Consider the following 46,819-nt stretch of genomic DNA (forward strand, 5'->3'; position numbering starts at 1 on the left):
CTGGTCGAGCTCACAGGCCGATGCATCCGAGCTGACAAACGAGGTCACATCAGCGAAGTCCAGCCTATCCTCGCCAGATTGCAAATTGAGCCCGAAAACTGGCTAAAACTCACCACGCAATTTACCAGAGTTTTCCATGGTGCAGTCGGCAGGCGTCATGCTATGAATGAATACTGTGCACATCTGCAGAAAAGGCGACGTCCTAATCTATCTAATTGTGAACAATTATTGGGTTAGACTTACCATTATCCTAACTTCAAGTGATGACTGTCGCACACAGGCAGCACTTGGCCGTGCCTAAAGGTTGAACTAACTTATTTTTTAGCAAAAACTCCCCATCCATGAAGGCGCCTCTCGGGTTTCGCACCTTTTTATTCGACATAGTTCTCGCCCCATCAATACAGAACCGCTGCTACTAGCTGCTGCTATGTTCTTTGTCCTGGTAATGCTGGGTGTCTATGTTCTCTCCTGTCTGTGATCCCTCGCAAGTTGAACCTGCCCCGGTGTCTGTGATCCCCGTAACGCAGGGTGTCTGTGATCCCCGTAACGCTGGGTGTCTGTGATCCCCCTCTGTTCCCAGTACTCCCTTCATTTTCGCATTTCGCTCTTTCTTTTCTTTAACACACCCAACACCGTTGCCTGGGGAGCCCCAAGATATTCAAAATCAATGTGATGGACACGAACGGCATTATTTGATCTAATTTATTTCGCCAAAAGCTAACTAAATAACAACACCATCGTGGACGATATGATCAGAAAAAACTGCCCTCAATTACATACCAGATGGGAGAAATCAAAATAAATTCATCAGATACGGAAAATTCATCAGACATCCATACCAGGCAGTTTGTATTTATAATTGTGTAAATAATTCCAATGAGTTATTTATCAGCTGCGTAGTTTTTTGTATTGGCCTATCAAGATAATCCCGGCCCAAACCAGAGAAGCTAACGATAAGGCGTACAGAAAACTAAAAAAGCCAAAGAAACCGCCGACAATTAAAGCGGCTAGGCCAACAAAAAACGACACGAGTGTCACTTTCGTGACATTCGGAAATTTCACAATGGATACAGCACCACACACGAGAGTGACCAATCCAGTTAAAGCCAGAGCACTCATCACCAGGGCTGTGAAACTTTCCAGAGCTGAATGACCAAATACCATAAGCCCTAAGAGGCACAAAAACCCCCAACCAATAGTCGATGGAACAATTAAAGCACTGAGAAGTAACTTTGGAGCTACATTCGCCACACAGTTTATAATAAGCAAACCAGCCTACAACTATCAGAGTTAAAATAACGAGCAACCAAGCTACAGCTAATGCTTCTATTTGAAACTGAAAAGGTGAAGCAAAGCCATTGAATTCTTTTTGTGCAAATGAGCAAGAGCCCGACCCGAGTCGATTCTGAGTGAATGTCCCTCCGCACAAGTTCACGGTTAATGAGCTTACAACAGTTAAGATGAATATTGTTAAGGTACACATAATGGCTTTTGCTGTGTTTTCAGCATCACCCCTACATAATACAAATTTCACTTATGCTCTATCACTTGTGGCTACCATTATGAATTCTCTCCGATGCTTTATCAGAAATTTCACTCCATGTGTCGTTAAGGAGCAAGGTGAGCACCTTCAGTGTCGCTTTTTTATGTCGCGCGATAGACATGCGGACAGCCTCGTCTGAATCGACTGCTAGCTTGAGCATAAGCGACTCTTTGAGTTTATTTTTTCTCGCAACCATGATGCGTACCCGATTTTCAGGATGATCGGCAAGCATTTCAAGTATCTCGCAGGGTACTGTTTTATTTTGTGCCACCCAAACGGTCATATCAGGATAGTTTTCAATAACTTTAATCCACACTTCGAGCGAGGCCTCGTCATGTGCCGCACGAGTATATTCTTCTTGTTTCTCACTCATTCTAAGCCTGACAAACTCCTTCGCACTTTCAATCATGATTGCCCTCTAAACCCAAGTTCTAACTAATTCCTAAGTATATATTTAGCATCAAAATGACGGATACATGAGATTCCAACTTGGAAGCGCACCAACTTTTAGGTGACTGCCGATTTACCTTCGTTATTAACCTGGCCGAATTTAGCCCCCGTTAAGCTGTACGTGTAAATTCTACTCAAGAACTGTTGCAGTTTATCAGAGAGGTACAAAACCAATGAATGTCACCCAGACTTCTTCTCCCATTTCCAAAAATCGCAATTTCAAATCCACAAATTGCTACGCCTCCCCTACACTCAAAAAACACACAAAACCATAAAATACAATAAGTTAAAAATTGGCATATGACTTGTAATGCCTATCCCCAAATGCCCACAGAGGAAATGGTATGGACATACAGGTCGAACAGAAAAATAACATAAAAGTCAACTGGTTGTGGCTGGGTGGCATCGCTTTGGTCATCATTGTGACTGGCTGGATGGTTGCTCAGCCAGCTGCGCAGGCGTCTTTGCCCGCAGAGAATGCCTGGATTGGTACAGTCACGCAAGGCGATTTGACTATTTCAGTGGCGGGGTTTGGTCAACTTAAGTCGCGCACGCCGCGTCTGGTCAGTGCGGCCAGTGAGGCCACGGTTGAGGAGATTTTGCTGCGTCCGGGTACTGAGGTCACGCCCAGCAGCGTGATTATGAAGCTAAAGGATGCCAGCCTTTCCCAGTCGCTTAAAGATGCAAAACGAGCACTTCAACAGGCCAAAGATCAGTATTTACAATCCGATATTAATCAACAGCGGGAAATGCTGTCGCATCAAGCCAGCCTGGAGATCTTAAAGTCTGAACTGGAAAGTGCTGAACTCGAGGTCTCTGCGCAGGCTGGGCTGGTTGAAGATGGTGCCGTGTCTAAGCTGGATTATCAGCGCACCGTACTGGAGCACCGCCAACTTAAGCGGCGCATTGATATCGAACAGCGCCGTATCGCTCAGCTTAAAACCTTACATCAAGCCAATTTACAACTGGCCAACTCCGATATAGAAGCCGCCGAAGAGGCATATCAGTTAATTCAGCACCGGGTAGACCAACTGACTGTGCGTGCGGGAATCACTGGCGTTGTGCAACAACTCCATGTGGAACTGGGGCAAAGTGTGCCGCTGGGCGCGCAACTTGTGCTGGTTGGCAGCACCAAAGATTTATATGCTCAGCTGCAAATCCCGCAGGCCTATGCTGAACAAATTAAACTTGAGCAGTCGGTACAAGTGAATACCCGTGCCGACTTTATTGCTGGCACTGTCTCGCGGATCAACCCTATGGTGCAAAACGGCAATATTGAAGTCGAAGTGGCCCTGCCTGCCGAGCTGCCCGACAGCGCCCGGCCCGAGCTAAACATTGAAGGAACTATACATATCAGCACCCTTAAGGATGCGCTGTATATCGACAAACCCGTTGGTGCCAAGGCTTTCAGCACTGCCACTTTGTATCGTATCGAACCCAATACCCAACAAGCACACGCCATTGAGGTACACTATGGCGCCCAGACCGCACAGTATATTCAGTTGCTATCCGGCGCACAGCCAGAGCAGCGCTTTATTCTGTCGGATATGGCATCCTATCGGGACGAGCCGGTCGTGTACCTGAGTAAATAAGGAAACAACAATGAACAACCAATGCGTTATTGAACTCACAGATATCACCAAACACTTCCTGCTCAGTGGCTTAGAAACACAAGCCTTACGGGGCGTAAACCTGCGTATTAACGAAGGTGAGTATGTCTCTATCTCAGGCCCATCTGGATGTGGTAAGTCGACACTGCTCAATATTTTGGGTCTGCTGGACACGCCGACTGGCGGTCGCTATCAGATTGCCGGTAATGATGTCAGCCAGCTCAGTGTCAACCAGCGTGCTACTTTAAGAAACAAGCACATTGGCTTTGTCTTTCAGTCATTTAACCTGATTGATGAGCTGAATGTGTTCGACAATCTGGCACTGCCTGTTAAGTACAGTGAACAGCCTTTAAGCGGCTCACAACTTAAAGAACGCGTTATGCAGTGCCTGGAACTGGTGCAAATGACCCACAGGGTAGATCATCAACCCAATCAACTCTCCGGTGGTCAGCAGCAGCGCATTGCCATTGCCCGAGCACTGGTTAACAAGCCTGATATTCTGCTCATTGATGAGCCCACCGGAAACCTGGACTCAAAAAATGGCGATGCCGTTATGCAGATGCTGCACGACTTAAATGCACAAGGCACCACCATGTGTATGGTAACGCACGACCCCAGATATGCTGATATGGCTGGTCGTAAGCTGTTTTTGCTTGACGGGGTGATGGTCGACGAGGTCAATCTGGAGATGGTGGGATGATCAAAGAAGAACTTAAACTGGCCGCCTCCAACCTGAAAAAGTTGCCCGGCTTTAGTCTTACAGTGATCCTCACACTTGCGCTCACGCTTGCTGCGCTGTGTGTGGTGATCAATATCAATCACAGGTTACTAACCAAACCCCTGCCCTACCCTAACGCCGACACCTTATGGGTCACCGACCAAAGTGAAACCATTAATGGCGAAACCCAGTATGGCTTTCAGATGTTACCCACTCAGTTTCTGATCCATCAGGATCAGCAGTTTATTGATGAAATGGCGATGCTACATCTGACATCACCGCGTCTGATGGATGTGGACCAACGCCCCACGGTTGATATTCTCCGTGTCTCTCCGGAGTTCTTCTCTTTGCTGGGCGTCCCTATGCATCTGGGTCGCGCGCTGAACAGCAATGAAAGCGTAAGCGATGAACAAAAGGTACTCGTGCTGAGCTATCAGGCCTGGCAGGACAAGTTTAACGCCGATCCTGAGGTTATCGGGTCCTTCACCCAGCTCAACCGGGTTGCCTACGAAATCGTCGGGGTGACTGCCGCTGACTTTGAAGTGCCTGAAATTTTCAGAAGCTTTGCCATCAGCGGATTTAGCAGTTTTCCTGAGGCGCTTAGCACCACTAGTCACTGGAACAGTATCAGCAGTCAGTTTAATGGGATTGCTCGTTTTAAGCCGGGCGTAAACCCTGAACAGGCGAACCATTCGCTTGGCGAACAAATCGATGCCTTATATCAGTCTCGTGACAATGTGGCACCCGACACTGCCATTGGTGCCCGCTTTACACCGCTACGCAGCAGGATCATCGCAGAGAGCGACACTCTGGCTCTAAGCTTGTTATTTTCAGCCGCGGTGCTGGTGTTGATCGCCCTGACCAATGTAACTAACCTGTTTTTGTCTCGTGGTGCCCAGAAACAAAGAACGATGGCCATTCAGGCAGCGCTGGGTGCCAAACCACAACATATTTTTATCAGTATGTTTTGTGAAAGTATCTTGTTGATTGGCGCAGCAACGGTTTTAGGATTGCTGGCCGCGGAGTGGCTCAACGTGCTACTGGCCGACGACCTGAGTTACCTGTTTACTCGCATGCAATCCTTATCGCTTGATGCGCCAACCGTGATTGTTGCAGTCTTGCTGGCACTGATCATAGCCTTGGTAATAGCGGCCATCACCAGTAGCCAGGTCAACTACCAGGCCCTGACCAACGCCCTGCATGCCAGCGGTAAAGGCACCGGTGCACAGATCTCAGCCCGCACTCGCCATATTCTGGTTGCACTACAGGTGATGTTCGCCAGTCTGTTGTTATTTTTGGCTGCCAATAAACTAGTGCCTGCTTATCAGGAAATGACACACCCAACCGGGTTTAACACCGAGCACCTTTATTACGCCCGCGTCGATGGCAGCGCTACCGAAATTGATCCGTTTGAGTTGTCCAGACAGGTTAAAAACACCCTGGGCACACAGGCCAATATTGAAACGGTTGCGGCCAGCGCCACCTCACCACTGGCCATGGGCTGGAAAAACTATCTATACGACGAAAAGGTTGAGCTGATCGGGATCATGAGCCTGGCATTTTTTGATCAGGATGCCTTCACCGCCCTGTCATTGCCAATCATGCAAGGCCGCAGCTTCACGCCTATCGCAACATCCGGTGAAGACAATAATGAGATTGTGCTCTCCGACTCTCTGGCCAGGCGCCTGTATGGCGAAACCAGCCCACTGGGTCAGACGCTGTATATCGATCAGGAAACGCCCAGACAGGTGGTTGGCATTGTTGGTGACGTGTATGTGCCTACAGGCCCTTTAGGGTACGAGCTGGAACGCTATTATGTGCCTCTTACCGAAGGCAGCAATGCGTTTATTATTAAAGCCAGTGGACCGCTGTCGCACTCGCAACTGGGCAACGTCTTAAAGGACATCCATCCGACCTTAAACTTCTCGGATTTCAGGAAAGTGGATGATATGCTCAGTCAGCGACTCAGACAAACCTGGCTGCAGGCCATGCTGACAGTAGCACTGCTTGTACTGACACTTAGCCTGGCTGGCGCAGGCATTTACGGTGTACTCACATACAGTGTCCAGATGCGCCGCTACGAACTGGGCATTCACCTGTCTTTGGGTGCGCATACACATAAGCTGATTGCTATGATTGTAAAACAGAGTTTTGTGCCCATATTCACCGGCCTGGCTATGAGCCTGTTGTTTGCCAGTCTTGGATACCTGCTGTGGTCGCGTATTGGCAATGGACCTGTCGATGTAAACTGGCTGGCTGTTGTTAGCAGCATTCCGGTTATGCTACTGGTTGCGCTAATTGCAAGCTACCTGCCGGTGCAAAAAGTGATCCGCCAGGACCCTATCCGGGCACTGAGAAATGAATAACCATTCTAATAAAAAGTAAATGAGGAAATGCAGGCGTCGAAAGGCGTCTGCCAGTTTAACCATGCAAGGCACCGTACTTATCGTTGATGACAAGGCTGATATTCGCCTGAGTCTTCATATACTGCTGAAAAATAGCGGCTTTACCACCATTCAATGTGACACCCTGAGTGCTGCGGCACAGGCTCTGGCACAGCACTCAATCGATCTGGTGCTGCTCGATATGAATTATGAGCTGGATACTACCTCAGGTCAGGAAGGGCTTAACTTCCTCTCAGAGCATGCGGCGCAGACGCCATCCAGCCCAGCATTTATTGCCATGACAGCCTGGTCCAGTGTTAATCTGGCCGTCGAAGCCATGCAACGTGGTGCAGTGGATTTTTTTGCCAAGCCGTGGGACAACCACGCTGTGCTGATGATAATCAAAAAGCATCTGGGGCTGCGACATATGGCCCATGCCAGACAGGCCGTCGTTCCGGTCTTGCAAAAGGCGCCCGCCGAAAGACCCCTGCTGTGGATCAGCCCGCAAATGCAGGCACTTAAAAAGCAGCTGGACCGGGTCGCCCCGACCAGCGCCAATATCCTGTTGCGAGGCGAAAACGGCACAGGAAAATCCCAGGTTGCACAGTACCTCCACCAGCAAAGCCTGCGAACAGGTAAGCTCGTCAGCGTTAACATGGCGGCAATCCCGGATACCTTGTTTGAAAGCGAGCTGTTTGGTCATGTCAAAGGCGCATTCACCGATGCCAGGCAGGACCGCGAAGGCCGCTTCAGTCAGGCAAGCAGCGGCACTTTATTTTTAGATGAAATCGCGACGCTAAACGAATCTCAGCAGGCTAAGTTGTTACGGGTGCTGGAAAATGGTGAATACGAACCAGTCGGCTCCGACACAACCTGTCACGCAGATTGCCGACTTATTAGCGCTACGAATGCAGATCTCGATACTCTGCAAATGCAAGGAGCATTTCGTCAGGATCTGTATTTCAGGCTCAATACCATCGAGCTGACACTACCACCTCTGAGACAACGCAGTGACGAAGTTATTCCGCTCGCCGAGCACTTTATATCGATTCACGCACAGCGCTATGAACTGCCCGAAGCGCCCTTATCAGAGTGTGCCCGTAAAGTACTGCATGCCTATCACTGGCCGGGCAATGTGCGAGAATTAAGCCACATTATGGAGCGGGCGGTACTGATGTGTGACGAGGCCGAGATCACTGCCAGTCAGCTGAACATCAAACCAGCCAGCAGCGAGCTGAACAGCCCGGTAAACGAATTGGTCACGCTGGAGCAAGCCGAGCAGAAACTAATCAAAATGGCACTCACTCAGTGTCAGGACAACGTCGAGGAGGCGTCAGCATTGCTGGGGATCAGCAAAAGTGCGCTGTACCGCCGCATGGACAAATTTAGCATCAAAACCCGGCAGTCTTAACCGTGATTAAATTAAATTACGAACACTTTGTTTCTGGATTTTTCCTGATAGTCTGGTTGCTGTTTGCCTTGCTCAGCACCGCACTGCTGCTCAGCCTTGGTAGTGGCTGGCTGGGCGTGCTTACCAACTGTGTTGTGGTACTTTGCCCCGCTGCGCTACTGCTACACAGCATTAAAACCCGCGTTGTTCAGCCCTTTTATCATCTGACTAACACAGTCGAGGCCATGCGCTTAGAGGATTATGGGCAACGGTTTTATACGCGCGATCAAAGCGGCATTCTGGCTCAGCTACAAACAGAAACCAGTCAACTGTGTGAGCATTTGCAGGCATATAAATCGGCGCGGGATCATCAGGCCATCTTGCTGTTTCGGCTGATTGAACAACTGCCTAGTCCCATTGTCGTGTTTGATGAAAGTAATGCTCTGGTTCATGCCAACGAGGCCTTCTCAAACTGGACTGGCAAACCCTGGCAAACGCAACGACTAACCAGGGCACACCAGTTTAGCTTGGTACAGTCTAATGATCAGTGGCAATTCAGTCATCCATCACTGGCTCAGCAATGGCAGATCCGTCAAAGCCAGATCCCTATTAATGACAGTCATGCCCACTTATTAATCCTCACCGATGTACAGTCGGTGGTGAGTCAGGCGCAGCGTGACGCCTGGCAAAAGATGATCCGTATTCTGAGCCATGAGATCCACAACTCACTCTCCCCCATCAAGTCATTGGCACAGACATTACAAACCCTGGAGCCAGGTAAAGGCACTCAGGCTGATTTCGAGCAGGCCTTGATGGTGATTGTACAGCGCAGCGATGGGCTGATGTCGTTCGTTAATCGCTATGCCAGTGTTGCAAGACAGCACCAGCTAGACCCCAAAGTGATCACCATAAGCGCCCTGCTGACTCCAATGCAGGCTTTATATGAGCCGCGGGTTTGCTGTACAGTTGAACAAGAATTCACACTACCAGTAGATGTCAGCCTGATGGAGCAAGTGCTGATTAATTTGATTACCAATGCGCTTGAGGCCGGTGTACAGACGGCTGCTGTCACCATTACTGCCAGTAAAACAGCACAATACGCCTTTATTGATATTCTGGATGAGGGTCAGGGCATTAGTAATCCCGATAACCTGTTTGTGCCTTTTTATACCACCAAAGCAAATGGCAAAGGCATTGGGCTGGTACTGTGTAAAAACATTATTGAGCAGCACAACGGTCGCCTGACACTGGTTAATCGCACTGACAGTTCCGGTGCCAGAGCCCGTATTCAGCTGCCATTGGCTCAGAGTTGAGAAAGATATTACTGCTCAACAAAAATCAGTGACTTGGTATCAAAGCCACGTTCTGAGGCCATACTGACAAACTTGTCGATAATGGCCTGATCTACTTCCGGAGTTCTTGAGAGCAGCCACAGAAAGTCGGTATCGGGGCCAGATACAAATGCATACTGGTAATTTTGATGGTCCAGCTCAAACACCACATAGGCACCGTAAAACGGACCAAAAAACGAGACCTTCAGATAGGCTTCATCGTCCTGGTTGACAAAAAACGCTTTGCCCTCGGCTTCGCGCCACTGATTTTCTTCGGCGTTAAAGCCACGATTAATGACCTTTACGCCGCCATCTTCACGCATACTGTATTGCGCCGTTACACGAGAAAGTCCGCGTTCGAAGGAATGATCCAGTCTGGCAATTTCATACCACTTACCAAGGTAACGGTTCAGCTCAAAATTATTAACGGGCTGCACGCCCTGTGGCATACCCAGACAACTGCTGAGAATAAACGCCATCATGATAATTAGCAGTGTTTTCAATGTGTGTTCCTTGTATAACCTAATGCAGGTAGTACGATCAGGAAATAGCGCAGGTTCACTGCTTTGTGCGCTTTTTTCGACGTTCCGCAATCCAGTAATACACATTGTAGCTGGCACCGGCAATGCAAATCAGAGCGATCAGTAAAGCCGGCACAAATATCAGCAACATATTGGCTTTAAACCCGGCAATTGCTATAACGCAACAAATTGCACCTATGATAAGTTCAATGGCAACCGTTTCCCAGTCCAATCGTATTTGAGCGGCTGACTGTTTTCGCTGCGTAGTGATTTACTTTGAATCCCATAACCGTCCTCCTTACTAACTGGTAACCACTATAACATAACTAACAGTCAGGAAAGTCCAGGGGGCTGGGATCCGTCAATCCCGTGTCGTTGCACGGGATCACAGAGGGAATGTCGAAATGACCGAGGGGATGTTGAGATCCGTCAATCCCTGCCCCCGAGCAGGGAAAGAACAATCAGGCTTTTTTAACGAACTTAGCAGTCACCATCATTTCGCCTACGCCGTCGACCTTACAATCCAGTTCGTGGTCTTTTTTGTCCAGTACACGGCGGACCAACGCTTTAGTACCAATTTTAATGACCTGAGAACTCCCTTTGATTTTCAGATCTTTAATTACGGTCACTTTATCGCCGTCGGCCAGCAAAGCACCGTTCGCATCTTTCACTTTTACCACGTCGTCGTCATTGACTTCGTTAGGATTCCACTCATAGGCGCATTCTGGGCACACCAGGTTGCTTTGATCCTGATAAACGTATTCAGAATTACATTTTGGGCAAGGAGGTAAAGACATGCTTACTTACTACTTTTTGATTCATTTGGCTGCATAGTAATGGCTCAGTCCCAGATGTGCCAGTACTAAGCCAATATTTATTGATTTAGTGCAGCCATAAATAATATAACTGGCCTTACAGAGTGGTTTTAGCATGCTCAATCACTGTGTCGACTCTGGCAGGCAAGATGCCACGTTTGGTCGTACACAAATATATAGTTTCACTCACCGGATGAGCGAGCGTATGCACCTTTATCTGCTCATGCCTGGCAAATGCCTCAACTGCGTAGGCAGGCAAAACAGTAAACCCCAAACCCCGGCTCACAGGCTCCAAAATCAGGCTTATCTGGTTAGAAAACCCTTTGCGCTCAAATTCACTACAGTGCCGGAACTGCATGTAATTAGCGCTGAGCAATAGCTCGGCATGATGTGCACCATCGGGGTGATCAATAAAGCCCAACGATAACAACATTTCCCAGTCTGGCTGATTTACCTCAGCGGGTGTCACCAATAATAAAGGTTCTGTGGCGATCACCTCGCTGATGATATCGGCCGATTTTGCCTGCACTGTTGTGAAACCTATATCTGCATCGCCACCAGCCACGGCTTTTTCAATGGCCTGATTAGGTGCAAACCTGTGGTCGATTATAAGTTTAGGGTGACACGCCTGTAGTGCCAACAAATGTGGATACAACCGAAGCCCCACACTGCCCGGTGACATCACTTTGACTTCCCCCTCAAAAGCCGGATCTTCTCCTATACCAACCTCAAGATCCGATAAGCTTTGCAGTATGTGTTGTGCCTGTATACGCAGTCGTTTGCCAGCTTCTGTCAGCACCACTTGTTTGCTGTCACGCAGCAGCAAAGGAACACCCAAATGCGCTTCGAGCTTCTGCACATGCTGGCTCACACCCGATTGCGTCATATGCAGCTGCTCAGCCGTTCTCGTGAAGTGTTCGACTTCGGCAAGGGTACAAAATGTTCGTAGCCAGCTGTTATTTATCATTACAAAATATGTTTATCGAGATAATTTTTAATAATTTTACTTGATGATTGAGTGTTTGTAACCTGTTCATCATTCAAACAGAGGAGAGTATTCTATGAGCCAGGTTTACCCACGTAATTTTTCGCATATCGGCATTTCGGTCCCCGACCTGGAGAAAGCCGTTGAGTTTTATACTCAGGTAATGGGCTGGTATGTCATTATGGCACCGACTGAAATTATTGAAGATGACAGCGCCATAGGTGAAATGTGCACCGACGTATTTGGTCCGGGCTGGAAACGCTTTCGCATAGCGCACCTGTCTACCGGCGATCGCATTGGCGTCGAATTATTTCAGTTCGACAATCAAACCAACCCCGACAACAATTTCGAATACTGGAAAACCGGCGTTTTTCATTTCTGTGTGCAAGACCCCGATGTAGAAGGGCTGGCGGATAAAATAGTGGCCGCAGGTGGTAAAAGGCGTATGGAAAAACCCCGCTATTACTACCCGGGCGAAAAACCTTATCGCATGATTTATATGGAAGACCCGTTTGGTAACATAGTCGAGATATACAGCCACAGCTATGAGTTGATTTACAGCGCAGGCGCCTATCAGGAATAACAATTTGCAGGGCTGAACCTGCCGGCCCTGCTTACTTACCGGCTTGCTTGTTGGCGCCCCAAAGCGCAACGCTCAGCGCCATGCCAGCTCCAGCGCACGGAGCAATGGTAAAAGCCAGAATGTCAAATGCGACCCCAAAAGTCACCCCCATTGCCGTACCGACCCCTGCACCAACCGCAATGTACAGGCCCGGGTGAGGTCCTGATTCGACTTGCTTGTCTGCCATATTTATTTCCTTATTCTACGTCTGAGTTGGTTTAATTTTATACACACACGCAGGCACAGTACAATACAAAATTGTATGCCAACCCAAGGCAAAAATGCGATATGCTTTAACTGAGTGACGACAACCTCAGGTTTGTATGCATATTTTATTAGTTGAAGACGACCCGGATACCGCCGATTTTATCTGTGCAGGACTGACACAGCACAATGCCCGTGTACAGCATTGCGACAACGCAGAACAAGCCATGTTGAGCGCGTCTGCTACTTCTTTTGATGTCATCATTTTCGACCGCCTGTTACCTAATATGGATGGTCTGGACGCGGTCAGGGTTTTACGCGCCAGCAAAGTTACAACCCCCATTATTATGCTCACAGCACTGAGCGATACAGCCGATCGGGTCGCCGGGCTCGAAGCCGGAGCCGATGATTATCTGGTTAAACCCTTTGCATTTGCTGAACTGTATGCTCGTTTAAAAGCCCTGGCCAGACGCCAGCCCTTACGCGCTGATACGCAAGAGTTATTTTTGGGCGAGCTCACGCTCAACCGCACTTCCCGTCAGGTGATAAGAGCAGGGCAAGAAATAGAACTGATGCCCAAAGAGTACCAGATACTTGAATATATGATGCAAAACCCGGAACAGCTGATCACCAAAACTATGCTGCTGGAACAAGTCTGGGGGTTTAGCTTCGACCCCAAAACCAGCTTAGTGCAAACCCATGTCAGCCGGCTGCGCAACAAACTGGATAAACCTTTTGCCTTTGACATGATCAAAACCATTCGCGGCAGCGGATACCTGCTGACAGGCCAGTCTGATGATTAACCGTTATCACCTGACACAAACGACCCTGGTGGGTGGCACACTTTGGGCAGGCATGCTGTTGCTGCTATGGATCATCAGTCAGTTACTTGTTTGGCAGGACAAACAGGAGCAGCAGAGCGAATTTAGCGAGTTTCTGGCTGAAGTTAAGATAATGCTCGATGAGCACGGCCTTGAGCACGTGTTGCAAGAGTTCGAACTGGATGAGGACGTGATCTGGTCCGACACCGAGGCACGGGCACATCTGCTTGATGACGGCTGGCTGGTTGCCATATATGAGCAGGACAAGCTACTTTTTGGCGCCAGCACAGAGCTAAGCGTTGCAACCTCTGCACAATGGCAAAATGTTTCTTTTGATGAAGAAGGCGACATAGAACTGCTGTCTGCCAGGCTCGATTTACCCGATGGCTTACATATTGATTACTGGCAAAAACGCGACGACATGCATGCTCAAAAAGCCGAGTTTTATGAGCAGCTCTTAGGGTGGTTTGCTCTGTTGAGCCTGCCGTTCACTTTGGCTGTGATTGTATGGCTGCAGCTCAAACGAACCCGCCCGCTAGAGGATTTATCGGCTCAGTTGGCAAAAGTGGCACACTCACCCGATTCAAAACGCACTGAAGTCTCTACCTCTCACCCCGATATTTTGGCGCTCAGCCTTGCTATTAACCAGATGTTGGACGAAATAACCCGCCTGCACGGCAATATGAAAACCATGTCAGTGGGCATTGCTCACGACCTGAAAACCCCTTTATCGCGAATTTCCAACCGTCTGCAAAGCATGTATCAGGAACTCGACGACACGGCTGCACTGCAAGGCCATATTGATAAAGCAAGCAGTGAGCTGGCTCAGGTCATCAATACATTTAACAATCTGGTGCGACTCAATGCCATTGAGTCGGGCAAACATATACAGGGCTTTAAAACGTTTGATTTGTCGGCATTACTCGATGAACTGGCACAAAGCTACCTGCCCGTCTTTGAAGACAGTGGCCGCCGTTTTGATGTATCCATTGTGCCATTAGTACACTGCCATGGCGACAAAGACCTGTTGGGCCAACTGATCTGTAATTTGTTGGAAAACGCGCTGGAGCATAGTCATGAACAGTCGCATGTCTGGCTGAGGCTACAAAGTCATACCGACAGCGCCCTGCTACAAATTGGTGACGATGGCCCCGGGATCCCGCAAGGCGACCAGCACAAAGTCTTTGATAAGTTCTATCGTGCTGATATCAGCCGTGCCCGCCCTGGTAACGGCCTTGGGCTAAGCATAGTGCAGGCCATTTGCGACGTACATAAAGCACAGCTTTGCCTGCTTGAACAACAGCCCGGTGCCGTATTTAATATTGAGATCCCCACACGCTCTGCACGGAGTGATTAGTTATAGCTGATGTAAGTCACTTATTTACCGCCAAAGCACACTTCGCTATTTGGTCACCCCCGCCCCCGAGCCACCAAGCGTAGCGAAAGAGCCAAATTGAACTGAGGCGTTGCCAGTAGCATACAATTTTGTAAAAAAGCCGTATGGCAACTGTATGACCGTTTTGGTGCGTTTCGCTCTAGACTTAATCTATTCCTAAGTAAGAGAGTGAAATCATGTTTAGATTAACCCCGCTTAACATACTGCTGCTCAGCCTGTGTATGAGCCTGACCGGGTGTGGTGGCAGTGACGACAGCCAGAACACCTCCAATAACCCCGCCCCTTCCTCACCGGACTCAGGTAATTCAAACAATGGTGGTACGGATAACGATGATAAAAACAACAACGATGGCAGCATCGGCGACACACCGGACGACGATACCCCATTGGCAGACCAAACCTTTGCAACGCCCATCAGTACATCCAGATTTTTACAGCAGGCCACTTTTGGCACTCGACCAGAAGACCTGGCGTCGCTCACAGGCAAAAGTGCATCAGACTGGTTCACAGCACAGCTTAAGTTACCACCCAGCCAGATCATGCCCGTTGTGTCCGAGTTTACTCCGCCGCCTACCGCTGAAGATGATTTTAACGCTCTGTATATCGAGTCGACCAGTGTGGCTTTCTGGCGCAATGCCATCGCCGGCGAAGATCAGTTGCGTCAGAGAATGGCATTTGCCCTGTCGGAAATACTGGTAGTATCGAATGCTGGCGGCGAAGAGCTCACGGATATTCCCGAAGCGGTTGCCTCATATCAGGATATTCTGATCCAACATGCCTTTGGCAACTATCGGGAACTACTGGAAGCCGTAACCTATTCTCCTGCCATGGGGTTTTACCTGACCTACATGGGTAATCTCAAAGGAGATGAAGTCACAGGCCGGATGCCAGATGAAAACTATGCCCGGGAGCTACTGCAATTGTTTACCGTTGGCATTGTTGCATTGAATCAAGATGGTACGCCCCAACAAGATCAGAGCGGCGCCATCAAAGAACTCTACACCAACCAGGACATCACCGGGCTGGCTCGGGTCTTTACCGGCTTAGACATGGACTACGAGACATCGGAAGAAACTGAGGTAAATGAGTTTGCCCTGCCAATGACCGTGTACCCACAAAACCACAGCGAAAAAAGCAAACGCTTTTTAGGCACCACCATTGCAGCGGGCACCGGGCCTAAAGCCTCTGTAACCCAGGCGCTGGACCATATTTTTGCCCACCCGAATGTCCCCCCATTTGTCTCTAAACAGCTCATCCAGAGACTGGTCATGTCAAACCCTTCACCTGACTATGTCGCCCGTGTTGCCAGCGCCTTTAGCAGTGGTCACGCCACTTTGCCCGATGGTACACGGGTCGGTGATGGCCGTCGTGGCGATTTAACGGCAACACTGGCAGCCATCTTGTTCGATTCAGAGGCCAGAGTAGATGCCAGTGATCGTGGCGGTAAAATCCGCGAGCCTATTTTGCGCTTTACTCAATGGGCACGGGCTTTTGCAGTAAAAAACATCACCCCCGAATATCAGGAAATGCTCTGGGATACCCGAGATGCCGACATGCTGGGCCAGCACCCCTACCGCTCACCCAGTGTTTTTAACTTCTTCCGCCCGGGCTATACCGCGCCTGGCAGCGTGAGTGCGTCAAATGGCATGGTGGCTCCTGAGTTACAAATCACCAATGCCAGCACCATCACTGGCTATGCAAACTTTATGACTTACTACATCACCGGCCTGCAGCAGGAAGTAGATGTGGAAGATCTACAAGCCGTTTACGACGAAGAAAATATTCCGCTGAATGCTGAAAACGCCGTGGAAAGCTTTCTGGCAAGCTATGACGCAGAACAGGCGCTGGCGGGCGACTCAGATGCCTTAGTCAACCGCCTGGATCTATTGCTGTGTGCCGGGCAACTCAGTGCCACCAGCAAACAGCAGATTAAGCAGATATTGCAAACAGTGGCCCAAAACGACGAAGCAGAGCCCCTGAGACTCGTACACCTCGCCATTTTACTGGTGATGACTTCACCCGATTATTTAGTCCAAAAATAGGAGCACAGCTATGAACAGACGAGACTTTATCAAACTCAGCGGTGCCTCTTTAATGGCGTCATCGATGTTTCAGTTAGGCCAGGCACTGGCGAATAGCCCTGCTCAGAATAGTGATTATAAAGCACTGGTCTGCGTATTTTTGTACGGTGGTATGGACAATCACGACACCATTATTCCCTTTGATGAATCAAGCTATACGCAGTGGGCTACTCATCGTCAAAGCCTGCTGGGTAAGTATACAACGCCACGCACTTTGGCTAATTTGTTGCCTATTGCCACACCCGGGCGTTTTGGCTCGCGCCGCTTTGCCCTGCCTGCGGAATTAGCTGGGCTGGCCAATTTATATCAGCAAAATAAGCTGGCTGTCATTGGCAATGTGGGGCCCTTACTCAGCCCCGTCACGGCATCTATGATGGCTCAAGACACCGCAAGACTGCCGCCACGGCTGTTTTCGCATAACGACCAGCAATCTACCTGGATGTCTGGCGCTGCAGAAGGCGCGCAATTTGGTTGGGGTGGCTTAATGAATGATGCACTCATGGCTCAGGGTCTGACCAGCAATACCCCGTTTAATGCCATTACCACGGCAGATGGCGCATTATGGCTGACCGGAAAACAAACGGCACCATACCATGTCAGTGACGGCCAGGCAGCCACCATAGAAGCCCTGGAAGAGTTTGACAACCACCCTGATCTGGTTGCTCATTTCAGTAATCAGCCTCAGAATGCACAAAACTTTCTGCAGCAAGACGTCACTAATGCCATTAACAATGCCTATCAGGCAAACAGTCAGTTTAATGCTGCACAGGCCAATACCACAGTGACACTTCCCGACTTTCCGACTACGTCGCTGGGCAGACAATTGCAAACAGTCAGTAAAAGCATCGCCGCCCGCCAGCAACTTGGGGCATCAAGACAGGTTTATGTCGTAGCTATGGGCGGATTTGACACTCACTCAGGGCAAGCGCAAAACCTGCCCAAATTGCACAGCGCCCTGGATGGCGCTTTGGTGGCATTCAATACTGCAATGGAAAGCCTCAATCTGAGTGAGCAGGTCACTGTGTTCACGGCCTCTGACTTTGGTCGCACACTGGCCATCAATGGAGACGGCACCGATCACGGCTGGGCGGGCCACCACTTTGTCATGGGCGGAGCTGTCAACGGTGGGACAATTTATGGTGATATTCCACAAGCAACACTCAATCATGAGCTGGACGCAGGGGGTGGCCGCCTGATCCCAACTACGTCTGTCGATCAATATGCCGCCAGCCTCGGGCAGTGGATGGGTTTGGATACCAGTACACTGAACACCATGTTCCCTAACCTAAATAACTTCAGTGGCCCACTTTCTTTGTTTAAATGACATCAAGACTAAACGATCCTTGTCTATAGTTCGTACCAGAGTATGCCTGAGTTAACACTCAGGCAGTCTGTCTTTTGTCTTACATGGCAACAGAATATGAACTTGGATAAGGATACACTATGTTAAAACACGCGCTTTGTATTTGTACCTTGCTTGCAGCTTCAGTTCAGCTCCAGGCGCAAGCAGATGAACGGGGAGCCTTAAGAGCCCAAATGGAGCCTAAAGGGTTCTTGTACGGCATTGGGCTGGGTGTCAGTGAGGAAATCTACCAGGGCTACGACAGGCGGGTGATCCCATTACCCATCCTCGGCTATCGGGGTGATAAACTGTCCATACTCGGCCCCTTCATCAGTTATGAAATTCTGGAAATAAATGACATCGAGCTTGTGTTACAGGCCTCGCCTCGCTTTCAGGGGTACGATGAGTCCGACAGCGATGTTTTTAAGGGTATGGCAGAACGCGACTTTTCCATGGATGGGGGCGTGGGCATAAAATACGAGCGTGAAAACTGGAAATTCGGCATTTCTGCCGTTCACGATGTACTGGATAAGTCCGATGGCTACGAGGTCTCGACTAGCCTTGCCAAGGTCTACAAGTCAGGGCCATTTTTCTATGAACCTAGCCTGAGCGTCAGTTACCTGGATAGTCACCACGTTGATTATTACTACGGCGTGCGACTGTCCGAAGCCACCAGCGCCCGACCTCAATATGTAGGCGACAATGCCACGAATGTGGCGCTGGGCTTTTCTATCTCAACACCTATTTTCTTTGGCGGATTTACCCAGCTGGCGTTTGATTACACTTGGTTTGACGACAGCATCACCGACAGCCCTTTGGTCGACAGCGACGCCAGCTTTGCAGCGCGCTTGCTGTTCAGTAAGTTCTTTTAAACACAAAAAAGCCGCAGCTCAGACTCAAAGCTGCGGCCTTTATTATAAATCAAGTGGGTCGGATCAGATGCTCGCAGGCATGCCCATACAGCTTGCGTAGTAGGTCGTTGTTGCAGGCCAGTCAGAGAATACGCCCATTACGCCCACGTCTTTAGCCAGTACGTCGAGTAGCTTAAAGGTATCGCCGTCATTGTTGATCATGCTTTCACCACGGTGTGCACCGTTGACACTTTGGTAGTACCAACCGCCGCCGGTGGCAAGGTGACCGGAACGCTCCAGCGTCCAGGTAATGATCCCAAGCCCAGCTTCACGAGCAGCCTTTGCATAGGCAGAAGGCACCATCTCACCATTTTCTTCGGTAACCAGCACCCACATAGGAGGTGCGATGATCTTCACGCCATCAGCCGCCAGTTCAGCCATGGTTGGAACAAGCAGCTCAGGGTTATTAACCAGCTGCTGTGGTGTGACTCCCTGCTCATTGGCTGCGGTTTGTGCGTCATAACGGTCATCCAGGTACACTGCTTGTGCCCCAAACTCAGGGTTTTGCGCAATCCAGTAATTAATGTCATCACGATTAAATGACTGTGCCCAGACATGCTTAGGCTCAACACCCGCGGCCTTATATTCGTCGATCATCTTCTGTGCGTAGTCCTGCTGAGAAAAGCCATCAAAAGGCATGGTCACTGATGGTGACTTAAGTTCAGGTGTCATTTTTACACCCAACTCTTTGAATAAGGCAATACTTTCAGCATGGGTCATAAGTGTACCGCGGCTAGAATACAGGTCCGTGCGCCACTTTGACGTGCCATCCATGTATTCAGCAACGGTGGTCCCATTTGGGTTAGACGCGTCCATTTTACCTTCTAACGTCTTAAACTCCGCCAGGGTAATGTCACTCGTACAGCACTTAGCCTTTGCCACAACTCCATTTTCAGGATCAGCAGGCTCAAACGGCGTAGAGCAATTCTGCGCTAAGTCAGTTTCCAGAATATTCGTGGTGGTATGCAAGTCGCACTGAGAGTGACGACATACCAACTCTTTGTCTTTGGTAAAGGTAACGTCACACTCAAGAATACCTGCGCCCATTTTAGCCGCCGCAAGGTAAGACTCTTTAGTGTGCTCAGGGAATTGCATTGGTGCACCGCGGTGACCAATAGAAAAGTCAGTTTTATAGAATGGACCGTTCGAGCATTGCGCCAGTTTGTCTTTTAACTCGCCTTCATCCATGTCCTGGATCAGAAAGTTCGGACGTGTGCCAACCTGCATATTATTAGCACCACCAGCTGGCACTTCAACCACAACCGGTACTTCAATTGTTTTGATTTCAGTGACCGTGTCGGTCACTACCACTGTTTTTTCGACTTCTACCACCTGAGTTTTTGTGTCTGTGGTAACAACGGCTTTTTCTACCTCAACCACTTCGGTTTTGTCGTCATCACAGCCAGCCAAAACCAAAGCCGCGATCACAGCAGAGAGTGAAGTTATTTTTTTCATTGTTATTCCTAAGTTTACGTCAAAAGAAAGCGTTATTATTCTTAAGGGAGATAACAATAGAGGTGCTCTATTACCGAAGTAGGAACACTCAATGACTATTTTGTGACTGAGCGCTACTGATACTGAGCCGCCGTAATAAACTCGCCAAAGGCTTCGCACCAGACAATCACAGTATTGTAATCCGCCGGGTTGATTTGCTTAGGTACATCGACCACAAAGTTACTAAACGTTTTGATATCACCGACTTCAACCATGCTAGTTTTGAGGCGATTAAAGTCAGCTTCAGTTTCCACAAACTGAGGAGACAGGTATAAACGATAATCCGGACCAGGGGCTAGCTCGCCAAGCAGAGTAATGTGATCTTTGCTGATAGAAACCATTCCTTCGCCCCAATGCAGGGCATCGCTGTCTTGCAACGACTTTCGAAACTGTGCTGAATAATCAGCCCCAAGGGATGCAGCGGTGACCGCCCCCTCATTCGGCGCAGGAGGCGCGGTTAAAATGGGCAACATATAAATACCAGCTGCGAAGCCAGCAAATCCAACGAACGCATGTGTAATCATAAGAACGAGTGCACGTAATGTCATTATTTCTTTCCTTACTGTTGATGACACTTAGTGTAGTACAACTCAACGCTCTCTCAGATACTTCTCGACAAGAACTTTCGTTAAAACGCATAACCCACTTTTAATGAAAGCGTTGTCCCACATTCGTATTTCTTCTCCTGAGAACAAAGTGTTCTCCGTGCGCTGTTAGTGACCCGCTGCGAAGACAAAAGGTGTGTCGCTGCGACCTGACATCACGCCTGATAATACGCCAGAAAGAAGGCCACTGTATCCTCTGTTAATTCCTCAATTTGCGCATTCGTTAATGCCGGCTGCTGGTGTAAGATCTGTGGCCAGAATGCTTGCCCTTTCAGCAGGCTGATCAACTGAGCATGTGCTTTATGCGGTTCAACCTGACGCAATCGACCTGCCGAAACGGCCTGCTTTATCCAGCGGATTAACGCGGTTTCCTGCTCGAAAAACTCGCTCATTTCAGTGGTAAATATCTCAGGATTAAACAGACAATACCCAATCGCTACCCGGATCAGCTCCTGCAAATTTTGGTTACTCAGAAAGTCCAGCTCATTTTTTAATAAGGCGGCTAGCTGCACATCCAACTCGGTGTCTGGCTGATACTCAAGCTCACAGGTGAGGATATTCTGACGCCAAATTTCTTTGATGATATGGGTAACTAACTGCTCTTTGCTCTCAAAATGATTGTAAACGGTGCGCTTCGAAACCTGAGCTGTCTGTGCAATCTTGTCCATGCTGGTGTCGCTGACACCATATTGCTGAAACGCGCTCAGAGCACCATCTATAATGGCCTGACGCTTGAGCATACTGCGGGTAACTTTAACGGTCATGGTATTGAGTGAATTTTTTATGGCTTATACTGAGGGTATTTTTACACTAACTAGTTTACTTTTCAATTTATCTTGTTGTCCTGTAAACGTCGCATCCTTGCTTCAGCTACCAACGGACTCAGTCAGATTGAACAACCCGATATTGGTTCAACAAAGCTTCCACAATTTGCGTGTATTGATATCGCTCGGCAAGATCCAACGGCGTATCATTTTCATAAGTTTTGAGCTGTAACTGTGCGCCACCTTTTATGAACTCAACGGCCGCCTCACTGTGCCCATGCCAGATTGCATCGTGTAACGGCGTATAACCATTGTTTGGTCCCTGTGTATTTAGAACCAAGGGTGCACGTCTGTCCCCAACTAGCAGCCTGACTATGTCCGCATGCCCCATATACCCAGCCTTATGCATGGCGATTGCGTTCATAGGGTAACCCGGAATTGTCTGATCGGCATTGTGTGCCAGTAGCAGCTTTACCAAACGGGTATACCCTTCTCTTGCTGCAACCAACAATGGCGTATGCCAGTCATTGCGGTTTGAATAGACAGGCCGGCGCTGGTTAACGTCCTGACCATCAGCAATTAAAGCTGCAACCTGATCCACTTTCTGCGCTTCACTGACTATGTCACTTTCAATCACATTAAGGATTTTCTGACTGTCCAGCATAGCCTGTTGCTGAGCACGCTTATGGGCAAACAGCACTCTCAATTTATCGTAACGGCGCGCTTCACTGGGTGTAATTTGCTTGTCCCAACCTCCGATTAGTTGCTCAGCTTTAGCACCTGAAGGCGTTTTCAGTTCGATATTCAGTTCAGGATGTTTGAATAGCTCAATGATGTTTTCTGGCTTTGAATACCAGGTCGCAATCATTAATGCCGTAAAGCCAGAACGTGGTGCCTGTAAATTGATAAACGCCCCCTCCTTGATCAGCAACGCCAGTATCTGAGTGTGGTCAGTCTGCGCAGCAATATGCAATGGACTGTTCCCCATCCTGGTGTCAAGTTGGTTAACATCAGCACCGGCATTAAGCAAACGCTCTACCAACGCAAGATCACCACTGATCACAGCCTGGTGTAGGCGGGGAAGCTCAGATTTTGGGGTGGCATGCACAAACGCTGAAGTAAGCATTAATGCAATTGTGGACCATAAGAATATTTTCATAACTTGGAACCTGCTCATTTCGCCTACTCGTCTGTGTGTCCAGCCTCAACAACCTGGTAATCCTCGATGAGGATTGTGGTACCAACCAGGCTGAGCTGCCAGACTTCATTCACCAAGAGGTTAACAGACCGACCACCCAGCGACGAGTCGCTAAAAGTGTCAGCTATCAGACGCACTCGTAATTCAACCAAATACTGACCCGCATACTTCATATTGACCTTGATTTGCTCAATCTGATGCTGACAGCCTGGTCTAAAGGTGCGCCTGGCTGTTGCATACCAATCCCTGAACCCTTCATGCCCCTGATATTGCTCACCCATCATATTCATCGCTACGTCATCGGATAAATACTGAGTAAACTCAACATCCTCTGCAGGTAACACATCAAAGCGGGAGAACCAGTGCCGGGCGAATTGTTCAATTTGCGCAACCGGGTCGCACAATACAGTATCAATGCGGTCACACAAACGAGACGCATGTACTTTCGCTTTGCTCTGCACCTCCGACAGTTCATTATAAACTCCGGGTATATACACCATGCCATGGGTATAAACAGGCTCAATGAATTGCATGCCAGTTAAATACACCGTTTGCTGTAAAGGCCGGATCATTTGTCCTATTTCAAAGTGATTGTAGCCAAGCGGATCATAAGACGATTCGGGTCCGCCGACGGTGAACGACAAAATACACGCCTTGCCTTTGAGTTTGTCACCACTGGCACCATACGCAAAGTTATAGCTTAAAACGTCATCAAGCCACTTTTTGAGCAGTGCCGGCACTGAATACCAGTAAAATGGAAATTGCAGTACGATGACATCTGCCGATAGCAAAGCATTTTGCTCGGCATTTATATCAATTTTAAAGTCCGGATAGAGCTCATCCAAACGACGAATATCTACTTCTGATACGGTCTGGGCGATCTCATTTAGGATCACGCGATTGGTGTTAGAAGCTGCCAAATTTGGGTGTCCGGAAATAACAACCACTTTGCTCATAGTTACCCTCTTCACAGTATAAAACGGAAAAATGCCTTGAGACACGCTTTGTTTTTTGTCAGGTGTGCAGTATATTTCGAAAAATTGATAAAAATTAGATGCCCATTCGCTAATTAATTGATAGCCTAAAACTAACAATCATTCTCTGAATAGCATGGTATGAATGGCGCTTCTTTTAACCAATTGATCATGTTTCACACTATTGTGCTGGAAGGCAGTATTACTAAGGCTGCAAAGAAGCTTGAATTGGCAGCCCCCTCAGTCAGTAACGCGCTAAAGTCGTTGGAAGTGCAGCTTGGGTTGCCTCTGTTTACCAGAACAACACGTCGTATTGAGTTAACCGAAGCTGGGCGACTGCTATTCAATCGCACCTATAACTCAGTCAATGAGCTCAGCTATGCGCTAGAAGAAGTACGCGATCAAAGCCAGATCCCATCAGGTAAGGTCAGACTGACGACTCCCAGGTTTGTTTATCAGTATTTGCTTAAGCCGATATATGCGCAGTTCTGCAAGCAATACCCAGAGATTAACCTGGAAATTTCGGTGTCAGATGCAGCAATAGATATTCTCAAAGAAGGGTTTGATTTGGGGATCCGATTTGGTGATCGAGTCGAAGAAGGCATGGTCGCCCGTCCCTTAACGCCCTCGATGAAAGAGGCGTTGTTTGCCTCACACAGCTATATTGAGCAGTTCGGATTACCCTTGATGCCTGACGCGCTAAAAAATCATAAGATGATCCATTACCGATTTATTGCCTCCAATCAGATAGCCCCCCTGTATCTTGACCGAGATGGGGAAAGGTTTAGTGTTGATGTACCTGGTGTACTGACGGTCAATGACACAGATCTGATGCTGGATGCCGCACATAAAGGCATCGGCATAGGGCGTATTGTAGAACCTATGGTCACCAAACAGTTTGCTGACGGTACCCTGATCCCAATATTATCCGACTACTGGTGCCCCTACTCGCCACTCTATGTATATTTTCACCGCAACAGTCAAAAAGCCAAGCGCGTGCGGGTGCTGATCGACTTTTTATTGGCCCACTGTGGAAGAACGACATGTTCGGAAACCCAGTAACAGAACGTCTGATTTTTTGATGAATTTAACGCAAATATTCTAACTTGTATCATCAAACAGCAATAATCTTGATACACTATAACACTATTGCAATTTTATGAATTTAAAAGCACGATGATCCCTTCAGCTCACACCCCGATTATGGCACTTTGTGCACTGTTATTTGCCACACCCGCTCTGTCTCATTCTCATCAGGGTCATGCAACGCCGAATCAAGCACTGCGTATCGCCACCTGGAATATTGAGCACTTATCGGCATCTGATGAAACCGGATGCAAACCAAGAAAGACTGCCGAAATCGCCGATTTAAAACAGTACGCACATGCCTTAAACGCAGATGTGATTGCGCTACAGGAAGTAGCCTCTGCGGCAGCCGTCAGTCAGGTGTTTTCGGATAAGCACTGGCATATCGTCATGTCGGACAGGGCCGACAGTAAAACCTATACTTGTCGAAAAAGTGGTAACGACTCAACGCAACAAAAAGTGGCCTTCGTGGTGAAAAAGTCCCTGACCATTGATAAAGTCGTCCAGCATAGTACTTTCTCAACTATTAAACCGGGCCTCAGAAATGGCCTTGAGATCCAGCTTAATTATCAGGGAGAAGCACTTCACCTATTGAACGTGCACCTGAAAAGTGGTTGCTTTGTAGATGACTACAAGCGCTCTGACAAAGAAGCTTGTAAGATACTTTCGCAGCAGGCGCCCATTTTAGATAACTGGGTCGAGAAAAAAGCCAAAGCGCAAGCCAACTTCATCGTGCTGGGTGACTTTAACCACAGACTGACTGCGCCTTACAACCGTTTGAGCAGAGATCTGTATTACCCTCAGGGTGCCGCAAATGCCCACCCGAATAATATGGATAAAGCCCCGGTGTTCAACGCAAATCAAATGCTAACCGGTTGCCACCCCTACTACCCGGCACCGATTGATCATATTCTTGTCGCTAAGTCCATGAAAGAGGATTATCAGACAGGGAGTGCTCAGTTCCACTACTTTGCTGACATGACCCCAGACAATATGCTTGCAGATCACTGTGCATTAAGTATCGACCTGAAGTAACACCGCTCGGTCACAGGGCCTGACTTATCAGGCCCTGCATATCTTATCAGCCTGTGGCTACCCTTGGCTGCATACTGCGTGAATGTATGGCCCCATACAACAACCACGCTCCAACCAAAAAGTTTGCCAATGCCAGTGCCCAGACAATACCCTGAAAGCCGTTGAGCTGAGCGCCAATAAACGCCCCCGGCAGCGATAACACAAACAAGCGCACCAGCGTGACATTCAGCGCTAACCCGCTGCGACCTATGGCATTACAGCAACTCACATACAGCATCACACCTGCCAGTGCCGCATAAGATATCGGCAGAATACACATCGCCAGCTCAATTGATTGGCTAACAAAAGACTGTTTACAGAAGCCAACCCCCAGCATATCGGCCCCCCAGAATAAGGCAATTGCTATGGCGCCCTGCCAGAGAATACAAACGGCCAGCGCCTGTTTTATTCCTCTGCGCACCCGCAATGATTTGTTCGCCGCCCAGTTTTGGCCGACGAAGATAGGCAATGAAGTAGTCAGCACCATAGGCAGCAGCAGCGCAAGCGGCTCTATGCGCATCACCACGCCAAAGGCTGCAACGGCGTCACTGCCCTGAGAAGCCACGATCATCATTAATAACGACTGGGCCAGCGGAGTGAGTAGTTGCATAGCGACAACCGGCACAAACAGCCGGAACAAACGACGAAACGCCTGGCGACTTTGCTGTGACAACAGATGAACTTTCAGTGCTATATTTTCTTTAACACGCAACAAGTAAAGAGCGTACAAACTTGCACTCATTGCCGCTACAAAATGGGCAACCCCAAGACGCTCCAGCCCACTTAAGGGTAAAGCTGATTGCGCCCAGGGCGTATATAGTGCAGCGCTCATCACTATCTGTAACCCGGCAAATAACACCAATAACTGCGCGGCGCCACGCATATTACCAAAGGCTCGAAGTACCCCAAATACAACCATTACGATGAAGAAAAACACTACCGCGCCAAGACGATACTGCATATAGCGCTCAAGTGCAGGCCAGACTTGTTCCCGTGCGGTAAATTCTAAAAACCCCAGCATCGTCAACAGCGGCTGTAAACCCAGCCAGATGACAGCCGCAAGCGTGGCGCCGACCAGTACCGTAAAAATCAGGCTCACGGCAGCCAGCTGCTCCACTTCTCTAGCCTGTGTCAGCCGGGTGGCCACCACAATGCCAAGACCAATGGCAAATGCAAACAAGGTCGCCTGGATAGGTAAGGTAAAACTCATTGCCGTCAGTTCATCCACCCCCAGACGCGAAGCAAAATAGAGTTCTATCAGGTCGGCGCTGAATAAGGCCAGAATCGCCCACAGCATAGGTAAGGTCAGCTGCTTTAATACCGCGCTGGTGGAGCCGGTTAAGATCCAGCGCTTACGCACAGCCCGTTTTCTTTGCTTATCACACACCTGGAGCGGCTCGCCCAGGCTCAATGCCGGTGAATTGTCTGATCCCATAATGTAGTAACTTGCTCCCTGAATAACGAGTGTCTTGGGTGTACAAGCCGCGCAAAAACCAGCAATAAGCGGCTACCTGTAAACCAGACCCGAATTTGGGGCAAGAGTTCACAAAAAGTGGCAAGGAATTCGATTAATCACCTGTAAAGTGAGTTAAACGTTCAGCCTTCATCGAGCAGAGACAGCCATAGTCGCACTATGCTGTGCAAAAGCGCTGTTACGAATAAGTCTGGCAAGCGGTTTTTCAAAGCAAATAAATGAGAGGTAAGCACACGCGACACTCAAAATTAAAGACAGTACAAGCTTAATTTCTACAGCCAGTTCAAAACGGTTTACTTGCATGATCACTGGCATATGTAACAAGTACAGGGAATAAGAGATTTTGCCAAAGAAGTCCCCAACCTTGTTGGTAAGCAGGATATTGTTGTCGGGTACCAGAAAAACCACACAGAAAAACACACAGCTCATGACCAACAGTACCTCATAACTGAGCCACATGCGGTTTTTGGCGTCCGAAGTAATGGGCGATAACTCTGGGTACATCAGGGGAATTAGACACAATACAAACACAAACCGATGTTTCTTCAGATACGCAGGAATAGTCAGGGTTTTGTAATGTAATCCGAATACCACGCCAATAAAGAAATAAGGCAAACTGCGCAGCACGGTGAACTGATTATATGGCACACCGTAAATGTCGCCATAGATACGAGGAAAGTTTGTAAAAAATAACAGTAACAGGCATCCGACAATCAGCAGGTAAATATAACCAGGCCGGTTCGCAGCGAGCGCCCACAGCAGCACAAACACAAAATAAAACTGAACTTCGGGTGGAATAGACCAGAGCACGCTGTCGCCGTAAAGGAATAAAAGATGCCCCAGCAAAGCCTGATGATCGGGAATATGATAGAGCAGATCGCTGCCAACCTTTGTCAGCGCAAACGACGCCAAGACCACCAGCGCATAAAGCGGCACAACACGGGCAAAGCGCGCAACCAGGTAGCGCTTTACACTGTTTGTACCAAAGTCCTTAGCCAGATAAAGGTAAGACATTAAAAAGCCACTCAGCAGGAAAAACAGCATCACTCCATATGCACCTGCCCCGCCTCCCAGCGCGCCGTCCAGCCAATGTGTGATATCACTGAAGTGGGTTACAAAAACGATTAATGCTGCCATCCCTCTCAGGGAATTGAGCTTTCTGATCTCCATGATGAGGTCCTGTTATTATTGTTATTGTCCTTAGGGGGCACTTCATGCCCAACTGACGCATTGTATTGGATCTACAGGATTAAACAACTCAGACGCTTTATACACAAAAACGCATCAGTCTGTTGCAAAATCTGGCCAGGCATTTTTATCAGTATCAAAGTGGCACAGCGAAGTTTGCTTCAGGCTCCTGGCATAGCTCACTTTTCATTCTCCCCTGGCTCACGCTGAACCCGAAAAAATCACAAATAAGGTACAAACGCAAAGAAAAATAAAGACAAATTAGTATAAAAGAACTAGAATAGGCGAATTTTTGACAAGGGCAGCTGCGTTTAAGCATAGCCGCAGGCCTAACTCGTGGAGAACTTAATGAAGAAAAAGCTGTTCGCAGGCGCGCTGGTTGCCTGTGCATTTTCGGTAAGCGCATCATCTGAGCATGATCTAAATAAAGGTTATGCCGCGCTGGTATTTGATGATTTTTACTCAACATCGGGAAATGCACTGGGTGCCGTATTTGCAGGCGATGACGTCAGCCTCAATGGCTATTCTATCGGATATGGCCATAGCAGTGCCCTTAACACACACTACCTGGTTGCAGGTGGCGACATTCAGTACATCAATGGCAGACAATATGTCGGTCATATTATTGCTGGTGGCCAAACAGATAAAATCAGCGAAGCAGTGCGTTTAGGTTTGGAAGCCGGTGCTCAGGTGACTGCCAATGCCACGACCTTGCCTGTTGACTTTGCTGATGCTCAGTCTGATATGTTGGCACTCTCAGCCAGCCTGGCAGCCCTGCCACAAACTGGTGACATCCTGAAACAATGGGGTGGTTTATACCTGACAGGTGATAACAGCAGCGGCGTACAGGTGTTTAATTTATCTGGTAAGGACATCCAGGCCAGCCATACCTTTGATGTATCGGGTATTCCAGACAATGCCACGATTGTTTTCAATATCTCAGGTGACGGGCATAATTTCGCACCGTTAAATAACAAGAGCTACGCGACGCTGACCCAGCATAGGCACCGCACTATTTTTAACTTTACGAATGCAACCACACTTAACCTGGCGGGTTTGCAAACGGAAGGCGTAATTTTGGCACCTCAAGCAGATATTACGGCTCCCCATGGCACGGCGACTATGCCCATTGTTGCGAACAGCTTCAGCGGCTCTATGGAATTACGCGGTGGAGCCTTCATTGGTCAGCTACCAAGTGACAACGCTGTCTGTAAGGGCGGGTTATATGCCATTAACTATTACGGTGATGCTGAACAAGGTTATGTCCACCAGATAGATCTAAGCTCAGGTCAGTCTGACAAAGTGATCAACCTGAACAATACAGCGTCGAATATCGCTTCACACAACGGCAAACTGTATTTTATTGATCAGCAGAGCAGTAAAACGCGCGCTTCTCATATTTACAGCTATGACCTCAGCACGCAGACACAAGCACTGGAGTCTGTCACCGACGGCTATAAAGTGATCCGACTGGCTTACGACGTATCCGGTGACGTGCTAAAAGCCACCAGCCGCACTTACGCTTACGATTATGACGTAACAACAGGTGAAAAGCGCGTACTGGGTAAAATGAAAGCCTCAGATGAAGATTTTAAAAATGGTGATATTGCCTACTCAGCAGACGGCAATACTCTGTATGTCCTGACCGGCACCGCACTGTATAGCGCAGATGCAAACCTTGAACTGACATTGATAGGCAAGCATGGCGTAAACTGGGCTTCCGGACTGGCTATTTCACCTGAGGGGGCACTGTACGTTTCAGGTCGTGAGCGCAATGCCGATGCAGCGATTTACGAGCTCGACCCTCAAACAGCTGCCGCAACCAAACTGTTCCATGTTCCGCATCGAGTGAATGATCTAACCTGGGTTAAGAATTTCTGTAACTAACCCTTCATTCTCTTGCTATCTGGAAGCTGCTATATGCAGCTTCTTTTTTATCAGCTACTCGTCTTACGCCCAAAGTTGCCCTTTTGCCCCGCTTTGCCGTAAACTCAGGCCATTCGTTGTTTAGAACTACAGGGGACAAAGTGTCGTCGTCCAATAAGAAACAAAGTGGCTTTTTCAGCCAGATGATTTTTAACATCATTATTCCAGTGGTTATCCTGACTAAACTTTCGGGCGAGCAATATCTGGGTCCGGCACTCGGTGTGGTCATCGCACTGCTTTTTCCTCTCGGATTTGGCCTTTGGGAGCGCAAGAATACCGGCAAGTTTAGTTTTATTTCCGGGCTGGGGATCGTCTCTGTACTGCTCACCGGTGGGATCAGCCTGCTAGAGCTGGATGCTAAGTACATCGCCATCAAAGAAGCGCTGATCCCGGGTCTTATCGGTATTGGTATTATTGTCAGCCAATATACTAAGTACCCTTTGCTGAAAACTCTGATGTTTAACGACACGGTTATGGACATTGAAGGCATAGAAAAGGCACTGGCAGAAAAAGGCAACAGTGATAAGTTGAGCAAGGTTCAGATGGGCGCGTCAAAAATTCTCGCCAGCGCGTTTTTCCTGTCTTCTGCACTGAACTATATCCTGGCCAAAATGATAGTGGTCAGCCCGGCGGGTACAGAAGCTTACAATAATGAGCTGGGTCGAATGACCGCTCTAAGCTATCCGGTGATCATGGTGCCGACGATGATTGTCTTTTTTATCGCACTCTATTACCTGCTCAATTCATTGAAAAAATTGACCGGGCTTAAGCTCGAAGATATGTTTCACGATCAGGAGTGATTGCACGCTTAGTGCTATACCGAGCATAAATGCTTTGTATAGCACTTCATATTGCCAGCTGTAGAAAACACTCCTGACACACTGAGTATTAACTTATTCCTTTGACAAGTCAGGCGTGATCCTTATCCACTCTCCCCCCTGATAAACGTAGCCATGAGGTGAGATTGTATAGCTATACTCTGAGTAGACACCCAAGGCTATCATATGTGCTTTTTGTACAGCAGCGAGCTCCGTTATATCGGCAATAATGACTATATTTCTTGCGGGTACGAAGATGATTGGCTCGCCTTTCAGATTCAATGTACTTTGTAAATGATCGAAGACAGTTAGCACTGAGGCTTCATAGTTATCATCAGCCACAAAGACATAGACGTCTCCCTCACCTTCGGTATCCAGCTTCTGTACCCCAGTATCAAAACTCTCAAAGTAACGACGCATATTTTGACCGGCAATATCCGAGATAGTGGCTTCAATATCGTGCCGCTTAACATCATCCGGCGATACAAATCGCATGCTATCCTCAGAGTCAAAGGCAAACAGCCTGATTAGGTCCTCGTTGAGTTGCTGGTAGAAAAATGGCAGCGCCTCTCCCTCATAGCCAGCTTCCTTGAGCTGTCTTTTAACGCCTTCAAGATAATCAATTGGCTTAATGACAGGCATGATGGTCTGAACTTCTGTATTTTTCAGTGCAGTTAGTTGATTGTTTAACGCCGCAGAATAGCTCGTATAGACCTGCTCTAAGGTTTTGTGCCCAGAGCGGTAAGTATCGTAAGCATTTCCCATATAAATAATATGCTCACCACTCTTATCATCTTTCGCTCTGATTTTTAGTTCACTTTCAAATTCATAGTCCCTTTTACTCCCGTTCTTCTTAATATGTTTTATGAAATTTTCAGTAAACGCTCGCTCACTTAAGAGCGACTCTGTTGAAAATACACTCGCCGATAAGAAAAATGCCACCACCATTATCAATATTTTATTCATTACCTTTCCTGTTATAAATTAGTCTTATGCCGCACATCACCTAACTCTGTGTCCATTCTTCCCATGAGAGTGTTCTGCCCGGAAACGCGGCTTTTTCAAACGGCCAGCACTCCTTTAACCAGTTTTGAACTGTGTTGAAAAGCAACTCATCCTGCGTTTGGTTGTCTGTGCGGATCCACATGTACACCTCACAGTCGTAATGTGGCGATCGACTTGGGTCTATGTATACAGAGCCCAGACATTTACCCTGAGTAGGGTCAAATACTGAATATGCAAACGCCTGGCGCAATTCAAACTCACGCTCATGCACTTTCAGGCTTTGTTGATTCTCATTGAACGTCATGTCTGCCTTAGGCCAGTCAAAGTCTGGGCCAAAGACCCCCTGCAACCTGTGCAGGCTCGACATCACGGCTTCGTAATCAGGTGCTGCGACGCTGCTATCTAAAGTACGAAAATAGAAATGCCGTGTCTCAAAGCGAACTGGAGGGTCAAATGAATCAGGAATAAAAGGGCACTTAGCCATTGTGTCTTTCCATAGTTACAGCGCCTTTTGCGCCGAATTAGTTAGTGGCGATATCTTCACTCACCTAATTAAGTCGCCGGATTTTACATCAGATAGCTGGAAAAAACTTTCTCAACTATCTGATAAATTGAGAAAAGAAGTACATTAACCCAGCTTTTGTACATCCACTTCATCACACAGTGGCTAACCTCGCAGAGCTGGCCTACCCGCTTGTAAGTTGAGATAAAGAGGTCTGAGTTGCAGCGCTTAGTAAGATCGGAAGAACTGAACAACAACAGTTGATGGTTAATACCCGCTGATAAAAGCCACGCGTAATAAAGCGGTTTCAATCAATGCATTTTTTAGATGGAGGGTAACAGGCTGAAGTAGCTGGTATCTGCGATGGTAGCTGATACCAACCACTCCTAGGTGAAATACTTCTATTGTGCGTTTGCGATGATCATTTCTTTAGCAACCAACGCCGCAGAAGGGAGAAACATCGTTGATACTATTCGCTTATCGACAATCACAGCATGCTTATCCTTGAGCGTCTGTTTATTTTGCGCGATGGCACCGTTTTTGTTCAGCCGACTTTCGATCAGAAAGGGCAACAGCGTACCCTGCTTAGCCCAGGATTTCGACTTTTCAGTCGAATTAGGGAAGCCGGCTACTTTTTTGCCTTTAACCAGGAACTCACCGTTCGATAGCGTGACGTTCGCAATGCCCGCCGCACCATGACCACCAACTCCAACAATACCGCCCGACTCGTAAACTCGTCTGATAATAGACTGTATGCCTGTATTATCTGCTACGTCGAACATCACCCCATAACCACCACCGATAAAGACGCCCCAGTATTCACTTGGATTGATCTGGGCAGGTGTCAATGAGCGGTTTGCTCGCTCCAGAAAACCTTCATATTTGATGGTATAACTGCTGATCCCCAACGGATCCATCATAAATTCTACTTTGCCCCCTTTGGGTGAGACGAAATCAACATCAAAACCATGGCTCACAAAAATATGATATGGCGGTGCAAATTCCCATAAATTGTTTCTGGCGTCATGCTTTTCAGGGTCTCCCATGTCAACTTCATTCGACACCACAACCAGTACTTTCTTATTTGGTTGTGCAACAACATGAGAAGAAATTAGGAACAGGGCCACCAATACAAAGGTTATAATTTTCATTTCTTTCCTTAATTTAAATGGGTATTTTTTTGATAAGACGCAGAGCATATTGAAAAGGTTTAAACAGATATAAAATTAGCGCTTAAAACAGAAAAGCTATCTATGTCAAAAACTGTCACAGTATGAACTATACTAAAAACAGTAATAGTCTGAAATTGCAGATCCACTGGTAACGGATAGCTCCTGGGTCAGGATGACCTGAAGTATCTAGCATTTGTAGGAGACACCTTGCCAGAGCGCAAGGCGCAGATAGCTAAGGATTTGTTGGCCTGGTTATGGATAAAAAAGATATAACACAACCTTTTTTGCAGGATGACCCATTAACGATTAATCCGGGCCTGCCTCTGCCCGTGTTCCCTGTCCCAAACCTTAAACACGGGGGGAAAGCACATGAGTGACCTCCGCCAGCTAGCAAAAGAAGAAATCATTAAGCAACTTATCGATAAACTTATCTTTGGGCTGATCGCTGCATTGATCGTTTTTGGCGTACAAAAATGCTCTGACATCAGCCGCAAAGAACAGATAGAAAAAGAAGCCATACTCAGGCTCGACAGTGAGTTTGTGCTGGGCGAAGCTAAGGTATTACAAACTACTTTTTCGGCCTACATTTCATTGCTTGCCGAGTCAATATCATTAGCGCTTCCGCCAACAGAAGAGACGCAACAGCAGCTATTTCTGTTAAGGGTAAAAATAGAATCCAGCATAGAAGTTCTGTCAGTGCACAGGCATCAGATCACCGATGAATCCGCGGCTTTTGTTTCAGCAGTAGGATCATTAAACCAAAAGTTTAGAGCGTTTGATGGCAGCAAGACCAATGAGTACCAGGCTGACCTGAATAGTTTGAAAAGACAGTACGCGACCCTTCTTGGGGTCATTAAAACCTCAGCCATCAATAAATTACCGAGTAACACATAGTTAATCAGAGGGAACTCACATGCATTTAACCATATTTGCTCCAGTTTCAGTGGCGATTGCGTCGCTAATTCCTATACACAGCTTTGCAAATGGCTCAGAAGAAGCCCATGTGACTCTGTTCGAAACTTTTGGCTTAGCAACCCAAAAAGAAGGCGCCAAGTATAGGGTCGTTACTTTTATACCCAGAACTTTTTTACTGTTTGACATAGATAAAGAAGAGCCCGATTTAAAAGTTGGAAAGCAATATTTGGCCGCAACAACTCAGGATGGTGTAAGAGTATTTCTCCTTGAACAAGCAGTGTCAAAAGGGCCTTTCAAAACCGTATATGGCGAACAGGACATTATTTTCAACAAAGCCCATTCTGTGTGCTTTACCATTTTGTGTGATCCACAAGATGATGATCAGTCGCTAAAAATTAATGCTGGTGAAGTATTTAGAGCTGAGCCGCTCACTATTGCGGGCACTGAGATATTTAAGCTAGTAGGAAACCGGGGAAACAGAAACTCAATAGATGAAATTACGGGCTACATAACCAAAGACCAGCTGGAAAAGCTCAATCATAAGTCTGTTGTTACCTATGCAACACTTCGCCACCCCAGGTATGGGCATACCAGCACCGAGGCGAAGTCAATAAACACGTCTTGCGGGCAAACAATAAAGCGAGATGACAGGAAAAAAGTGGATAACATCTCTCAAGTGGATAAAACCCTTATTGCTGCGTTTGGTGTCGCAACGATAGGGGGTGGTGGCAATCTGCAATTCAAACGTGGCTATGGCGGACCGGGCAAAGAAGTAATTTACAAGTTATACGATGTCGTAGACAGGCGGATGGAGCCTAATACTCAAACGACTTATGCCGCACAAATAGTCTATCGCTGTGATGAGTCGGATATATTTGAAAAAAGGACCTTTATTGAGTCTGTGGCACTCATTAACACCTCAACAAATTCAGCTTATACATTCAAGTCAGAAGGAACCCCGGAAAACCTGCTCGACTATACAGGTGCCCCCTATTTGTATAGCGTGAATAATTCCAGGCATTACTTTCAGATAATGGATAAACTGTCGGAACAATTCGAAAGCAGAGCATTAGCTGGATACTTTTTAGCGGGCTTTAATCGAAGCTGCAAAGGAAAATATCGCAAACGAGAAAAGATTTGTCAGCACTCGGCATATGAAGGACAGACTGAGAATTAGCTTAATGACTCAGGTTAAGAGATCTGAATAACAAGGAGAGCCTCGCAAATAATACCAATTCGCATAATCAATTAGCCAATCTTGAGGCGAGTAACTCTCCCCAATTGGTTAAGTACTAGTGTGGATTGGTATAAACAGGCCTCCTGCAAGTTTGCTACGCTGACTTTTGCGTTATCGTTGCACCAAGCTAAACCAGTTCCCGGAGTTGTCCAGCGCCATCGCCTCGATACCGTAAAGCTGCTCTGTTGGTGGCTGGATAAACGCCACGCCTTTGGCCACCAGTTCTTCGTAGGTTTTTTGGCAGTTTTCGGTTTCGAACACACCCGCCCCAAATGCGCCCTCTGCAATTAAACCGCGTATTTTTTCGGCAGCATCTTGGCTGAACATTGGGCCTTCCTTGGGCTCAGCCAATACCAGCTGAAGCTGTGGCTTAGATTTCGGGTAAACAGTGAGCCATCGAAAGTCCCCTTCCACTTTCATATCGTCACCCACCTCAAACCCGAGTTTATTTTTATAAAAATCAAGCGCTTCGTCCTGATTTAGTACATATACTGTGGCATGCGCTATAGATGTGATCATTTTCCTATTTCCTGTAGTTGATTTATCTTTATTGTATAGAAACAATCAAAAAGATATTTCTCCAATATTGCTCACTTTGTCAGCTTACCCAAAAAGTGATAGGCATAACATGCCGGTATAGCTTGCGCGGGGAAGCGATAAGCCTCTGAAGACAAAGCCCAAAGCTTACGGCGATAGGAAGTCGGTGCCATACCCACTTGCTTTGCAAACAACGAAGAGAAGCTACCAAGACTTGCGTATCCAACCTGTTCGCAAACCTCGGAAACACTCAGGTTTTCGGTAATGAGCATTTTCTTAGCTTGTTCGATTCTAAGCCGGACCAGAAACTCATTGGGGGTTTCTCCATACATTTCCTTGAACACACGCAAAAAGTGATAAGGAGACATGTATGAACTCTTGGCGATATCGGATAGACAGAGCTGCCCCTGAAAATGATCTGCAATATAGTCCCTGCCAGCATTCAATTTTTTAATTTTGTTGTGTGTTGCCATAAAATATACCTGTCAGTCCATGTAGATAAGAAGCCAGACTGCCCTATCGTTTCATCTCTGATTTTTGTGTAAAAACACCTATAAAACCTAATTTATATAATGCCCCTGTCAATGCAAAGCACGCCCCACATCGCCAATACCGCAACAAAGTTAATAGTAAACACAATGCCCCGCATCCTGACATTAGATGTAAAGACTTGAACGCAGCTATGGACAAAGCGACCAAGGACGAAGCCCCATGCCAGGTATACCTGAATTGGATTAATGGCTTCACCTGTAAAAATTAAGGCTAAACAAACAACATAGAAAAATATTGGCCATTCAAATTGGTTGCTGAGATTGGCACTGATCCTGGGCTGAATATCTTCGAAAGGGTTTGTGCCATCTTGCCTGGAACCCAGACCCCAAACAGCAGGTGCTCTGGCAACCGTTAAGAGTACATAAAGTACTGCACACAACAAAATGTGCATAAGCATTGGTGTTAAAAGCGCATCCATTTTTAGTTCCCTCGGTCAGCTCACATTCAATATGAGCATTCTTTGTATATCTGACAGCGAAAAGGCCAGGCACATAAAAGCGCCGGCAAACACTGCAACCCCTGCTATGTTCCACACACATAATACAACATACACAATGTCCAAAGCGGTAATAGAAACGCTAACAAGCTTTGAGCTTTTGAACCTGAAAGTCGATTTAAACACAAAATACGAGTGCGGGAGATAAAATTATAGAGATGCTCTGCGCTAAAAACCTTAAAAACGGCACCTGTCACCTATGCCCAAACAAGTTGTTTTGAGTTAATAACAAACACATAAACCACCAGCATCGAAACACTAATATCCGAAACCACCTAGCTCGAAACTATTCTATACGACAGGATTCCCAGACCCTGGCATAAACCTAACACTCTTTTCCTATGATGGATTACGACTGATCCTTTATTGGTGGCAATCCAAGCTTATTCTTCAGATGGGAGAATTGCTGTTTGGTAAAAGGACCGAATACAAACTCATTGTGCTCTGCAAACTTATGATCATTGACCTTATCTATATAAAAGTACGAGCAAGTGCCTTTTGGGCAAGCATACACCGAAATATATTTAGAGTTTGATGAAATAAGCTTTGGCTCATCCAACCGACCGATAAAGCCGCCACCACCCAGCGAGTAACCTAGCGTGTTAGTACCATCGATATAGTAAACTTCATATGGCGCCTCTTCCCAACTTGGAGAACAACCGATAATAAATAATAACGCCAAAATTAAAATTACTTTCAAATATCTCCCTCCATGTTAACCCCCTGAGGGCTTACCTGATATGCCCGGAAACTACTGTCCTTACCGGCCATTCTTAATACTTTTAACTATGTCAGGCTCTCGCGAGCACTAAACCAACCTGAATCACGTTGTGGGTTACAACCCACATTCTGGCATTCCCCGAAAGGTCCATTACAACGTCGCAGTTGATACCTCGCAATGGCATGTCACTAGCAAAAACCACATAACTCAAACTTGTAGCATTTTGAAAAAACCAACGCTCGAGCATAGCAACAACTTAGTAAAGCACTAACATGGCCACTATCCCCTTGTATACAAGCTTATTGGTGCACTAACAGGTTTAAAATTGCCAATACCAGGACAATTAAAGAAATACTGTATAACAGCGGCCAGGGCCTAGGCTCCAAAAAGTTTGGATTTGGTTTATATTTTGAATTCCGATAAGCACTGAAAACCTTTGAAATTGATGAAGAAACAATGAACAGCAATGATTTAATGTTTTCTAAAAACCAATCAAAACCACTTTTTGAAAAGCCACTATAGATAGTACCTGATAACAAAATAGCAGAAATACCTAAAAAAGCTACAATGATATACTTTTCTTTGTGCTCTTTAACAGGTGTACCGCAAACAGGACATACATTCAAACCTCAACCGGGTTAACAACACCCTGCTCCGAGGGGCCGACAGATATTTGTCTTTTAGTTCAGATAGAAAGACAAGTAAATTTGAAAAGCACCGGGAACGCGTCACCCAAGGAGATTTAGCGATTGACGCCATAGCCTCTTGTCATTTTTACGGGCCTAGCTTAATTCATCACCTCACTCAGTGTAAAACTTTCGCAAAGATTACCGCTTAACTGGATAGTCAAATATAGCCCCGGCCTTTTCCACTTAAGAAGAGGTACAAATACCCTTATCTCACTTTTATCAATGCCAGAGTACTTAGCCCTGATAACACCTTTATTGTTTGCGTTCAAAAACTCATTGAATAGTATTTCATCGCCTGATGTGTATTTGCATTCACTTTTGCCGGGAGAGTAGTTTCGAACACTCTCCATAATGTACTGAAGATAAAAGAAATCGACGTCTAACGCTGACCCTTTGGAGTGGGCATTTAGAGAAACAAAAAGTAATACTGAAATAATTAACTTAGTCACCAGCCCACCCAAATAACCCCCTCACCAGAGCAATTCCCAGAGTTTATAATTAAAGTCAATATGATAGCCACACATGGTGTTGCCTGCTCCAATTTATTTTGCCAACAGATAACAACTCCGAATGTGATACACCCAGCCTGCACGATGTGCTCTTGCAAATACTGCTCTTCAATTCATCAGTGCTGGCAACCTAAACTTGCTCGATGGCTGCCAAACATGAATATTTTACTACCCGGGACAACCTCAAATTGTCTCAACAGGTTGTGTACAAAGAGTAGCCGTTACCTTAAACCCAACTTTAAGAAGCGGTGCAATGTACAAAGCGGCAGGCTTAGAAGTTTAGCTATTGGCGTCATGCCTTCTTGATATAGTTACTCACCACTTGACTCTATTTTGTAGTACCCTTCATTGGTAACAATGCCTGAGAATTCAATAAATTGAAACAAAACAATAAGAATAAAAAAGACAGCAAAGGCAATGCTTGTTTTTTTAAGGGCATTGTAATAGTGACTTCTAAAATTTTGCGCCGATTTGAAATATAGACAGGCAGACAATAAGAAAGGCGCTAACATTATAAATATCAAGCCAGACACAAAGAAGCTAGTTAAATGATCTTCGTAATAATATGGTATAATTTTATCCCACAGCATTGAAAAAGAAATGAAATATATTGTTACTGACAACAACGTTGTGCCAATTGACATTAAAATCATTTTCATCTGCTAAATCCAGGGCTGACATAAATATTTGCTAGCCCGTGTCGATTACGGGCTTAGATTTTTTAATAAAGGGTTGTGATACTGAAAAGCTAGCATGGCCAGTATGTGTCGGTGCCCAGTAACTTACTCATTTTTAGTATTATTGACATCTACATCCTTCCATATGGTTGGCGATAGGTAGGCATAGATAACACCAATCACATACAACGGTACTACTGGTCCAACAAAAAAGACGACATAAATAAGACCACTATAGAAATCTACCTTTTCTATGTAATCAATAGCCAAACGCAGCTCATCTAAGACAGCAATGACTATCCATATTTTCCAAAATATATTGGGCAATACTCGTATTTTAAAAACATAAAATACGGCGGAGAAGTAAACTGGAATATTTATGCTAAGTACTATCAGTTCATAAGTGGTTGAATTGAAGAAAGACCAGTAATACAAGTCTATGTAATCTACTATTTTCCACCAAAGATAAAAGTTGACAGGTATTAACAACCACAAACTACGGTCATAAGATTCCGTTCGGCCATTCCCAGTCTCTGAATTACTTACCTGAGGTTGGTATTTTCTATCCATAAACTCCACCCTTTTCCGTTAATAAGCAGGTTACATTCAGCGAAGAAAGAACACTGCCAGCTTTTTTAATTATCAACTAGCCTTTTATAAACGCTACTGCATCAGATGATCCGATAAAAACCTAATATGGTTAATCTTCACACCAAGCTCATCTGTATGGACCAATACGATTTTCGCATGTGCCAATCCTGTCGTAAAGCTCAATGGAACCATATAAACTACCGTAGACTTAGTATTACCACTGAATGAGGTAACAGAGCTCATATTCTCTAGGCTTAGCTCACCTATACTTTCTAAGCTACCTAGTGAAGACATTTTGCTTAAGTAAAGTTCCCACTGCTCAGGTGTTATTGAGTTATAAGCTTCGTCCGTCATTAAGCGTTTAAAAATAGCTTTATCCCACTTGGCTATTTCCGACATATTTTGTTCTATAAACGGTATAAAAGTCTCACTAGGCTCAGCTTTATTGATAGTTGTAATCACGGCAACAGCTATAAAGAACAAGAATATACTTAAAAAACCAAAGCCAATGTATTTTAAAATTTTCACTCATACCTCACAGTAACGTAACGCTTAAAGCTGAGAAGTGCTAGACGTTTGCCAATCACTATCACAGAATCACACAGCATTGTTTGACCATGACAAACCAGCCACATAACAACACCGAGCGCGATGTGCCTATGTTACACCAACCACCCAGAAAAAACTTCCCTCAACTCATTGCAAGCGCCTTAGTGCATCAATGCGGGTAACCGAAAAACTTTGTTCGATAGCAACTAAATAAGAGCAGAGTAAACATTTATAGTGATCGGTTGACGACTTAGTCCATTGCAGCGCACGCTACTTGATGATTTCTGCACGCCCAAATGTTAAACAAACCTCAGTTTCCCACATCACGGATACTTCTACGGAAAAGTTTTCTCGCTCTATAACTTCAAGCACTCCTTCATATAGAGGTTTGCTTGATATCCAGTCTATTGCTTTTCCCCAAGCGCTATTCAGAACTATTTCCTCGCGAATAACGTTTTGTGGGAAGCACGACAGCAGCGTCCCGTCACTAAGAGTTTCTTCTCTACAGTTTTTGTCTGAAACATCAGAAGAGTAGATTAATGTAACAGTTGGCCAGCCACTGGAACTTTCAACGATCCGCGGAACTGAGAGTTTATACGTATTTTCACCCTGCTGCTTTTCAATTTTAATTAACGCATCATATTCCTCACCTTGCTGTGGAAACATGCAAGCGTAGACAAGCTGAGGAAGAAGCATGAATATCAAAAGTGCACTAGAAAATTTAATCATACAGAGATAACACATTGATAGAGTTTATAAAATAGTAGATATGCCAGACGAGGACTAGGTACGGCCTGTTTTTTCTCATTTCTCAATAGAATTACTTGGTGTTTTTTAACCAAAGTTCATCAGACTTAAATGCGTACATAAAAACGGGGTAAAGCATGAACAGTAGCAAGGCGAATGAGCCTGTTGAAAATACAAGCTGCACAACACTAAAATGCTGAATAGTAAAAGCAACACCGAAAATAAGAGTGAAGCCACCAGGCACTACTGCAGTGAATACAAATATGGCAATCGCTATGGCAGGCCAATTAGCTCACTCGCAGTAACAAATGCTGCGAAGCCGAAAAGAAGTTGCCATTTTTTCATAACCATACTCTCAATTTTAAATACTGAAGCCTTGGGAATTCCAAGAAACTAGCTATTGACGCCATAGTCTATTGTTATAGTTGTATATTCGAAAAGGATTCGGGTCCCGACGACCATCTTAAACATACTAATTCATTTTCCTTAAATATAAGTTGATAGAAGCCCCCCTCTCTTTTGTAAGCCCAAACTTCGATCTCTTGCAAAGAGTTTACAGAACATGTCGCCGGGACAATCCCTCTAATTTGAAAGTTTGGCGCGGTAAACTCTTCACGTTCAGTGGGGTTACCTAATTGTTTTAAAATCAGACTCTTTGAGCCGCCAGTCTCTCCTACCAGTTTGAATGTGCTTGCATGCAAGCTAACCGAGACTAAAAGATTCATTAAAACCAGAAAATTCATGCCTGACCTCTCAATACATTAATACTGGCAACCGAAACTTTGCTCGATACCTATCAGTTTGGCTTACCAAGCCGGGGCTAAATATGAAGAGCCCTGTGTCATTCCAGCAACACTGACCTGGCAAGTACTAAATTGGTATGTGAGGTGCGCTATTATTGATCTGTATATTTGCCACTATTATCAACGAAAACCACGCCTCTGACTGTATACCTTTCACTCTTTAACCAAGCCAGTGTTGTGAACTCAATCAGGTCGCCTTGATTAGTAGAGCTTATCCATTTTGATGGAAACGTAACGACTTTCTCGTAATGCGCTTTAGGTGTAATGCCCAACTTACTAATAATCTTACTTTCAATTTCAGGCACTTGGGTGGTAGTTCCATTAATCATGACAAAGCAAACAGTGTCTTTTTCTTTGATACAATGAGCTTGAGCACCGTTATCGGCACGCCACAGCACGTTTTCAGCCACCCCTGGGAATGTCACAGTCCCAAATATCAGTGTAATTAACGGATTATTCATAGCTCCAAACGCATTACTACTGGGTGTATAGGTGCCTGGCTAAAATTAACTACCCTGGAATGAAAGCCAAGCGTTTTGCATCCTTTTGAGCCCTTGTCAGCCGTCCTGTCCAAGTTCGACCTCGGCTTCATCAATGAGTGTAAAATACCCTTCCTTATCATCGAGTTGAAGCGAAATTGAAATATGAACAGTTTGCCTTTCTTGTGGTTTTTCGTTGAAACCAGCACCGATAGAGAAAGAAATTTTTTGTTGTACTTCTTGTGACAATAAATTTTGCGTTTTCAGGAAGTTGTTGACTGCGAGCTCTGACAGCCTGAATGTGTATTCAGTTTTTGCAGGTTCAGATAAAATGAAGCCTTCTTGCGCATCTATCCTACCCTGTTTTTCGAGAATGAGTGGAAACGTAAAATGACTAATCCCTTTTTCATTCTCTAAACTGAGACTTAGATTCATTTTTTCCATGTTTAGGGTAAAAGGTTTGGATACCTTTACTTTCGAGCGTATTTGCGAAGGGTTTAACGCAGTAAAACTCTGTTCGTCAAAGTTGCGATATTTAAGCATGGTCGAGAGCGGAATGCTCGAGCAGCCAAATAGACATAGTGCTACAAAAACTAAAAAAAGCTTTTTCATAACCTCTCCTTGATTTGCGACTAACGCTCTGCTTTGAGGAATCCCTCAGATATTTGTATTTAAAGTCTATATGTTAGATACATACAGCCTAGTTTAATCTAGTTTATGTAGCCAAAACTAGCCAGATAACAACCCAAGCGTGTGTCATCCTCCTACACGATATGCTCGTGATTCCCCCCAGCCGCAGTGCCGGCAGGAATATGTTTCACATCTAATTCAAGCGCTGCTGCCTGTTGTGAAGAAGAGCACTGCGCCCAAGCGGTTGAGTGGGCAAGTAGTAAAAGAGCAAGAGCAAAAGCAAATAACTTATTCATAGTGCATAATGCGTGCATCAGTTTTGACCGCACATGTTAAATGCCTTTACTCGCATATTGTTGCACTATACCTGCCCAAGTTTTCTCAATTTCTGGCAGCAGTTTTTGAAAAGCTGCTTTTTCTGTTGTGACTCGCATATCATCTACAGCATCAGATGTGCCCCATATGCTTGCGTTTTTACTTTCTCGTGCTGTCGCTTCAGACAAACCGAATAAATACTCTGTACGTACATCAAAAAATGCAGCGGATACCGTGGTTGTAACCGAAACTTCTTTGTTCTTAAGAAAGCCAAGTGAAATGACGTTTAACGGAGCAAATTTTTGCTCGCCTGCATGAAAGGAAGTATCAAAGGTATATATAAGCAGAATGTCCGTTTTTAAACGCGCTGAAGCTTCGCGGAGAGATTTGATTGAATCCAGGTTTGTTGGCAGTAAAATTCTGTTTAACGGGGCAATGCCTTGAATTTGAGGAAGCTCGGAAAGCTTTCTGAAATCATCTTCGGACTCCACTTCACGTGTTGTAACCACGCTATATCGACCATGACCAAAGCTATTTAATTTGTATGATTGATATCCGGGCGCCTGGACTCGTGCCACTGATAGTCTCGCAGGAAAAGAAGCCGCAGGTTCTTTTGACATTAACTCATTGATGTCTGCGTCTGCCAAATTGCTAAGCTGCACACCACCACCTGGGGTGGTATAGGACGCACAACCACCTAAGACCAATAACAGGAATAATATTGTAATTCTATTTTTTTTCATATGGACTCCAAAATATCCATTTTTGTGGTATTGAACGTCGGCGTAAATATTCAGTAACAGCTGGCTTTAATGCCAAACGAAGTGGAACTAACCAACTGTTAAGAACCCGACTAAATTTTATTAATTGCCGCTTACACTGTAGCGCCAGTCTTCATTGATATTTTGTTCACCAATATCCAAATAGTGCTTTAAGTCAACCCCAAGAAAAAGGTACTCCATCGAGTGCGGCTTAAAAAACAGCTTGTCTTTATGAGAAATGCCACTTTCCTTTAGCTGACTGTAACCCTTATATTTTTTCACTCTCATATTAGTGATATTAAATATTGATTCGTTCCAGGATACTTTAAAACCTTCCCACTCCTCAATTTTAGAACCACCAAGTACAACTTTCTTATTTGCACTACCCTCTCCAAAATATTGGACAGTAATTTCAGGCGTTTTTGATTTTTTATTTACAGCTAAGCCGAGCAATATTCCGGCCGTTTTTTCCTTATTCCAAAGTCGGTACATAGCCCCGGACTCAGCGCTACTATCCATATCAAATTTACTCACAACAAGGTGAAAAGAGAAAAAGCACTCATTTATACAATTAATGCTGAATGGAAGAATTTCTGCCTGCCCTGGCTTCAGGCTATGTACAGATGAAATTAACATGGACTTAGAGTAGGCGTATAGGGATAAAACAGACGCCAAAAACAGTATATATCGCATATCTCTCCCTAGGCATTTACCACCGCAACCTCAAGCCGTCGGATACTTGTTTTTCAAGTTAACATGATGAACAAACGGACTTGTTTAGTCAAACTGATACAGAAAAAATAAACCAGATAACAACACCATATGTGGTACCCCACTCTACATGAAATATGCCCAGAAAAACAGCCCACAAACGGACAGTGCCTGAGACATAGTAAAAGTCAATGCCCAAACCTGCTCGACATTCAGTTATTACTCGCGCGGTGTTTTACAGTTGAGTTGCAACGATTATTTACTGGTGGCTCGCCATGTATGCTCAGCACTTAAATTGGCGAAGAAAGTTCCAAGTATATACAATCAGGGCTCGTGCGTTGCTGTCTACTGTCAGATTTGGTAAAGAGGCAGGGTGAGAGCATACTTCGTTAACGACATTAACCAAAGATAAGCTCTGCCCTGAATTCATCGTCAAAGCTGGCCCGAACGCACTTACCACGTATCGAATCTTTACGGCCTGTGTGCTGTTTTACCA

44 protein-coding genes and 1 pseudogene are annotated in these 46,819 nt (G+C 46.2%); 18 read left to right on the plus strand and 27 right to left on the minus strand.

Features of this window, described 5'->3' with window-relative positions; translation table 11 throughout:
• Window positions 1-237, plus strand: a pseudogene (locus NH568_RS22790) (transposase); the annotation flags it as partial.
• A 1,307-nt stretch (window positions 238-1,544) separates the two neighbouring features.
• On the opposite strand, the gene NH568_RS22795 reads toward NH568_RS22790, so the two are convergent.
• Entirely contained in the window at window positions 1,545-1,952 is a 408-nt protein-coding gene (locus NH568_RS22795; protein WP_253110695.1) for a HEAT repeat domain-containing protein, read from the minus strand.
• A gap of 385 nt (window positions 1,953-2,337) precedes the next feature.
• On the opposite strand from NH568_RS22795, the gene NH568_RS22800 reads away from it, so the two are divergent.
• The 5 genes from NH568_RS22800 (at window position 2,338) to NH568_RS22820 (ending at window position 9,408) form a co-directional block, all read left to right on the plus strand.
• Window positions 2,338-3,585, plus strand: a complete 1,248-nt coding sequence (locus tag NH568_RS22800; protein WP_253110697.1) for an HlyD family efflux transporter periplasmic adaptor subunit — start codon at window positions 2,338-2,340, stop codon at window positions 3,583-3,585.
• A gap of 10 nt (window positions 3,586-3,595) precedes the next feature.
• Window positions 3,596-4,303 carry an ABC transporter ATP-binding protein gene (locus tag NH568_RS22805; RefSeq protein ID WP_253110699.1) on the plus strand — a complete coding sequence of 236 codons (708 nt, stop codon included), beginning with the start codon at window positions 3,596-3,598 and terminating at the stop codon, window positions 4,301-4,303.
• A complete protein-coding gene (locus tag NH568_RS22810) occupies window positions 4,300-6,687 on the plus strand; it encodes an FtsX-like permease family protein (RefSeq protein WP_253110701.1) in 2,388 nt (795 codons plus the stop codon). The genes NH568_RS22805 and NH568_RS22810 overlap by 4 nt, the downstream gene beginning before the upstream one ends.
• Before the next feature lie 61 nt (window positions 6,688-6,748).
• Window positions 6,749-8,116 (plus strand): sigma-54 dependent transcriptional regulator, encoded by a 1,368-nt coding sequence (locus NH568_RS22815; protein ID WP_253110703.1) that lies wholly within the window; start codon window positions 6,749-6,751, stop codon window positions 8,114-8,116.
• A gap of 2 nt (window positions 8,117-8,118) precedes the next feature.
• Window positions 8,119-9,408, plus strand: a complete 1,290-nt coding sequence (locus tag NH568_RS22820; protein ID WP_253110717.1) for an ATP-binding protein — start codon at window positions 8,119-8,121, stop codon at window positions 9,406-9,408.
• 8 nt (window positions 9,409-9,416) lie between these two features.
• Here the strand turns inward: NH568_RS22820 and NH568_RS22825 are convergent, their stop codons facing one another.
• From NH568_RS22825 to NH568_RS22835, 3 genes are all read right to left on the minus strand, one after another.
• A complete protein-coding gene (locus tag NH568_RS22825) occupies window positions 9,417-9,929 on the minus strand; it encodes a lipocalin family protein (RefSeq protein ID WP_290444430.1) in 513 nt (170 codons plus the stop codon).
• Window positions 9,930-10,408: 479 nt separating this feature from the next.
• Window positions 10,409-10,744 carry a zinc ribbon domain-containing protein YjdM gene (locus NH568_RS22830; RefSeq protein WP_138544280.1) on the minus strand — a complete coding sequence of 112 codons (336 nt, stop codon included), beginning with the start codon at window positions 10,742-10,744 and terminating at the stop codon, window positions 10,409-10,411.
• Window positions 10,745-10,859: 115 nt separating this feature from the next.
• Entirely contained in the window at window positions 10,860-11,729 is an 870-nt protein-coding gene (locus NH568_RS22835; protein WP_253110719.1) for a LysR family transcriptional regulator, read from the minus strand.
• A gap of 94 nt (window positions 11,730-11,823) precedes the next feature.
• Here NH568_RS22835 and NH568_RS22840 point away from each other — a divergent pair, with 94 nt between their 5' ends.
• Window positions 11,824-12,330, plus strand: a complete 507-nt coding sequence (locus NH568_RS22840; RefSeq protein ID WP_253110721.1) for a lactoylglutathione lyase family protein — start codon at window positions 11,824-11,826, stop codon at window positions 12,328-12,330.
• Between the two features lie 31 nt (window positions 12,331-12,361).
• Here the strand turns inward: NH568_RS22840 and NH568_RS22845 are convergent, their stop codons facing one another.
• The gene (locus NH568_RS22845; protein ID WP_253110723.1) at window positions 12,362-12,556 is read right to left on the minus strand and encodes a hypothetical protein; all 195 of its coding nucleotides are present in this window, start codon (window positions 12,554-12,556) and stop codon (window positions 12,362-12,364) included.
• Window positions 12,557-12,692: 136 nt separating this feature from the next.
• Between NH568_RS22845 and NH568_RS22850 the strand changes: the two genes are divergently transcribed.
• The 5 genes from NH568_RS22850 to NH568_RS22870 all read left to right on the plus strand — a co-directional run bounded on the left by NH568_RS22850 (window position 12,693) and on the right by NH568_RS22870 (window position 19,085).
• The gene (locus tag NH568_RS22850) at window positions 12,693-13,376 is read left to right on the plus strand and encodes a response regulator transcription factor (RefSeq protein ID WP_138552359.1); all 684 of its coding nucleotides are present in this window, start codon (window positions 12,693-12,695) and stop codon (window positions 13,374-13,376) included.
• On the plus strand, window positions 13,369-14,751 hold the full coding sequence (locus tag NH568_RS22855) for a HAMP domain-containing sensor histidine kinase (protein WP_253110726.1): 1,383 nt from the start codon (window positions 13,369-13,371) through the stop codon (window positions 14,749-14,751). Before NH568_RS22850 ends, NH568_RS22855 begins: the two co-directional genes overlap by 8 nt.
• Window positions 14,752-14,966: 215 nt before the next feature.
• Window positions 14,967-16,832, plus strand: coding sequence for a DUF1800 domain-containing protein (locus NH568_RS22860; RefSeq protein WP_253110728.1), 1,866 nt, complete (start codon window positions 14,967-14,969; stop codon window positions 16,830-16,832).
• Between the two features lie 10 nt (window positions 16,833-16,842).
• Window positions 16,843-18,195, plus strand: a complete 1,353-nt coding sequence (locus NH568_RS22865; RefSeq protein WP_253110731.1) for a DUF1501 domain-containing protein — start codon at window positions 16,843-16,845, stop codon at window positions 18,193-18,195.
• Between the two features lie 119 nt (window positions 18,196-18,314).
• Complete coding sequence (locus NH568_RS22870; protein ID WP_253110734.1) at window positions 18,315-19,085, plus strand: MipA/OmpV family protein; 771 nt, start codon at window positions 18,315-18,317, stop codon at window positions 19,083-19,085.
• A 63-nt stretch (window positions 19,086-19,148) separates the two neighbouring features.
• Here the strand turns inward: NH568_RS22870 and NH568_RS22875 are convergent, their stop codons facing one another.
• The 5 genes from NH568_RS22875 to NH568_RS22895 all read right to left on the minus strand — a co-directional run bounded on the left by NH568_RS22875 (window position 19,149) and on the right by NH568_RS22895 (window position 24,141).
• Window positions 19,149-20,579 carry a glycerophosphodiester phosphodiesterase family protein gene (locus tag NH568_RS22875; protein ID WP_253110737.1) on the minus strand — a complete coding sequence of 477 codons (1,431 nt, stop codon included), beginning with the start codon at window positions 20,577-20,579 and terminating at the stop codon, window positions 19,149-19,151.
• A gap of 113 nt (window positions 20,580-20,692) precedes the next feature.
• On the minus strand, window positions 20,693-21,166 hold the full coding sequence (locus tag NH568_RS22880; RefSeq protein ID WP_253110740.1) for a DM13 domain-containing protein: 474 nt from the start codon (window positions 21,164-21,166) through the stop codon (window positions 20,693-20,695).
• 212 nt (window positions 21,167-21,378) lie between these two features.
• Window positions 21,379-21,987 (minus strand): TetR/AcrR family transcriptional regulator C-terminal domain-containing protein, encoded by a 609-nt coding sequence (locus tag NH568_RS22885; RefSeq protein WP_253110743.1) that lies wholly within the window; start codon window positions 21,985-21,987, stop codon window positions 21,379-21,381.
• 118 nt (window positions 21,988-22,105) lie between these two features.
• The gene (locus tag NH568_RS22890; protein WP_253110746.1) at window positions 22,106-23,146 is read right to left on the minus strand and encodes an ankyrin repeat domain-containing protein; all 1,041 of its coding nucleotides are present in this window, start codon (window positions 23,144-23,146) and stop codon (window positions 22,106-22,108) included.
• Window positions 23,147-23,169: 23 nt separating this feature from the next.
• Complete coding sequence (locus NH568_RS22895; RefSeq protein WP_253110749.1) at window positions 23,170-24,141, minus strand: NAD(P)H-dependent oxidoreductase; 972 nt, start codon at window positions 24,139-24,141, stop codon at window positions 23,170-23,172.
• A 159-nt stretch (window positions 24,142-24,300) separates the two neighbouring features.
• Here NH568_RS22895 and NH568_RS22900 point away from each other — a divergent pair, with 159 nt between their 5' ends.
• Window positions 24,301-25,221 carry a LysR family transcriptional regulator gene (locus tag NH568_RS22900; protein ID WP_290444432.1) on the plus strand — a complete coding sequence of 307 codons (921 nt, stop codon included), beginning with the start codon at window positions 24,301-24,303 and terminating at the stop codon, window positions 25,219-25,221.
• A gap of 114 nt (window positions 25,222-25,335) precedes the next feature.
• Window positions 25,336-26,280 (plus strand): endonuclease/exonuclease/phosphatase family protein, encoded by a 945-nt coding sequence (locus NH568_RS22905; protein ID WP_253110755.1) that lies wholly within the window; start codon window positions 25,336-25,338, stop codon window positions 26,278-26,280.
• Window positions 26,281-26,326: 46 nt separating this feature from the next.
• On the opposite strand, the gene NH568_RS22910 is transcribed toward NH568_RS22905, so the two are convergent.
• Window positions 26,327-27,754, minus strand: coding sequence for an MATE family efflux transporter (locus NH568_RS22910; protein ID WP_253110774.1), 1,428 nt, complete (start codon window positions 27,752-27,754; stop codon window positions 26,327-26,329).
• 168 nt (window positions 27,755-27,922) lie between these two features.
• Complete coding sequence (locus NH568_RS22915) at window positions 27,923-28,963, minus strand: acyltransferase (RefSeq protein WP_253110777.1); 1,041 nt, start codon at window positions 28,961-28,963, stop codon at window positions 27,923-27,925.
• A 366-nt stretch (window positions 28,964-29,329) separates the two neighbouring features.
• Here NH568_RS22915 and NH568_RS22920 point away from each other — a divergent pair, with 366 nt between their 5' ends.
• Both NH568_RS22920 and NH568_RS22925 read left to right on the plus strand, forming a co-directional pair.
• Entirely contained in the window at window positions 29,330-30,868 is a 1,539-nt protein-coding gene (locus NH568_RS22920; RefSeq protein ID WP_253110779.1) for a choice-of-anchor A family protein, read from the plus strand.
• Window positions 30,869-31,050: 182 nt separating this feature from the next.
• Window positions 31,051-31,707 (plus strand): VC0807 family protein, encoded by a 657-nt coding sequence (locus tag NH568_RS22925; protein ID WP_253110833.1) that lies wholly within the window; start codon window positions 31,051-31,053, stop codon window positions 31,705-31,707.
• A 93-nt stretch (window positions 31,708-31,800) separates the two neighbouring features.
• On the opposite strand, the gene NH568_RS22930 is transcribed toward NH568_RS22925, so the two are convergent.
• The 3 genes from NH568_RS22930 to NH568_RS22940 all read right to left on the minus strand — a co-directional run bounded on the left by NH568_RS22930 (window position 31,801) and on the right by NH568_RS22940 (window position 34,383).
• Window positions 31,801-32,691, minus strand: coding sequence for a DUF1444 family protein (locus NH568_RS22930; protein ID WP_253110781.1), 891 nt, complete (start codon window positions 32,689-32,691; stop codon window positions 31,801-31,803).
• A 40-nt stretch (window positions 32,692-32,731) separates the two neighbouring features.
• Window positions 32,732-33,214: a hypothetical protein gene (locus NH568_RS22935; RefSeq protein WP_253110782.1), complete on the minus strand. Its 483-nt coding sequence runs from the start codon at window positions 33,212-33,214 to the stop codon at window positions 32,732-32,734.
• Window positions 33,215-33,633: 419 nt separating this feature from the next.
• A complete protein-coding gene (locus NH568_RS22940; protein ID WP_253110784.1) occupies window positions 33,634-34,383 on the minus strand; it encodes a type 1 glutamine amidotransferase domain-containing protein in 750 nt (249 codons plus the stop codon).
• Between the two features lie 390 nt (window positions 34,384-34,773).
• Between NH568_RS22940 and NH568_RS22945 the strand changes: the two genes are divergently transcribed.
• Both NH568_RS22945 and NH568_RS22950 read left to right on the plus strand, forming a co-directional pair.
• Window positions 34,774-35,298 (plus strand): hypothetical protein, encoded by a 525-nt coding sequence (locus tag NH568_RS22945; protein ID WP_253110785.1) that lies wholly within the window; start codon window positions 34,774-34,776, stop codon window positions 35,296-35,298.
• Window positions 35,299-35,317: 19 nt separating this feature from the next.
• The gene (locus NH568_RS22950) at window positions 35,318-36,496 is read left to right on the plus strand and encodes a hypothetical protein (protein WP_253110787.1); all 1,179 of its coding nucleotides are present in this window, start codon (window positions 35,318-35,320) and stop codon (window positions 36,494-36,496) included.
• A gap of 171 nt (window positions 36,497-36,667) precedes the next feature.
• Here NH568_RS22950 and NH568_RS22955 read toward each other — a convergent pair whose 3' ends face one another.
• The 12 genes from NH568_RS22955 to NH568_RS23010 form a co-directional block, all read right to left on the minus strand.
• Window positions 36,668-37,075, minus strand: a complete 408-nt coding sequence (locus NH568_RS22955) for a VOC family protein (RefSeq protein ID WP_253110789.1) — start codon at window positions 37,073-37,075, stop codon at window positions 36,668-36,670.
• A 71-nt stretch (window positions 37,076-37,146) separates the two neighbouring features.
• Entirely contained in the window at window positions 37,147-37,566 is a 420-nt protein-coding gene (locus tag NH568_RS22960) for an AraC family transcriptional regulator (RefSeq protein ID WP_253110791.1), read from the minus strand.
• Between the two features lie 92 nt (window positions 37,567-37,658).
• On the minus strand, window positions 37,659-38,063 hold the full coding sequence (locus tag NH568_RS22965; protein WP_253110794.1) for an MAPEG family protein: 405 nt from the start codon (window positions 38,061-38,063) through the stop codon (window positions 37,659-37,661).
• Between the two features lie 427 nt (window positions 38,064-38,490).
• Window positions 38,491-38,841, minus strand: a complete 351-nt coding sequence (locus NH568_RS22970; RefSeq protein ID WP_253110797.1) for a hypothetical protein — start codon at window positions 38,839-38,841, stop codon at window positions 38,491-38,493.
• 1,530 nt (window positions 38,842-40,371) lie between these two features.
• On the minus strand, window positions 40,372-40,719 hold the full coding sequence (locus tag NH568_RS22975; protein ID WP_253110799.1) for a hypothetical protein: 348 nt from the start codon (window positions 40,717-40,719) through the stop codon (window positions 40,372-40,374).
• A 123-nt stretch (window positions 40,720-40,842) separates the two neighbouring features.
• Entirely contained in the window at window positions 40,843-41,307 is a 465-nt protein-coding gene (locus tag NH568_RS22980) for a hypothetical protein (RefSeq protein WP_253110811.1), read from the minus strand.
• 93 nt (window positions 41,308-41,400) lie between these two features.
• Entirely contained in the window at window positions 41,401-41,856 is a 456-nt protein-coding gene (locus NH568_RS22985; protein ID WP_253110814.1) for a hypothetical protein, read from the minus strand.
• A gap of 291 nt (window positions 41,857-42,147) precedes the next feature.
• Window positions 42,148-42,606 carry a hypothetical protein gene (locus NH568_RS22990; RefSeq protein ID WP_253110817.1) on the minus strand — a complete coding sequence of 153 codons (459 nt, stop codon included), beginning with the start codon at window positions 42,604-42,606 and terminating at the stop codon, window positions 42,148-42,150.
• Window positions 42,607-43,519: 913 nt separating this feature from the next.
• Entirely contained in the window at window positions 43,520-43,888 is a 369-nt protein-coding gene (locus NH568_RS22995; RefSeq protein WP_253110819.1) for a hypothetical protein, read from the minus strand.
• Between the two features lie 96 nt (window positions 43,889-43,984).
• Window positions 43,985-44,518 (minus strand): hypothetical protein, encoded by a 534-nt coding sequence (locus tag NH568_RS23000; protein ID WP_253110822.1) that lies wholly within the window; start codon window positions 44,516-44,518, stop codon window positions 43,985-43,987.
• A gap of 350 nt (window positions 44,519-44,868) precedes the next feature.
• A complete protein-coding gene (locus tag NH568_RS23005; RefSeq protein WP_253110825.1) occupies window positions 44,869-45,594 on the minus strand; it encodes a hypothetical protein in 726 nt (241 codons plus the stop codon).
• A 120-nt stretch (window positions 45,595-45,714) separates the two neighbouring features.
• Complete coding sequence (locus NH568_RS23010) at window positions 45,715-46,305, minus strand: hypothetical protein (RefSeq protein ID WP_253110828.1); 591 nt, start codon at window positions 46,303-46,305, stop codon at window positions 45,715-45,717.
• Window positions 46,306-46,819 lie beyond the last annotated feature (514 nt).

The sequence above is a fragment of the Pseudoalteromonas sp. XMcav2-N genome, from assembly GCF_024124545.1.
In the GTDB taxonomy this organism is placed as follows: Bacteria; Pseudomonadota; Gammaproteobacteria; order Enterobacterales; family Alteromonadaceae; genus Pseudoalteromonas.

Excerpts from the sequence above, each read along its gene's own strand:
- NH568_RS22795 (WP_253110695.1), bottom strand. The coding sequence starts at position 1,952 with ATGATTGAAAGTGCGAAGGAGTTTGTCAGGCTTAGAATGAGTGAGAAA.
- NH568_RS22800 (WP_253110697.1), top strand. The coding sequence starts at position 2,338 with ATGGACATACAGGTCGAACAGAAAAATAACATAAAAGTCAACTGGTTG.
- NH568_RS22805 (WP_253110699.1), top strand. The coding sequence starts at position 3,596 with ATGAACAACCAATGCGTTATTGAACTCACAGATATCACCAAACACTTC.
- NH568_RS22810 (WP_253110701.1), top strand. The coding sequence starts at position 4,300 with ATGATCAAAGAAGAACTTAAACTGGCCGCCTCCAACCTGAAAAAGTTG.
- NH568_RS22815 (WP_253110703.1), top strand. The coding sequence starts at position 6,749 with ATGCAAGGCACCGTACTTATCGTTGATGACAAGGCTGATATTCGCCTG.
- NH568_RS22830 (WP_138544280.1), bottom strand. The coding sequence starts at position 10,744 with ATGTCTTTACCTCCTTGCCCAAAATGTAATTCTGAATACGTTTATCAG.
- NH568_RS22835 (WP_253110719.1), bottom strand. The coding sequence starts at position 11,729 with ATGATAAATAACAGCTGGCTACGAACATTTTGTACCCTTGCCGAAGTC.
- NH568_RS22840 (WP_253110721.1), top strand. The coding sequence starts at position 11,824 with ATGAGCCAGGTTTACCCACGTAATTTTTCGCATATCGGCATTTCGGTC.
- NH568_RS22845 (WP_253110723.1), bottom strand. The coding sequence starts at position 12,556 with ATGGCAGACAAGCAAGTCGAATCAGGACCTCACCCGGGCCTGTACATT.
- NH568_RS22850 (WP_138552359.1), top strand. The coding sequence starts at position 12,693 with ATGCATATTTTATTAGTTGAAGACGACCCGGATACCGCCGATTTTATC.
- NH568_RS22855 (WP_253110726.1), top strand. The coding sequence starts at position 13,369 with ATGATTAACCGTTATCACCTGACACAAACGACCCTGGTGGGTGGCACA.
- NH568_RS22860 (WP_253110728.1), top strand. The coding sequence starts at position 14,967 with ATGTTTAGATTAACCCCGCTTAACATACTGCTGCTCAGCCTGTGTATG.
- NH568_RS22865 (WP_253110731.1), top strand. The coding sequence starts at position 16,843 with ATGAACAGACGAGACTTTATCAAACTCAGCGGTGCCTCTTTAATGGCG.
- NH568_RS22870 (WP_253110734.1), top strand. The coding sequence starts at position 18,315 with ATGTTAAAACACGCGCTTTGTATTTGTACCTTGCTTGCAGCTTCAGTT.
- NH568_RS22875 (WP_253110737.1), bottom strand. The coding sequence starts at position 20,579 with ATGAAAAAAATAACTTCACTCTCTGCTGTGATCGCGGCTTTGGTTTTG.
- NH568_RS22880 (WP_253110740.1), bottom strand. The coding sequence starts at position 21,166 with ATGACATTACGTGCACTCGTTCTTATGATTACACATGCGTTCGTTGGA.
- NH568_RS22885 (WP_253110743.1), bottom strand. The coding sequence starts at position 21,987 with ATGACCGTTAAAGTTACCCGCAGTATGCTCAAGCGTCAGGCCATTATA.
- NH568_RS22890 (WP_253110746.1), bottom strand. The coding sequence starts at position 23,146 with ATGAAAATATTCTTATGGTCCACAATTGCATTAATGCTTACTTCAGCG.
- NH568_RS22895 (WP_253110749.1), bottom strand. The coding sequence starts at position 24,141 with ATGAGCAAAGTGGTTGTTATTTCCGGACACCCAAATTTGGCAGCTTCT.
- NH568_RS22900 (WP_290444432.1), top strand. The coding sequence starts at position 24,301 with ATGAATGGCGCTTCTTTTAACCAATTGATCATGTTTCACACTATTGTG.
- NH568_RS22905 (WP_253110755.1), top strand. The coding sequence starts at position 25,336 with ATGATCCCTTCAGCTCACACCCCGATTATGGCACTTTGTGCACTGTTA.
- NH568_RS22910 (WP_253110774.1), bottom strand. The coding sequence starts at position 27,754 with ATGGGATCAGACAATTCACCGGCATTGAGCCTGGGCGAGCCGCTCCAG.
- NH568_RS22915 (WP_253110777.1), bottom strand. The coding sequence starts at position 28,963 with ATGGAGATCAGAAAGCTCAATTCCCTGAGAGGGATGGCAGCATTAATC.
- NH568_RS22920 (WP_253110779.1), top strand. The coding sequence starts at position 29,330 with ATGAAGAAAAAGCTGTTCGCAGGCGCGCTGGTTGCCTGTGCATTTTCG.
- NH568_RS22925 (WP_253110833.1), top strand. The coding sequence starts at position 31,051 with ATGATTTTTAACATCATTATTCCAGTGGTTATCCTGACTAAACTTTCG.
- NH568_RS22930 (WP_253110781.1), bottom strand. The coding sequence starts at position 32,691 with ATGAATAAAATATTGATAATGGTGGTGGCATTTTTCTTATCGGCGAGT.
- NH568_RS22935 (WP_253110782.1), bottom strand. The coding sequence starts at position 33,214 with ATGGCTAAGTGCCCTTTTATTCCTGATTCATTTGACCCTCCAGTTCGC.
- NH568_RS22940 (WP_253110784.1), bottom strand. The coding sequence starts at position 34,383 with ATGAAAATTATAACCTTTGTATTGGTGGCCCTGTTCCTAATTTCTTCT.
- NH568_RS22945 (WP_253110785.1), top strand. The coding sequence starts at position 34,774 with ATGAGTGACCTCCGCCAGCTAGCAAAAGAAGAAATCATTAAGCAACTT.
- NH568_RS22950 (WP_253110787.1), top strand. The coding sequence starts at position 35,318 with ATGCATTTAACCATATTTGCTCCAGTTTCAGTGGCGATTGCGTCGCTA.
- NH568_RS22955 (WP_253110789.1), bottom strand. The coding sequence starts at position 37,075 with ATGATCACATCTATAGCGCATGCCACAGTATATGTACTAAATCAGGAC.
- NH568_RS22960 (WP_253110791.1), bottom strand. The coding sequence starts at position 37,566 with ATGGCAACACACAACAAAATTAAAAAATTGAATGCTGGCAGGGACTAT.
- NH568_RS22965 (WP_253110794.1), bottom strand. The coding sequence starts at position 38,063 with ATGGATGCGCTTTTAACACCAATGCTTATGCACATTTTGTTGTGTGCA.
- NH568_RS22975 (WP_253110799.1), bottom strand. The coding sequence starts at position 40,719 with ATGAAAATGATTTTAATGTCAATTGGCACAACGTTGTTGTCAGTAACA.
- NH568_RS22980 (WP_253110811.1), bottom strand. The coding sequence starts at position 41,307 with ATGGATAGAAAATACCAACCTCAGGTAAGTAATTCAGAGACTGGGAAT.
- NH568_RS22990 (WP_253110817.1), bottom strand. The coding sequence starts at position 42,606 with ATGATTAAATTTTCTAGTGCACTTTTGATATTCATGCTTCTTCCTCAG.
- NH568_RS22995 (WP_253110819.1), bottom strand. The coding sequence starts at position 43,888 with ATGAATAATCCGTTAATTACACTGATATTTGGGACTGTGACATTCCCA.
- NH568_RS23000 (WP_253110822.1), bottom strand. The coding sequence starts at position 44,518 with ATGAAAAAGCTTTTTTTAGTTTTTGTAGCACTATGTCTATTTGGCTGC.
- NH568_RS23005 (WP_253110825.1), bottom strand. The coding sequence starts at position 45,594 with ATGAAAAAAAATAGAATTACAATATTATTCCTGTTATTGGTCTTAGGT.
- NH568_RS23010 (WP_253110828.1), bottom strand. The coding sequence starts at position 46,305 with ATGCGATATATACTGTTTTTGGCGTCTGTTTTATCCCTATACGCCTAC.